Source organism: Myxacorys chilensis (assembly GCF_059505265.1).
Genome location: NZ_JCACKG010000255.1, coordinates 1 through 46,283, shown reverse-complemented (window position 1 = coordinate 46,283; position 46,283 = coordinate 1). Strand labels below are relative to the sequence as shown.

General features: G+C 47.8%; 31 protein-coding genes. 10 read left to right on the top strand and 21 right to left on the bottom strand.

Annotated elements, in window-relative coordinates:
- Positions 1–259 precede the first annotated feature (259 nt).
- Complete coding sequence (locus tag AC5JLB_RS26495) at positions 260–682, bottom strand: hypothetical protein (RefSeq protein WP_495876824.1); 423 nt, start codon at positions 680–682, stop codon at positions 260–262.
- A gap of 144 nt (positions 683–826) precedes the next feature.
- Entirely contained in the window at positions 827–1,042 is a 216-nt protein-coding gene (locus tag AC5JLB_RS26490) for a hypothetical protein (RefSeq protein ID WP_495876823.1), read from the bottom strand.
- A 292-nt stretch (positions 1,043–1,334) separates the two neighbouring features.
- Here AC5JLB_RS26490 and AC5JLB_RS26485 point away from each other — a divergent pair, with 292 nt between their 5' ends.
- Positions 1,335–2,981: an alpha-D-glucose phosphate-specific phosphoglucomutase gene (locus tag AC5JLB_RS26485; RefSeq protein ID WP_495876822.1), complete on the top strand. Its 1,647-nt coding sequence runs from the start codon at positions 1,335–1,337 to the stop codon at positions 2,979–2,981.
- Positions 2,982–3,107: 126 nt separating this feature from the next.
- Here the strand turns inward: AC5JLB_RS26485 and cpcG4 are convergent, their stop codons facing one another.
- From cpcG4 to AC5JLB_RS26465, 4 genes are all read right to left on the bottom strand, one after another.
- Positions 3,108–3,863: a phycobilisome rod-core linker protein CpcG4 gene (gene cpcG4 / locus AC5JLB_RS26480; protein ID WP_495876821.1), complete on the bottom strand. Its 756-nt coding sequence runs from the start codon at positions 3,861–3,863 to the stop codon at positions 3,108–3,110.
- Positions 3,864–3,967: 104 nt separating this feature from the next.
- Positions 3,968–4,711, bottom strand: a complete 744-nt coding sequence (cpcG2, locus tag AC5JLB_RS26475; RefSeq protein WP_495876820.1) for a phycobilisome rod-core linker protein CpcG2 — start codon at positions 4,709–4,711, stop codon at positions 3,968–3,970.
- Between the two features lie 125 nt (positions 4,712–4,836).
- On the bottom strand, positions 4,837–5,673 hold the full coding sequence (gene cpcG1 / locus AC5JLB_RS26470; RefSeq protein WP_495876819.1) for a phycobilisome rod-core linker protein CpcG1: 837 nt from the start codon (positions 5,671–5,673) through the stop codon (positions 4,837–4,839).
- A gap of 13 nt (positions 5,674–5,686) precedes the next feature.
- Positions 5,687–5,884 (bottom strand): hypothetical protein, encoded by a 198-nt coding sequence (locus AC5JLB_RS26465; RefSeq protein WP_495876818.1) that lies wholly within the window; start codon positions 5,882–5,884, stop codon positions 5,687–5,689.
- A gap of 280 nt (positions 5,885–6,164) precedes the next feature.
- On the opposite strand from AC5JLB_RS26465, the gene AC5JLB_RS26460 reads away from it, so the two are divergent.
- Complete coding sequence (locus tag AC5JLB_RS26460) at positions 6,165–6,308, top strand: hypothetical protein (protein WP_495876817.1); 144 nt, start codon at positions 6,165–6,167, stop codon at positions 6,306–6,308.
- Positions 6,309–6,386: 78 nt separating this feature from the next.
- Here the strand turns inward: AC5JLB_RS26460 and cpcD (AC5JLB_RS26455) are convergent, their stop codons facing one another.
- The 7 genes from cpcD (AC5JLB_RS26455) to AC5JLB_RS26425 all read right to left on the bottom strand — a co-directional run bounded on the left by cpcD (AC5JLB_RS26455) (position 6,387) and on the right by AC5JLB_RS26425 (position 13,109).
- Complete coding sequence (cpcD, locus tag AC5JLB_RS26455) at positions 6,387–6,617, bottom strand: rod-capping linker protein CpcD (RefSeq protein WP_495696628.1); 231 nt, start codon at positions 6,615–6,617, stop codon at positions 6,387–6,389.
- Positions 6,618–6,781: 164 nt separating this feature from the next.
- Complete coding sequence (gene cpcD / locus AC5JLB_RS26450; protein ID WP_495876816.1) at positions 6,782–7,138, bottom strand: rod-capping linker protein CpcD; 357 nt, start codon at positions 7,136–7,138, stop codon at positions 6,782–6,784.
- Positions 7,139–7,208: 70 nt separating this feature from the next.
- The gene (locus AC5JLB_RS26445; RefSeq protein ID WP_495876815.1) at positions 7,209–8,096 is read right to left on the bottom strand and encodes a phycobilisome rod-core linker polypeptide; all 888 of its coding nucleotides are present in this window, start codon (positions 8,094–8,096) and stop codon (positions 7,209–7,211) included.
- Between the two features lie 125 nt (positions 8,097–8,221).
- The gene (cpcA, locus tag AC5JLB_RS26440) at positions 8,222–8,710 is read right to left on the bottom strand and encodes a C-phycocyanin subunit alpha (protein ID WP_495876814.1); all 489 of its coding nucleotides are present in this window, start codon (positions 8,708–8,710) and stop codon (positions 8,222–8,224) included.
- A 94-nt stretch (positions 8,711–8,804) separates the two neighbouring features.
- Positions 8,805–9,329: a C-phycocyanin subunit beta gene (gene cpcB / locus AC5JLB_RS26435; protein ID WP_495696632.1), complete on the bottom strand. Its 525-nt coding sequence runs from the start codon at positions 9,327–9,329 to the stop codon at positions 8,805–8,807.
- Between the two features lie 704 nt (positions 9,330–10,033).
- The gene (locus tag AC5JLB_RS26430; RefSeq protein WP_495876813.1) at positions 10,034–10,981 is read right to left on the bottom strand and encodes an RluA family pseudouridine synthase; all 948 of its coding nucleotides are present in this window, start codon (positions 10,979–10,981) and stop codon (positions 10,034–10,036) included.
- A 391-nt stretch (positions 10,982–11,372) separates the two neighbouring features.
- Positions 11,373–13,109, bottom strand: a complete 1,737-nt coding sequence (locus tag AC5JLB_RS26425; RefSeq protein ID WP_495876812.1) for a CHASE2 domain-containing protein — start codon at positions 13,107–13,109, stop codon at positions 11,373–11,375.
- 518 nt (positions 13,110–13,627) lie between these two features.
- On the opposite strand from AC5JLB_RS26425, the gene AC5JLB_RS26420 reads away from it, so the two are divergent.
- Positions 13,628–18,841, top strand: coding sequence for a CHAT domain-containing protein (locus AC5JLB_RS26420; RefSeq protein ID WP_495876811.1), 5,214 nt, complete (start codon positions 13,628–13,630; stop codon positions 18,839–18,841).
- A 328-nt stretch (positions 18,842–19,169) separates the two neighbouring features.
- The gene (locus AC5JLB_RS26415; protein WP_495876810.1) at positions 19,170–19,970 is read left to right on the top strand and encodes a DUF928 domain-containing protein; all 801 of its coding nucleotides are present in this window, start codon (positions 19,170–19,172) and stop codon (positions 19,968–19,970) included.
- 133 nt (positions 19,971–20,103) lie between these two features.
- Here the strand turns inward: AC5JLB_RS26415 and AC5JLB_RS26410 are convergent, their stop codons facing one another.
- Entirely contained in the window at positions 20,104–20,463 is a 360-nt protein-coding gene (locus AC5JLB_RS26410) for a hypothetical protein (protein WP_495876809.1), read from the bottom strand.
- A 178-nt stretch (positions 20,464–20,641) separates the two neighbouring features.
- Between AC5JLB_RS26410 and AC5JLB_RS26405 the strand changes: the two genes are divergently transcribed.
- From AC5JLB_RS26405 to AC5JLB_RS26395, 3 genes are all read left to right on the top strand, one after another.
- Complete coding sequence (locus tag AC5JLB_RS26405) at positions 20,642–22,540, top strand: GTPase family protein (RefSeq protein ID WP_495876808.1); 1,899 nt, start codon at positions 20,642–20,644, stop codon at positions 22,538–22,540.
- A gap of 218 nt (positions 22,541–22,758) precedes the next feature.
- Positions 22,759–23,136 carry a type IV pilus biogenesis protein EbsA gene (ebsA, locus tag AC5JLB_RS26400; RefSeq protein ID WP_495696639.1) on the top strand — a complete coding sequence of 126 codons (378 nt, stop codon included), beginning with the start codon at positions 22,759–22,761 and terminating at the stop codon, positions 23,134–23,136.
- Between the two features lie 225 nt (positions 23,137–23,361).
- Positions 23,362–24,453, top strand: a complete 1,092-nt coding sequence (locus AC5JLB_RS26395; RefSeq protein ID WP_495876807.1) for a phosphotransacetylase family protein — start codon at positions 23,362–23,364, stop codon at positions 24,451–24,453.
- Between the two features lie 8 nt (positions 24,454–24,461).
- Here AC5JLB_RS26395 and AC5JLB_RS26390 read toward each other — a convergent pair whose 3' ends face one another.
- Entirely contained in the window at positions 24,462–25,658 is a 1,197-nt protein-coding gene (locus AC5JLB_RS26390) for a cysteine desulfurase family protein (RefSeq protein WP_495876806.1), read from the bottom strand.
- A gap of 117 nt (positions 25,659–25,775) precedes the next feature.
- Here AC5JLB_RS26390 and AC5JLB_RS26385 point away from each other — a divergent pair, with 117 nt between their 5' ends.
- Complete coding sequence (locus AC5JLB_RS26385) at positions 25,776–27,440, top strand: phospholipase D-like domain-containing protein (protein ID WP_495876805.1); 1,665 nt, start codon at positions 25,776–25,778, stop codon at positions 27,438–27,440.
- A 181-nt stretch (positions 27,441–27,621) separates the two neighbouring features.
- On the opposite strand, the gene AC5JLB_RS26380 is transcribed toward AC5JLB_RS26385, so the two are convergent.
- The 5 genes from AC5JLB_RS26380 to AC5JLB_RS26360 form a co-directional block, all read right to left on the bottom strand.
- Positions 27,622–33,642, bottom strand: coding sequence for a hybrid sensor histidine kinase/response regulator (locus tag AC5JLB_RS26380; protein ID WP_495876804.1), 6,021 nt, complete (start codon positions 33,640–33,642; stop codon positions 27,622–27,624).
- Positions 33,643–33,863: 221 nt separating this feature from the next.
- On the bottom strand, positions 33,864–36,578 hold the full coding sequence (locus AC5JLB_RS26375; protein ID WP_495876803.1) for a methyl-accepting chemotaxis protein: 2,715 nt from the start codon (positions 36,576–36,578) through the stop codon (positions 33,864–33,866).
- A 304-nt stretch (positions 36,579–36,882) separates the two neighbouring features.
- Positions 36,883–37,413, bottom strand: coding sequence for a chemotaxis protein CheW (locus AC5JLB_RS26370; protein ID WP_495696620.1), 531 nt, complete (start codon positions 37,411–37,413; stop codon positions 36,883–36,885).
- 11 nt (positions 37,414–37,424) lie between these two features.
- Entirely contained in the window at positions 37,425–37,790 is a 366-nt protein-coding gene (locus tag AC5JLB_RS26365; RefSeq protein ID WP_495696619.1) for a response regulator transcription factor, read from the bottom strand.
- Between the two features lie 137 nt (positions 37,791–37,927).
- Positions 37,928–39,181, bottom strand: coding sequence for a response regulator (locus AC5JLB_RS26360; RefSeq protein ID WP_495876802.1), 1,254 nt, complete (start codon positions 39,179–39,181; stop codon positions 37,928–37,930).
- A 651-nt stretch (positions 39,182–39,832) separates the two neighbouring features.
- On the opposite strand from AC5JLB_RS26360, the gene hmpF reads away from it, so the two are divergent.
- A complete protein-coding gene (gene hmpF, locus AC5JLB_RS26355) occupies positions 39,833–41,587 on the top strand; it encodes a pilus motility taxis protein HmpF (protein ID WP_495876801.1) in 1,755 nt (584 codons plus the stop codon).
- Between the two features lie 328 nt (positions 41,588–41,915).
- Here hmpF and AC5JLB_RS26350 read toward each other — a convergent pair whose 3' ends face one another.
- Positions 41,916–43,694, bottom strand: a complete 1,779-nt coding sequence (locus tag AC5JLB_RS26350) for an EAL domain-containing response regulator (RefSeq protein WP_495876800.1) — start codon at positions 43,692–43,694, stop codon at positions 41,916–41,918.
- Positions 43,695–44,813: 1,119 nt separating this feature from the next.
- Here AC5JLB_RS26350 and AC5JLB_RS26345 point away from each other — a divergent pair.
- A complete protein-coding gene (locus AC5JLB_RS26345; protein ID WP_495876799.1) occupies positions 44,814–46,151 on the top strand; it encodes an AAA-like domain-containing protein in 1,338 nt (445 codons plus the stop codon).
- Positions 46,152–46,283 lie beyond the last annotated feature (132 nt).

Below are 46,283 nucleotides of genomic sequence, written 5' to 3'. Positions count from 1 at the left end.
CATCGCTTATGCCGCAAACAAGATGCAACTTCAATTGTTGCCAGGTTAATAGAAACGCTTAGTAGAGATGCACAATTGTAAATTGGAGCATTCAGCTTCTTTAAATGTCGCCGCGCCAGCTTTAACCCTGGCGTGATTTCCGTTGTGTAGATTAAGTCCGTAAACACCAAAAACAACGTGCCTAAATCTCGATTTATTGAAGAAACCGAAGTTTAGGCACAATGGAGAATGCAATTAGGAAGGAACAATGGTCAGAGAACTATTGAAGAGCTTCAGGAGACAACATGATTTTCCACAAATCACTCAATGCTCCTCCTCCTACATTAAAGCTGCCTGTTGCACCAGTGTTTAAACCACTGTCTAAACCATTTTCGCCACGAATTCCAATACTAAACGAGCGGCCCAACGGCAGTTGCCCTACTCTTCCATATCCTAAAATATTGTTTGAATCGCGAATGGTTGGCTGATTCAGCCGAAGCAGCAGTTGACTACCGCCGATAAAGTAAAGGGTAGCAATATCTCGTTTGAACTCTACCTCAGCATCAAACACTCCACCCGTGGCGTAAGAATAGACCTTGACAGGGAGCCTTCTGCCATCGATCGTCTTTCCCCCATATTGGGCAGCAGAGGTAGGCAGGGTCAGCAGGAGTAGGACAGACGTAACTAAGGCAAATACTCTCATAGCTAACCCTCAGCTCTTCTCAGTCGCGATATCTTCTAGATTAGGATAGCTTTTCGGCGTTGTGTAGAGAAGTTGTGTAGAGAACTTCATCACAGCTCAACTATCGCGCCTCTACCCTCTACCTCAGCTAGAGCGCCCGACCCCTTACGACTTCAGAAATTGGTCACGCTCCAGTAAGGCTTCGCCATGATTGGGAATCCAGGCTACCCAACGATCATCGGTTGCTTCACACAACAGGAGCGCCTGATCGTCGCTGTACTCGGAAAGGCGATCGCGCAATTGCACCCATTGATCGGCTTGGGGAATGAATGCATCCACTGGAGCAACTGACGGCTGAGAGCCTAAAGGGACTACTCTCATAAAAAACCTCATTCTGTACTTCTTGATACAGAAATTTTAGAGCTTTTATCAAAAAGTTTCCCGTATTGTTTTACAACTTAACGTATTGTGCCCCTCAATCAGCACCTTTCTGAAACGCGCAATTTGTTCAACTAGCTTTACCACGCTAGAAAAAAAGTGGGAGAGTTATCTTGGAGTACTTTTTCTACACTTGGCTTTTGGCTATCCTGTCCGTGATTAGGAGTGGGGTCTAAATAGCGAAGTGTCGTAAGAATCGAAAGTGCAAGTCATAACGTCAGGATAAAGATGCGAAATGAAGGTTGAAACGATTAAGACCAAGCCGTTCTTAGATCAAAAGCCGGGCACATCCGGCTTACGCAAATTAGTGACTGTTTTTCAGCAGCCCCACTATCTCGAAAATTTCATTCAGTCTACTTTTGACAGCCTCGAAACCATTGAAGGACCCATTAAGGGACAAACGATAGTCCTTGGCGGCGATGGGCGATACTACAACCGCCAAGCGATTCAAATTATCTTAAAGATGGCAGCCGCGAATGGGCTCGGACGAGTCAAAGTCGGGCGGGGCGGAATTCTTTCGACCCCTGCTACGTCGTGTGTCATTCGTCAATCGCAATCATTAGGCGGTATTATTCTATCTGCCAGTCATAATCCGGGCGGACCAAATGGCGATTTTGGGGTGAAATATAACATTCGTAATGGCGGACCCGCACCTGAAAAGGTGACAGAAGCGATCTTTGCACGGAGTAAGGAGATTGACTATTACAAAATTCTAGAGGCATCGGATGTAGATATAGACACCCTAGGGGAATCTAAACTGGGGGATATGGTCGTCGAGATTATCGATTCGGTGAACGATTATGCCTCGTTGATGGAAGCATTGTTCGATTTCGATCGCATCCGTAATCTCCTGACGAGCGGAGCCTTTCGGATGTGCATGGATTCGATGCACGCTGTGACCGGACCTTATGCCCACGCCCTGTTTGAGCAACGCTTAGGCGCACCTGCGGGAACGGTGCAAAACGGCGTTCCACTGGAAGATTTTGGTGGAGGACATCCTGATCCAAATTTGGTCTATGCCCATGATCTTGTAGAGGTGCTGTTTGGCGAGAATGCGCCTGATTTTGGGGCAGCTTCAGATGGCGACGGCGATCGCAATATGATTTTAGGGCGACAGTTTTTCGTCACTCCGAGTGATAGTTTGGCTGTATTAGCCGCCAATGCAACGTTGGCTCCGGGTTATCGAGACGGGTTAGCAGGAATTGCTCGGTCGATGCCAACTAGTCAGGCAGCGGATCGGGTGGCGGCTCAATTGGGCATTCCGTGTTTTGAGACGCCAACGGGATGGAAATTCTTTGGAAATCTCCTCGATGCGGGTCAAGCGACGATCTGTGGAGAAGAGAGCTTTGGCACTAGCTCCAACCACATTCGGGAAAAAGATGGACTGTGGGCGGTGCTGTTTTGGCTCAACATCTTAGCGGTGAAGCAACAGTCTGTGCAGCAGTTAATGCAAGAACACTGGCAAACCTATGGCCGAAATTATTACTCGCGCTATGACTATGAAGGAGTAGAGAGCGATCGGGCAGCCACTCTCATGTCAGGTCTCCACGCCAAGCTGCCAACGCTCAAAGGCAAACGGTTTGGCCCGCGAGAAGTTGATTATAGTGATGACTTTAGTTATACCGATCCGATTGACGGCAGCGTGAGTCAAAATCAAGGCATTCGCATTGGGTTTACCGATGGGTCTCGTATTGTATTCCGCTTGTCTGGAACAGGGACTCAAGGTGCAACGCTGCGAGTTTATCTCGAACAGTATGAAGCTGAAGCGTCGAAGCAGCATCTCGATCCGCAACAGGCGCTGGCTGACCTGATTGCGATCGCAGACGAAGTGGCACAAATTCGCACGCTTACTGGAATGGAGACTCCCACAGTGATTACTTGACGTAACTCCACCATCTAATCAAAAAATTTGGGTTTGATCTCTGTTTACATCGCGATCGCAGAATGACTCCGCGACGCAATATAAATAGAAATCAAACCCAGGTTTGAACTGAATAAGGATGTCTCGTTATTTCCGACGAGGCACTTTGTTCAGATAGTCGATGCTAGAGGCCGAGACACTTTGAGCGTAGTTGCCCTTGTTGGACACTGAAGCGGCCATATCGCGATACTTACGAGGATCGCCTTCTGCCAACTGGCGCTCTTGGAACTTCTTAGCAGAGAAGTTTTTCACCACAAACTGCCAATCGGTCTTCACCGTTCCAGCCGTTTCGCGGAAGTCTTCGCCATAGCGAGGCGTCACCAGATTGAACGGGCGACCTTCCATCCGACGACGCTGATAGGGAACCGTGTACTCCCCAAACGCTGCCGTATATTCTTCGCCATTCAGCAACGCATCGACAAAGCCGTCAAAACCCTTGGTCGCAATTTTAATTGACCAAGCAATCTCTTCGTCTTTGTTATAAGAGTCCCGACCCAAAAAGCGCTTGAGGCAAATTTGCACCAGGCGATAATTGTTGTTGACTGCTACAACAGTGCTGTAGAACCGGCTGGACTTCGCCAATTCAGCAATGAATCCGCGAACCGTAATCGAGCCGTTTCTCAAACGAGTCTCAGACGTGATCTGACGGTTAAATCTCAGGGTTTCATGTTCGCTAAACACTTGCCGATAGCACGCCCAGATGAGCGCTTCCATTTCGGTCGAAGAACCGATGTCTTCCATTCGGTAGATATAGGGCGTATCTTCGTTTTGATCCGCCTTGCCGAAGTTTTTGACCCGGTGGTTTTGAGTGGTCGGCTTATAGTCGAGTAAGGGCAATGCCATGCCAGAATCTCCCCCGTAATAAATAAGGTAAGTCTGTTTTGGAGAATGGATGTATACAATCCACGTCACACTATTATCTCGCGTCTAGGACGCAACCGTTACGCTTAGCGCAACGGAAAATTAGAACCAGTACTGATCGAGGCTGCCGTTCCAGAGGCAACGCGATCGCGCGTCATATCAGGAATGGCAATGTTGGCCGTGGACACAGGCTGATACTGCACTGGATTCACGCTCACCGATCGCGCCATATCGCGGAAGTTAGAGATATCACCCCACTTGTAGCGACCTTCGGTTTCTTTATCGCGCCAGTAGTCACCATAGCTCGGAGTCACGAGGTTAAACGGGCGATTGTTATATCGACGGCGCTGATAGGGAACCGTGTTATCGCCAAACGACTGTGAGTATTCCTCACTATCGACGATCGCATCAACAAAGTTATCCCATCCCAAGGTGGCGATCTTGATCGACCAAGAGATTTCTTCTGCTTGGTTGTATGCGGCACGACCGAGCAATCGCTTCAGCGCCAGATCAACCAAACGGTAATTAGAATTCTTTTCGATCACCAATCGGCGAAACGTCTCGGACTTCGCCAAGCCGCGAACAAAATCGCGAACGGTAATCGTCCGATTCGTAAGCTGGGACTCTAAATTGGTCTGACGATTGCTCTTGAGAATTACATGCTCACTAAAGACCTGACGATAGGCAGCCCAGATCAGAGCCGTAATATCGCTTTGATCCGCGCAGTCTTCTAGACGATAGATATAGGGCGTATCTTCACTCGGAACTTCGTAACCTTCGACGCGCTGATTTTGCGAAGACGGTTTGTACTCAAGTAGAGGAATAGGCATAAGGCACAAGAGGTAAGGAATGAGGGACGCCTTTCGGCAACGCTAACGCAAGGAGGGATGAGGATGAAAGAAGAAATTTGGTGCTGTATGAGTAGCAATTTGTCCCTCATCCGTCATCCTAAAATTCACACTTTCTTCGTCGAGGGAAGGTAGCGGTAGGGCAACGCGACGGAGGGACGGCGAACCGTTGGCTTTGGCGTTTCGGCGGCGTGGCTCATGTCAGGAACCGCGATCGCGCTGGAAGTCGCCCGTGCTACGTGACGCTGCGAATCCAATTGAGGCGTAGCCAAGCTTTGCGCCATTGTTAAGAAGTTGACTGGAATCGCTTGGCGAATCACTTTCTTGTCGAGATCGCCCGCGCTATAAGTCCGCACTTGGTAGTAAGAACGCCCCGCGAAATCCAGTGACATCAAGCGATTGCGCCAGTAGTCGCCATAGCGCGGATTCACTAAGTTAAACGGACGCCCCTCAAGCCGACGCCGTTGAAACGGAACGATATCTGTACCAAAGTTTTCGCGGTATTCGTCGCTATCGACGATCGTATCGATAAACCCATGCAAGCCCTTGGTCGCAATGATGATCGATTGCGAAATCTGCTCATCTTTTCCATAGGATGACCGACCCAAGAAGCGCTTGAGCGTGATGTCAACCAGTCGATAATTAGAATTAGTGTCAGCGACCAATCGACGATACACATCCGATTTTCCAAGCCCGCGAATGAAATCAGCAACCGTAATGGCGCGATTTCTCAGTTGCGATTCCAGATTCTTTTGACGGTAGCTTTGTAGGATTAGATGCTCCGCGAAAATCTGGCGGTAGGCTGCCCAGATGATGAGATCGACATCTTCTGGACCTCTTGCGTCCGCTAGCCGATATTTAATCGGATCGTCCTCATCCATCACGTCATAGCCGTTGACGCGCTGGTTTTGAGTTTTAGGATTAACTTCTAGTAAAGGCAGCATAGATTATTGTGCGTTAGGGGACAATCGTAAGCTGGGGTTGAGCCATCAAGACTCGTGCTTTGACCACGGCACCCGAAGCGGTTCGGCGCAGTTGCTCTAACCGATTGAGGGCTGGGTGAATCAAATCTTTAGTGTCAGGAGTATTCTGAACGGCTGACATCCAAGACTGCATTGCCGCGATCCTTCGGAGCTTCGCAAAGCGAATCGGCACGTCACAAATCGCTCAATCTGAGTCTTGTAACACTAGGAATAATGTCTGTAAGGGTTGAGCGTGAATTCGCCGTGTTAAGTAGCACCTCTAAAGGTGAGCAGATCTGCGATCGCAACAAGTACCCACAGACTATACGCTCTCGCGCCGTAGTTGTAAGTCATCCTGAGCTTGTGCTGCCGCTTCTCGGACGTAAAAACAGAGCAGTCGAGACACCGATTTAGCGCCGCTACTGCCCACTTATCGCCAAGCTTACCGAGCGTCGGTGAAACATTACGTCGCGATGAATGCTACTCACAGCGGTGCGATTTTCATCGTCAACTACCACAATCAATGTCGCTACTGCCACCGCATCGTGCACCTCAAGCTGACCCAGGCAGAACATCGCATCGCAACGCAAGCTTCAATTTTCGAGGTGGAGATTTGAAACGACGTTGCTCTACAGCCAAAGACTGAGTATTGGATGAATCGAGTTGTTCGCTCGAACCTCCTATAACGACCAAGATCAGCCTAGTGCTTCAATCTTGACGATTCTGCCACCCAGCCGCGTGATACGCTGCATTTCGTCACTCATGCGATTATAGGGAACCGTGATAAACACGCTGCCGCTATTACGAATCTCATAATTGTTTTGATCCGTTTCGCTGTTTTGACGCAAGCCAGCGACTTCATAGCGAAACATGCGACTGGCTGACGACGAAATTCCACCTGAACTAACGGTTGTTTGACCAAACATAGGGTGAATCCCTCAACTATGGATAACGAACTGATTGATAGTAAACATTAGAACAACGACCATTAGAACAACAGGTAAAGCGCGATGCAAAGCATCCCCTCGTTACGGGCCACTTAATCATCGACGCAAAACTGCTGACACAGCTCACGCTTTTAGCTTGATGTCTAGCGATCGGGCGACTCTTGCTTTGCTTCCATTGTCTGTTGAGCCTCCGTTGCTTCGCTTTTGCCTTCTGCTTCTAAATTTTGATGCGCGGTTGCAGCTTGCATCTTCGCGTTGCCACTTCCATCGAGCGTCAGCGGCTCAATGCTCACAATCCTGCCGCCCATACGGAGGATTCGCTGCATTTCCTCATTCATCCGATTGTATGGAACCGTAATGTAGAAGCTGCCGCTTGTGCGAATGGGGTAACTGAGCTGATCGGTTTCGTAAGTCTGGCGCATGCCCTCGACTTCATAGCGAAACATCCGATTTTCAGCACCACTTAGCCTGCTACTGCCTAGTGCAGTTTGACCAAACATAATTATTATTGCTCCTGTATAAAATCCGTTGAACAGTCAGGGAGACAGCCGTCCGCCTCCCAGTCTTGCTCTAGGCACGCGACACATTCACAACTTTGCCGCCCTTCTTTGTAATCTCTTGAAGTTTTTGGGAGAGTTGTTCGTAGGGCACTAAGATCGCGTTACTGCTGCGACGCACTTTCGGGTACCCAGGCTGCAAAATTCCAGTCACTTCAATGCGATACACCCGTCCGCTTTCCTGCTGAGTTCCACCCAGCGCTCTTCTGGGCGCAGCGTCGTCAGGAATCGCCGCATGTTTCCAGCCCGATCCACCGCTGCCGCCGCTCGAAGGTCGGTCAATCCGCGAGGCAAAATTTTGACCCAACTCCCGAGTCAGACGAGGAGATTTGCCGCCAACGCTACCACGATCGCTGCTGGCATAACCCCGATACAAGCGGAACATCCGGGTAAAGCCGGTGGTTCTAACGCCAGGTTCGACCTGAAAGCCGGTGTAGTACGGAACCACATTGTTGCCAAACTTATTCTCGTACTCCATGCTGTCGATGTAAGAGTCAATCTCGACATCGTAGCCCCGCTCTTCACACAGACCCGTGTGATAGGCCCACTCCGCTTCTTCATAAGGAGCGCGACCGAGCAAATGCTTAAAGTTCAGTTCAACAAACCGCTGGTTTGAATTGCGGTAGAAAAATTTGTTTTTATACAGTTCAGATTTAGCCACCGCCCGGACAAACTCGCGCACGGTCGATGTGCCTTGCCGCAGCAATGATTCGGCAGAGGTCAACCGTTCTGACTTCATCACATAGTCGTTGCCCAAAACCTGACGGTACACTGCCCGAAAGACCGATTGCAGCTCCGTTTCTGTCCAATCGGGCCGTAGCTCAACTCTAGAAGAGCTATCAAAGGCAGACAGCCCCAACGGTCCGGCTGCTGCCAAGTTATTCACCAATAAGCCGCCCATGCTTGTCCCCCAACACAACAATAAACTTCTTAACCAAAATTAAGAAAAACAATGCCCGGAAAAACGAGCAACTGTTAGCCACTCTGCCAACACTCGCTAATTTCTCCGGGCACAGCACCTGAAGATTAGCTCAGGGCGTTAATCGCGTAGTCGATGTAGGTGTTTGCTTGGTTAGCAGCTTGACCGCTCAAACCATGGTTTGACTTGACGTGGTTGAGGGCTTCAACGTACCAGCTAGGAGAAAGCTCGAAGCTGCGGTTGATTTCGTCTAGGCCAGCAATCAAGTACTCATCCATCGGACCTGTACCACCAGCGATTAGGCAGTAGGTGACCATGCGGAGGTAGTGACCGATGTCACGAGCGCACTTGGACTTACCACGAGAGTCAGAAGCGTACTGAGGACCCTGCATTTGGGTGGTGTATGGGAACTTCTGGTACACAGCGTTAGCTGCGCCATCGATCAAGCGCTGAGCATTTTGAGTCAACGCACGAGCTGCTTCTAAACCAGCCGTTGCTTGCTCAAAACGACCGTTAGCCGCTTGCAATTCGGTGTTACCCAAGAACCGGCCTTGAGTATCTGCTGCTGCGATCGCTTCAGTAATTGGGGTCTTCATTGTTTGGTTATCTCCCTAAAAAGTGTGTTCTGCAAAGTGTGGTGAAAACAATGCTTATCCGATCGAGGCGGAATGCTCAATCAACAGCGATCGCTTAAGCAACCGCAGAAGCAGCGCGATCGAAGTAGCTCGATAGCTCAGACATGATGGAGCTACAGTCGCCACGAACAATACCAGAAGCTTCGGGATCGTTAGCAATGGAGATCGCGATGTCCTTCATTTTCTGCACACCAGCCGCTGTCGAACCACCGGGAACGCCAAGAGCTTGGTAGGTTTCGCGCAGACCGTTGAGGCAACGATCGTCGAGAACGCTAGCATCACCTGCCATCAACGCATAGGTTACATAGCGCAAGATGATTTCCATGTCGCGCAAGCAAGCTGCCATGCGACGGTTGGTGTAAGCGTTTCCACCGGGCTGGATGAGTTGAGGCTGATCTTCAAATAGAGCGCGAGCAGCATCGGTGACGATCGACGACGCGTTGGTGCTGATGCGGTTAACGGCATCAATGCGCTTGTTGCCTTCTTTGATCATGTTGTTCAGCGCATCGAATTGACCGCTGCTCAGAAAATCACCTTTGGCGTCAGCCTGGGAGACAACCTTAGCGAATGCATCTAGCATGGATGACTTCTCCTAATTGTTTGGTTTGAGTTCGGGTTTGGTTCAGAACTGGAAGGTGGATCTGAAGCCATTTGGGTTACAGAACTAGCAGGAAGGATTTGAAACCCCTTACAGGCTAGTTAGGCAACTTTCTCCTAAGTTCAGTTTCACATTACTAGGTAACAAACTGATGTTTCTAAGAAATCTGAGAAATTGTCACATTTCTTAATAAGAAAGCAGAATCCTAACTCAGCGCTTGTTTTATATAGGTTTCTTCTGTTGTTTTCCCCCTCAGGTTTACTTTATACAATGCGGCAGAGCCGTTATTTGTTACAAGTTATTGACTTCTATAAAGCCAGAAGAAATAAAGCTCGAAACGCTTAGGGCTTATAGAGTTTTGAGGAAAAACAGCTCTATTTCTTGCAAATTTTCTGAAAAAATGTACAGCAACAGTTAAGTTTTGTTAAATTCGATAATATCTTTAGATTTGCAAAATTCCAATGTAGAGCAGGTTTCAGACGTTTTTAGAATTCTAAGTTTCATAACACTCATTTAACTTATGTAACGGTCTTTTTCGATAAAAGTGTTTCGGTTTATTAAGCTGATCTGGGAAAACAAATTTTGTTGCACGTGCAACAAAAGTCAATAAGTTAATATGCCTAATTAAGGTTTTACGAATCGCGATTCTCACTTCAATCTTGGAGCCATTAGCCATGTTGGAGCCGTTAGTGCGGAGGATAATTGTGCAGGAACCGCGATCGCAGTAGATTCAGCACTTTTGTAAAAGATGTAGGTAACGGCGCGATCGCTTCCACCAACGCTCCGGTCACCGGATGAATTAATCTTAACCGCCAAGCATGAAGTACCTGCCCCGGTAGATTGACCTTGAGCGATCGTCCAGCACTATAAGTCGGATCGCCCACAATTGGATGACCCATAAACGCACTGTGTACTCGAATCTGATGGGTGCGCCCCGTTTCTAATTCAAATTGCATCAGTGTATAGTTGCCCAACCGTTCTTTAACCCGCCAGTGAGTTACCGCTCGTCGTCCGCCTTTTGTTTCTGGAACAACGGCTTGTTTTTGTCGGTCTACTAAATGCCGTCCAATCGGCTGATCAATGGTTCCCGCATCGTGTTTCGGTGATCCGTAGACGATACCAAGATAATCCCGCCGTGCAGTTTTGGTTCTAAATTGCTCTTGTAGATGATGAAACGCAAGTTCTGTTTTAGCAATTGCGATCGCGCCTGTGGTGTCTTTATCTAATCGGTGTACAATTCCTGGTCGTTGTATTCCGTTGATTCCGGGCAGCGTTTCACAATGAGCTAACAATGCATTCACAAGAGTACCTGATTCGTGTCCTGCTGATGGATGCACAACTAATCCCGCAGGTTTGTTCACAATAATCAACGAATCATCTTCGTAAAGAATATCAAGCGGAATATTCTCCGGTTCAAGGTGCAAAGGCTGAGCGTCTGGAATGTCGAGCTTAATACGATCGCCCGCTTTCACGTCTGCTTTCTTAGACGTGCAGGGTTGATTATTAACCTGAACATGACCTTGTTCAATTAATTTTTGAAGTCGCGATCGCGATAGATCTGGGAGTTGATCGGCAAGAAAGCGATCGATGCGCTCATCAGACTCTTCAACATACAACTCAATCTGCAAAGACAAGGTTTCACTAGCCTGCGACACAACTTATCTATTCTCAGCTATGAATGCCATAGAGCGCTAATTCAAAGTAGAAGCACTCTCACTGAGGCTGACATAATTTCTTCATCTAACCTGCAAAATTGAGTTGATCCCCTTAGAGAGAAGCAAATTTGAGCGTTGCTATTACGCCATACCCAATCTCAAAAAAGCTGAACTAATCGAAGGAATTGTTGATATGTCTCCTCTAAGCTTTGAACCCTCATGCAGATTTAACGATTTAGTTAGGCAATTGCAAAGTTTAAATTTGGCAGAACGCATTGCATTCATACAAGCGTTAACGACACCATAACCAATGCCATAACGTAAGAAGTTTCTAATGAATATTAACTTCCTTTTTTAGGTCAAGCACTTCTTACGGCAGTTTCAGCACCACCTGATTTCGCCCTTTGCGTTTTGCTTCATAGAGTCCCGCGTCGGCAACATCAACCAATAACTCAGTCATCACATCTGTGGTTGGCACTATACTTGCAATTCCCAAGCTCAACGTAACAAACGGAGAAACCCGCGATCCACTGTGATCGATTTGTAGCGTTTGCATTTCTAACTGAATTAGTTTAGCGACTCGAAGCGCACCGTGGCTATCTGTATTGGGCAAGAGAATCACAAACTCTTCACCTCCATAACGCGCTGCCAAATCAGTTGGTCGCTTCACCGATTTCTTTAACACGCTCGCGACCGCGCGCAAGCAGTGATCGCCCTTAGAATGCCCGTAGGTGTCGTTGTAACTTTTGAAGTAGTCAACATCACATAAAATCAACCCGATCGGCGTCTGCGATCGCAGCGATCGGTACCATTCGCGATACAGCGTTTCATCAAACATCCGACGGTTTGCTAGCAGCGTGAGCGGATCTTGATTCGACAAGATGGTAAGCTGCTGTGCCTCAAAGGTCATCATTGTTGCGCCTGCAATCATGATGGCTAGCGACATCGGCACAACCGGCAACCACCAACCAAAATTGAGTGCGGTGGAACAAATCAAGACAACCCCACCCATCAACGCCAGCGTCAGCGCGATTTTGTACAAATGAGATAGTCGCCGTGTTCCAATCCAAGCACTTACATAGGCCAGGAGAATAATTAAACTCCACTCCACCCACTTTGGCGCAACTTGAAGGAGAGGACGCCGATTCAGTACCGCACTCAAGATTTGACTTGTCAGTGTAGCGTGCAACTCCATGCCCGAAACGGGAACGGGTGTAGAACCCGTCTCGCTGCTATACGACATAAAAAACATGTCCGAATCGCCAGCAGAAATGTTACCCACAAACACAATGCGATCGCGAAATGTGGTTAACGGCAATGTCTTGTTCAAAACCTCTTCTACCGAAACGGTTCTAAATGGGTCTCGTCGTCCACGCGGATTGACTAATACTTGATAGCCGCCATCATCCGCATTTACATAGCCGCCATCATTCTTGCTAAATTGCACAAATTTAGCGCTTCGGATTTGCAACAAATTGTCAGAACTCTCTTCTGGAGTAATTCCTATCTGTGCTAAGTACTCTAATGCTACTCTCAGCCCTAGTCCTTCAATCGGTGAAGAGCTGCTGTTAGTGAACAACAGTCCACGTCGGACTCGCCCGTCCACATCTGGAATGACATCACTCGCTGCAATCCGATCAGTCTGAACTAAGATCGGATGCCCTGCTACATCCTTGCCATCGTCACTGCCGACGATTTTGGCAATTCCAATAAGGTTGGGAGTCGTTCGCAATACATTTAATAGTGCTGCGTTACCAGGTTGTGTCGGCAAATTTCGATACAGATCCAGCCCAATCACACGAGGTTTTTGCGCTTTAATCTGGGTTAGCACATCTGCCAAGGTCTGATCCGAAATTTGAGCACTTCTTAGGGTCTGAAAATCTTTCTCACTGAACCCTACAAGCACAATGCGATCGTCGGCAGGCTCTGAAGGGCGGAGTTGAAGCAAGTGATCAAACGCTGCCAACTCTGAAAGCTGTAATCCTCCCAATGCTCGAACCAGCAAGACACACCCTGCCGCCGCCAGCCCAGACAGGCCAAGAACTCGGTGCCTCCATAAAAACTTCTGTCTCCGTGGGCGAACCCGGTAAACAGAATTTGGTTCCATAGTATGTGGTGACATCGATGCTTAAGTGTCCACTGGGACGAATGGAGCTAGAGCAAAATCAATTACAAAAGCACTATTCATTTTATTGAATTGTCAGAGCAGTTAAAATTTGCTACTCAGTATAAGCGATGTAAATTCTCTGCAATCATTTCATTAAATATAGCGACAGTCAAGCCACTATACATTTGCCTGAAATTTGCCTGAGATATTGCATAGAGTTACATTTCAAAGGGAAACCTCAAAGTAGATGAAGAACTCATGTTAAGGTCTTATCGTCAGAAAAATTTTGCATCAAGTACTCTATCAAACACTTAAGAATCAAAAGGTTCAGATATTTCAGTCCACATTGAGCGAGTACAGAAAGACCAGCAGCGGTGAGTGACAGCATTACAGGAGAAAATCTGCCTCACAGCTTGAACACAGGTTAAGGTTCAACCGAAAAAAGATGCTGGCAATTGCCGCGAATTAGAAGTACCTGTTTTAGAGTTCATCGTTTTGAGGGGTCACGATTGCTGCCTATGATCAACCTACATCGAGCAGATGTTGTGCTGCTGTGGGCATTTCTGTTTGTTCCTCTAGAGCTTTGCGGGTCAGAGCCTAGTGCATCGGTTCCTGCGGAGCTAGTGGCACAAGCAGAGTCCATTACCCCAGCCTCAGATGGAACGGGGACTAAAGTCACACCTTCCGGGAATCAGCTTGAGATTGGGGGAGGAACGCAGGCAGGGGACAATCTTTTTCACAGCTTTGAACAATTTAATCTTTCGCCGGAGCAGACTGCTAATTTTATCTCTAATCCAACGATTCAGAACATTTTGGGTCGCGTGGTGGGAGGAGATGCCTCTGTAATTCAGGGGCTGATTCAGGTTACGGGTGCCAACTCGAACTTATTTTTGATGAATCCATCAGGCATCATTTTCGCGGCAACGGCTCAACTCAATGTTCCTGCTTCGTTTAGCGCCACGACTGCAACTGCAATCGGGTTTGACAATCAAACCTGGTTCAACGCAACGGGTTCAAATGATTATGCGTCACTAATGGGTGCGCCTAGCCGCTTCTCATTCTCAAGCCGTGATCCAAATATTGTTTTTAATGCTGGAAACTTATCTGTCGGTCAAGGACAGTCACTCGCCCTTTTGGGAGGAACCGTTGTTAACACAGGAACGCTGAGTGCGCCGGGGGGCATGATTGCGATCGCGGCAATTCCCAGTGAAGGAATTGTGCGAGTGACCCCACAAGGCAGCTTACTGAGTTTAGACCTGCCTATTAGCAAAAGTAATCAAAGTCTTGCAACCGGAACACTAGCTGAAATAGTGTTACCAGAGCTACTGACAGGCGGAGCGTTAAGCAATGCGACTGGTTCTACGATTGAAAATGGTGTGATCAAGCTAACGCCATCATCGCCTCCAATTCCAATCGAGCGCGGTACGGCGATTATCGCTTCGCGAAATGAAGGAAGTGCAAGCGGCGAGCTTTCGGTGACATCCTCCCAATCACCCACAATTCATACTCCCTCGATTCAAGTTTTTGGAGAAAAGATTGCGCTGCTGGGCGCTAAACTTGACGCTTCGACACCCACAAGCGGCGGGACGGTTTTAATCGGAGGAGACTATCAGGGAAAAGGCAGTTTGCCCCACGCGCAATTTGTTTTTGGCGATGCTGGAACTCAGATTAATGCTAATGCCCTCCAAACTGGCAAGGGTGGAACCGTTGTTCTATGGTCAGATCAGGCAACTCGATTTCAGGGAGGAATCACGGCTAAGGGCGGACAGGTTGAAACGTCTGGGAAAGCCAGTCTAGATGTAACGGGCGCAAGAGTTAGCGCTGGTTCGTGGCTACTTGATCCATCCAACATCAATATTGCGAACGGCGGATCAGGGACACCGATTTCGGGAATTTTTGATCCTCTTGCAGCAACGGGAACGATCGATCCAACCGCGATCGCAGCAGCGATGGATAACGGAACGAATGTCACGCTTTCAACAGCCGGAGGAAACGCTGGACAAGGAGACATTACGCTCACAGATTCGATTAATCAAACGGGGGGTGGAACAGCTTCTCTAACGCTAACAGGACGCAGATTTAATCATTCTAGCAACGCAAGCATTAATCTTAGTAGTCTAGGTGACTTGACGTTTAATCTCAATCAAGTGGCGGCTGAGGCGAATGCACCCAGTAACTCGATTCAAAATGCAATTAATTCTATAGGAAACACCAACGGCAATCGAACCATTAACTTAGGTGCGGGAACATACAGCGGCACTCCTTTAATTGTGGATCGTTCGGTCAATCTACAAGGAGCACCCACAGCGACCCTGGCTGGAAGCGGCACTGATCGCGTTTTAGAAGTGAAAGGCAACGTCAACGCCACCCTACAAAATTTGACTATCACAGGCGGACAAACGACCAGCGTCGGGGGCGGCATTTACGTTTCGGGTGCAAACTCTAACCTCACAATTCGTGATAGTCAAATAAGTGGGAATCGCGCCACATATGGGGGCGGCATTTCAACCCCGATCGCTAGCATCGTCAATATTTTCAACAGCACGATTTCTAATAACACAGCGACGAGCGGAGGAGGAGGGCTTGAAAACACCTTTGGGGCAAAACTGAACATTGCAGACAGTGTCATTTCTAATAACACGGCTCAGTATGCAGGTGGAATTTCCCTCCTCCAAAGTCGGGATGCAACCATTACGAATAGTACTATTTCTGACAATACAGCTGTTCTCTCTGGAGCAGGAATTCAAAATGATCAAACGAATTTAACGGTTGTAGGAGGCAACATTCTGAGAAACACGGCAGGTGCTAATGGAGGTGGAATTTATAATTTAGGAGTTGCAGATGTTCGCGGTACGACAATCAGCAATAACATCGCTAAGATCAATGGAGGTGGAATAGAAAATGAATCAGTGATGATAATCTCAAATAGTTCCATCACTAATAACAACGCAGGTCAAGATGGAGGTGGAATCTATAACCAAGCGACATTAGTCGTTTCCGATAGTAAACTGTCAAATAACGCTGCCATAAGTGGTGCAGGGTATGGTGGCGGGCTTACCAGCAACGGCTCCACCTCTGAATTGAGCATTTCAAGAACTGATTTTACAGATAATCGTGCCCGCACAGGAGGCGCGATCGTTATCTTCGGCGATCGCTTCGCCAACATCAGAGACAGCTTGATTTCGGGTAATATTGCGACCGATCAAGGGGGAGGAATCTTCAGTATCGGAAACAACCTATACATCTCAGGTAGCACTATTTTTAATAATCAAGCGGCTACAAGCGGTGGTGGGTTATCTGCCTTTGGAACAACTGCGATCGACACTACAACTATTTCGCAGAATCAAGCTAAAACGGATGGTGGCGGACTGCATTTAGGCAACACAACGACGATCATCGATAGCAATATTGCTAACAATCAAGCTGAGCGAAACGGCGGTGGTATTCAAAACAGTGGCGCTAACGTAACGCTGAGAAATAGCACATTGTTTAATAACCGCGCTCTTATTCAAGGTGGTGGCATTAATAATACGAATACGGGTCAGCTTCAAATCCTAGACAGTACGGTTTTACAGAACATAGCCCAAGGCAATCCTAGTTCTGGTGGGGGCAACGCTGGAGGAATTTACACGAGTGGACCAACAACAATTCAGCGATCGCTGATTGAAGGAAACAAAGCTACGGGAGATGGCGGCGGAATCTTCAGCACGGCTCCCCTGAACCTAATTAACACTACGATTTCAGGCAATGCGGCCAGGGAAGGCGGCGGAATTTACAGTAGCGGAACGACTGCGATTAGCAACAATACCTTGACCAATAATCAAGCTAATAATGCGGGTGGCGGAATTTTTAATCGCTCAGGAAGTATTCAGCTTCAAAATACAATCATCGCAGCAAATCGAAATGCAAGTAGTCCTGACGTTGCAGGACTTTTTACCGATCAAGGGAATAACTTAATCGGGATTCGGGATGGCAGTACAGGATTTACCAAGAGTACGCTAGTTGGAACAGCGACAAATCCAATCGATCCCCTGCTTGAGGCATTAGCAAATAACGGAGGGTTTTCTCGAACACATGCGCTGTTGCCTAGAAGCCCTGCCGTTAACGCAGGCAATAACGCGATCGCAACACCAACCGACCAAAGAGGCGCTCCTCGAATTCAGCAAGCGGTGATCGACATCGGTGCGTTCGAGTCAGATTCATCACCTCCAACTCCCCCGACTCCAGTTCCGTCTCCAGTTCCTTCCCCAACTCCAATTCCTTCCCCAATTCCTTCCCCAACTCCAGTTCCGTCTCCAACTTCAGTTCCGTCTCCAACTCCAACTCCTTCCCCAACTTCAACTCCAAATCCCCCACCAGGAGCAGTTAAACCAACAGACCTAACAGGTCAAAATCAGCCGAATCTAGAGACAAAACCTCCTATTGAAGCGCCGCAACCGCTCTCGATTGTGGGAAATCTAGATCAGTCTCTCGGTACTGAATACGAGCAATACTACGGACTCGATAACGCTCCAAAGTTAGGACTGCAAGAAATTGAAGCTACCCTGAGCCAGGTTCAAAAACAAAAGAACGTGCGATCGGTTGTTGTCTATGCCATCTTCACACCTCAAACGATCGCTCCCGCGCCCAAGAACGGAGAGCGCTACGAGGATTCTGTAGAACCCGTTACTCCGTTCTTACGATCAAAGCTCAAACGCAACGACGATCGACTAGATTTGGTGCTAGTGACTCCGACAGGAGAAGCCATTCGCTATTCCACTACGGCTACTCGCGCTCAAGTTCTTCAGCAAGCTAAGCTCTTTCGCTTAGCCGTCTCCGACATAGATGATGACCAAGGGTATACTGCACTTGCTCGACAGCTTTATGGCTGGCTCCTGCAACCTTTAGAAGGACAGCTAAAACGACAGCAAATTACTAGCTTAATTTATTGTTTAGACGAAGGATTGAGGACGATCCCCATAGCAGCAATTGCAGACCAGCAAGATTACGCCATCCAGCGCTACACGGTCTCTGTGATTCCTAGCGTTTCTTTAGTGAATCGGGAAATTACCGATTTGCGCGATCGCACCCTTTTAGCGATGGGTGCAGATCAATTCTCATCGCTTGCGCCTTTGCCCGCCGTTCCAACCGAATTACAACTTGTCAGCGAACAGTTTTGGAGAGGAAAACAGTTTCTCAACCAAGAATTTACGATTGAGGAACTCTTACATCAAAAACGGATTGAGAATCCAGGCATTATTCACCTCGCCACCCATGCTCAGTTTAATATTGGAGCGCCGAGTCAGTCCTACATTCAACTCTGGAATACTCGAATCAATCTTGCTCAAATGAAATCGCTCGGCTGGGCAAATCCGCCATTAGAACTCCTTGTTCTGAGCGCTTGTGACACTGCGATCGGCAGTACCGCTGCCGAGTTAGGGTTTGCCGGACTTGCCGCCGCTGCCGGGGTTCATTCAGTCATGGGCAGCCTCTGGACAGTTTCAGATATTGGAACCCTCGCCCTCATGAGCGAATTTTACATTCAACTGCAAACCGCCCCGACTCGCGCAGAAGCGCTCAGACGCGCCCAGCTTGCGCTCAAAAATGGCACGGTTCGGATCGAGAACGGCAGGCTAATCACAAGCCAAAAATCTGTGTTACTACCGACGAAAATCGTTCCCCGAATCGGAACAATTCTGTTCACTCATCCGTTCTACTGGTCAGCCTTCACACTGGTTGGAAATCCGTGGTAAATGCGTAGTGAGGACTATGAGCAATTATCACAAACTAGATGAGAGTTTGGGTTTGCAAAAGAGTTCTGGAAGTTAAGCTACCTCGGGCGGCGAGCTAAACGGATACTTCGGTCAGAGACTTTACCCAATTGAGCTTTTCGGTTGAGAAGTCTATACTTACTTCTCGACTATCTCGGCGCATCAGGTCAGTCATGATCAAAAACCTCTACGACAGCCTCCGTTTTGTTGCTTTCTTAAACCGAAAAGCGCAATTAAGGTTTGTTTTGTTTTTGCAAGATTGGCACTTCGTAGATCGTGCAATGTCCATACTCCAACGACATTCAAACTTATGACTACACTTGGATTGCTTCGGTTTCTCACCCCACTCACGGTGACAAGTTTGATTGCGATCGCGGCTGTTTCAACCGAGTTCACTCTCTCTCAGTCCCTTCAGGTTGGATCTTCTGCCACTGCCGCACCCTCGCAGCGCGTGCGCTGGACGCCCAAGAAGAAGCTGGGTACAATCCGCAGCACACTATCGGGCGGTAGACGGGGACAAGCTAGTACGACTCAGGTGAGCACCGCCTGCACCTCTAGCAAAGGCTCCTCACTAACGACGATGACTCTGCTGGTGCCGAACACGAACGAAGGGTTATATACAACGACAGCAAGCCCAACCTTTTTCTGGCATACCAACACTAAGCAGGCGATGTCGGCTCAGTTCATCTTGGCTGATCCGAGTAGGGCAGAACCAATTTTCAGCAAAACTCTCCAGATCAACCAATCTGGAGTTTCTCAGGTCGAGCTGCCCACTTCAGTTGTGTTGCAAGCAGACACAACTTACCGTTGGACAGTACTGCTGGCTTGCAAAGAGGGATCTTCCAGTGAAGTCTCTGCCAGGAGTTTCATTGAGCGGATTGATGAGCCAATGTTACTTCAACAAGTAGCAGGGCAATCTGATTTTGACCAAGCAGTCAGTTTCGCTCATGAAGGCATTTGGTATGATGCCTTCAATTCTCTGATTCGTGCCAATCAAGAGAATCCTAGTAACGCTGCCCTGAAAGCGGAGCTAAAGTCTTTACTGGCTCAGGCAGGAAGTGATCCCGTCAGTATTGCTCAACGACGGGTTCAAGTTGCTGGGCAACTGTAATTAATTTGGCTTGTGTAACTGAAGTCTTGTTGAAGGGGTGAGTCGCTCGACTCACCCCTTTTCTTGTAACAGTCCTTTTTCTTGTAACAGTTTTGATGCAGATCGGCTTGCCAAAGGGCGTACAAACTAGGATTCAAAGTCGTCCTGTTGTCATCAGCTTATAACCGCCTGCAAATGAGGCAAACGCCAGCGAAAACGTCCATAAGCTCATGGGTTTTAGCACGATACCACCGCTCAAAAACGCCAAAATCATTCCTACCCCAATTAGAAGCCAACCCAATTCTTTAACGCTTGATCGCGCAAATAGTAGCGTGAATACTCCGCCCATAATAGCGAGAACTGACCCTGCGGCTGGGATCTCTCGCCACCAGTAGACAGAGCCTCGGGTCGCAACGATGACGTTCTGACCCAAGAAATAAAATCCGAGTAACAGTAGCCCAAACCCAATTAGCTTTAAGAACGATCGCATGTTTAGACCCTCATCAAAAATCATCCACGATTCTCTTGCCTCTGATTCTCAAACCTCTAGCTCCTGAACCCTCAGAGTGGATGCTGCTTTTCAGAATTCCCGCCCTAGTCCCAATTTGCCCATCACTCTTCGTTTCATTACGAAGGGCAAAAGACGCGGACGAATTTTCTACCATAAAGAGGTCGAAACCAAGGAAAGTATTATGGTGCGATTGCAGCGTTGGCAGTGGGCAGTTTTAGGACTTCCGATCGCACTCGTCGTCGGTTTTCTCCTGATCGCGGCTGGATTGCAGATTCACGAGTGGGGCATTAGCTGGATTTGGGCAATCGTCGGACTGCTGTTTGTAGGGTGGCGGTGGCTGCTTGTGAAATGGACACAGCCTGCCTTGCAGCAAGTCGAAGCCGTCGTCGCTGAGCTTTCTGAAGAATCTGCTGAATCCTTAACGCCTGCAACAGCAGGTGGATTAGGTGAAAAAGCAGAAGCCGAAATTCAAGCGATTCTAGAAGCGTCGCGCACCGATCCGCCCTTATGGGAGGACTGGAACATCTTTTGGCAACGATGTCAGAGTGTGATTCAAGCGATCGCACGGGTCTACTATCCGCAAACCCAAAAGCCGTTGCTCAACATCTATATTCCGCAAGCCTATGCGCTGCTGCGAGGCACGGTAGACGATTTAGACCAATGGATGGGGCGACTGTCGCCCGTTCTCAATCAAGTTACGATTGGGCAAGCCTACCAAGCCTACGAGGTTTATCAGAAGCTAGAACCGTCCGCGCGTCGGCTTCTCAAGGCGTGGAGTTGGGCGCAGTGGGTTCTGAACCCAGCCGTGGCGATCGCTCGAACTGCCACTCAAAAAACCAACAATCGTGCCACTCAAGAATTGCTCGGAAACCTAAATCAACTCTTACGAGAAGCGGCACTGCGAAATTTGGCCAGACAAGCGATCGCGCTCTATAGCGGTAGCAACGCACCAAAATCTGATCTCCTCGTTGCCCAACCCGCCGTACCGAAAGCCGAAACTCAGACGCTACGAAACATCATCAATCAAGCATCGCCGCCCGAAACCGTTGCTCAACAGCCCGTCAATTTAATGCTGGTTGGTCGCACCGGAGCCGGGAAAAGCAGCTTGATCAATACATTATTTGTCAAGGCAAATGCTCAAGTGGATGCGCTGCCCTCGACCGATCAAATCCAAGCGTATCAATGGGATACCCAGACTGGAGAAACGCTAACGCTTTGGGACACGCCTGGGTATGAGCAGGTCGAACGGGCGGAACTCCGAGATCAGGTTCTAGATCACGCCGCTCAAACTGATCTTGTTTTGCTGGCAACTCCAGCCCTCGATCCAGCTTTACAAATGGATCTAGACTTTCTCAAAGATCTAAAATCTGACAGGCCAGATTTGCCGATGTTAGGTGTGGTGACTCAAGTCGATCGGTTGCGCCCGATTTGGGAATGGACTCCTCCATACAACTGGCAGACGGGCGAACGTCCTAAAGAAGTTTCGATTCGCGAGGCGGTAATGTATCGTGCTGATGTTTTGGGACAGTCTTGCGCTTTGGTCCTGCCGATTGTGACTGGATCGGACACCCGAACGGCTTGGGGACTAGAGGACTTGTCGATCGCCATCCTAGACGCGATCGCGCCTGCCAAACAACTCCGCCTCGCTCGCTTTCTCAAAAACATAGACGCTAGAACAATGGCGGCTGCCAGAATTATCGATCGCTACACTTTTCAGATGGCAACCACTCAAGGACTCACCGCCTTTCTCAAAAGCCCAATTCTGCGGTTTCTTTCAACCCTAACCACCGGCTCTCCAGCCTTGGCGCTGCTGCTGGAGAGAAACATTCCGGTTGAGCAGTTGCCCATTGTGATTGGCAAATTGCAAATGGCATACGACTTATACAATCTTCTGACCGCCGATCGATCGACACCTCCTAGTTTCGATCTGTTAGCCCTTTGGAGCTTGCTCATTGAAAATTCTGCCCCGCCCGATCGACAAGCGTGGGCGTTTGGTCATGCGCTGACTGAGTATTGGAGCCAAGACCTCGCGATCGAGCAACTTCAAACCCGCTTCAATCAGTATCTTCAACAGTCCTAAAGTTCAGCAGTGTCACCTCTTGAGGGAAAATCTAAAAATCAATTGGAAAAGTGAACTTTAACCAGTGGCGATGGGCACACTGAGCCAGACATTGATAGTTTAAGTGTCTAGTTTAAGTGTCTCAATTGCATTCCATTGATCGAGTTCATGATGAACTTGCAACGTGATGGAAGCCGTTAACCTTTACATCCTTTGATTGACCCAGTAGGAAGTTCAGCATGTCCATCGAGAAACTTCAGCCCGCTCCCACTCAGCAAGTCGGGGTTTACGTACCTTACTACCCCCAAGCTGGCAAAAAGCAACTCTTACCGTTTGCCATCAGCTTATATCAGAAAGGAGCGTTGGAAGGGCAGCGCAAAATTGAAGGAGCCGAAAGCATTCCGTTCATTGCCACCTGGAATATTTCGATGCTGCCTGCTGACCTGTGCCGTTGCCGCATTCAGTTTGATGGCAATGCGGAACTAAGCTACGAGGTCATGATGGCAAATTTTGAATTTGTTGATTTCTTAATCGAGGTGATTACCAACTTCAAACGCAATCGCTTAGCAGATTTCTCACAAGCTTTTTACCGTAAGTTGCTTCGCCTGGAAGATTAAGCCGCGTTAGAGCAGTTTCATCGTGTGGTTCGTGACAGAGGGGCGTTGACCGTCCCTCTTTTTTACAGCAATAAAATTCTTCTCCCCTTACAATTAGGAAGATTAAAATTTGATTCTTCTGACTTAGAAGCACAACTTGCAAATAAAGTCCTGACAGGAGTAATGTAAGGGTTTCTCTAAGTCTCGTAATAGTCTCTTAAACAAGCGTTAACCGGGGAGAGGAGCGTGCCAAAATCCGCAAAGTATTTGCTCATCGGATCTCTCGAGGCCTACAGTGGCAAGTCGGCGATCACCTTGGGAATTGCCCATCAACTCAAGGCAAAAGGGCTAGACATTGCCTATGGAAAGCCGTTAAGCGGTGGCTGGGGTCAAACTCAAATGGCAGACAGCGATGGTGACCTTCAATTTGTTGCCCAAACGCTCAATCTTCCTGAGAATCGCTTGCAGCCATCTATCTTAATGCTAGATTCTGAAGCCGTTAAGAATCGCCTGAGCTTGCAGGATCAGACCGACTATCGCCAGCAACTTGCGGAGCAAGCGCAACGTCAGAGCGGAGATTTGGTTCTTTTAGAGGGACCTGGAACGCTTGACGAAGGAAAATTATTTAATCTATCTCTGCTAGAGGTCGCTGACACGATTCAAGCTTCTGTCCTTCTAGTAGCACGATTTCAGTCGATGCTGCTCCTTGATGGATTGCTAAATGCCAGAGAGAAGTTGGGAGATCGGCTGTTAGGAGTGTTAATCAATGATGTTCCTAACAATCAACGCGAAACTGTAAACGCTTCAATGGTTCCATTCTTAGAAAAAAGAGGCATATCTGTATTTGGGGTGCTGCCAAGCAGCGATTTGCTACGGAGTGTGAGCGTTTCAGAGTTAGTTCACCAACTTAAAGCAGAGGTTCTCTGTCGCCCCGATCGCTTAGATCTGATGGTCGAGAGCTTAACTATTGGCGCGATGAACGTCAATTCTGCCCTCAAGTATTTCCGGGCGCGGCGCAATATGGCAGTTGTCACAGGCGGCGATCGCACTGATCTCCAACTCGCGGCACTGGAAACCTCAACTCAGTGTCTGATTCTAACCGGACACATTCCTCCTACTAAAGAAATCCTCAGCCGCGCCGAGGATCTTGAAATCCCGATTCTATCGGTGGATTTAGACACCCTTAGCACGGTAGAGATTGTTGATCGCGCCTTCGGTCAAGTCCGACTGCACGAGCCGATTAAGTTTCAGTGCATCTGTCAGATGATTGAGGATTATTTTGACGGCGATCGCTTTCTTGGGTCGCTCGGTCTCGAACGAGCTGGAGCCTTGCCTTAGCTTAAGCATCAAACTTGACTCAGTTGCGGTTGCGGCGTCACTCGCTCCAAAATTTGCTTGAGCACAATCGCCGTCCAATCGATGTCTGCTTCGGTGGTGTCTCGTCCTAGCGTCAGGCGAATTCCAGCTTTAGCGACGCGATCGCGATAGCCCATCGCTCGCAAGATCGGGCTTGGTAGCAGGGTTCCACTACTGCAAGCGGCCCCGGCACTGATGCCAATTCCCGCTAAATTCATCTGCCGCACCAAGACCTTCCCGTTGAGTTGCTCTCCGTCGGCATTGGGTAAGCAAAAGCTGACATGGTGGGGCAGCCGATGGATTCGATCGCCAGTAGGCATCAATTCTGGTAAATCAGAGAAATGGTTGAATAAGCGATCGCGCAGTCGCGTTAATCGCGGTATCTCTGTTGCCATTTCTGCCGCAATCAACTCTGCGGCGATGCCAAATCCAGCGATTACTGGAACAGCTTGAGTCCCCGATCTCACTTTGCCTTCTTGTCCGCCTCCACGCAGCAACGGCACCAACTTCACTCCTGGACGAATGTATAACGCTCCTGCACCCTGAGGTCCATAGATTTTATGACTCGACAGCGAAAGCAAATCAACAGGAAGCTGCTGCATATCTAGCGGCAATCGCCCAGCGACCTGAACGGCATCGGTGTGAAATAAAATGCGCTGCGACGCTCCAAACGTCTGTGATGCTTTAAAGGATTGTGTAATTTGCCAAAGTTCCGCGATCGGTTGAACCGTTCCGACTTCGCTCTGCCCATACACGATCGACACTAACACTGTGTTTGGTCTCAATGCGGCTTTGAGATCTTGAGGGTTGACTCGCCCCACTGAATCGACCGGAAGCCGTGTAACCGCCCAACCCCATTGCTCTAGCATCCGCAGCGGTTGCTCGATCGCGGAATGCTCGACGCTTGAAGTAATGATGTGCTGCGGGCTGCTGTACTGCTGAGCAACGCCCATGATCGCCAAATTATCGGATTCTGTTCCCCCCGACGTGAACACGATCGCTTCGGGCGGAGCATTAATCAACCGTGCCACCTGAACTCGCGATCGCTCAACTAAAGTAGCCGCCCGTTGTCCCCAGATGTGAATGCTCGACGGGTTGCCCCACTGTTGCGTGAGTACGTCTTGCATCAGCGCGATCGCTTCGGGTCGCGTTGGCGTTGTGGCACTGTAGTCTAAGTAGATCTGCATGGGCGTTGAGGGAGATAACGGAGTGGTTTAAACAACGACTGGGGTATCCTACGGATATTCATTCCGCACAAATTCTCTCCAGCGTAGCGGTCAACCTAATATCTTGGAATCTGGCTTGTGGTCAACTTAAATCGCTCTCTTCAGTTTAAGCTTTGCAGTGCCTTGATTGTGTTGGGGCTATCTGCCTGTCAGTCTGTCCAACCACAGACGATACTGCCGCAGACGGTAATGGCAACAGCGCTACCGCAAGATCCCTTAATTCAGGTTTATACCAATCACGAGCCGGCTTCTAAGTATCAAGAACCCTATCGCCAGCAGACGCGATCAGGAGATGATCTGGAGCAGATCCTCGTAGACGCTATTAGCTCGGCTAAGTCCAGCATTCATGTGGCGGTACAGGAGTTTCGTTTACCTAAAGTGGCGAGGGCACTGCGCGATCGCGCCGCAAATGGTGTTCAAATTCAGGTCATTCTAGAAAATACTTACTCGCGACCCTTTAGTACTTTCACGGCTGAAGAAGTTGCAAAATTGCCAGAGCGAGAAAAAAGTCGTTACACCGAATCGCAAAAGCTAATCGATCGTAATGGCGATGGGCAACTCAGTGCGGAAGAAATCAACAATAATGATGCGCTCGTCGTCCTCGATAATGCCAAGATTCCGCGCATTGATGACACAGAGGGCGGAACTCGCGGTAGCAACCTGATGCACCACAAATTTATGGTGATTGATGGACACACGGTAATTGTCACGTCTGCCAATTGGACGACATCGGACGTTCACGGAGATTTCGGGCATGCTGTCAGCCGAGGCAATGCGAACAACTTCCTCAAAATTGAAAGTTCAGATCTTGCAAAGCTCTTTCTACAAGAATTCGCCTACATGTGGGGCGACGGCGCTGGTGGGCAGAAAGACAGCCTGTTTGGAGCGAAAAAGCCTTATCGCGCCCCGCAAACAGTCAACGTTGGAAAGACAGCGATCGAGGTTCAGTTCTCGCCGTCTTCCTCTAAAATTTCTTGGCAGCAAACCACAAACGGACTAATCAGCCAAACCTTAGGTCAAGCAAAACGCTCGATCGAATTGGCATTATTCGTGTTCTCCGATCAAGCGTTGGTCGATTCTCTAGAGCCACTTCACACTCAAGGTGTTCAAATCCGAGCTTTGATCGACCCAAGTTTTATGTACCGCTCTTACAGTGAAGGACTCGACATGTTAGGGGTTGCCCTTCCCGAGCGCTGCAAGACTGAGGCAAACAATCATCCTTGGCAATCTCCGATCAAAACGGTGGGTATACCCAAGTTGCCACCGGGAGATTTATTGCATCACAAGTTCGGCATTGTAGATGGGCAGACGGTCGTTACTGGCTCTCACAATTGGACAGATGCCGCGAACCGAGGCAATGATGAAACCTTACTGGTGATTCATAATCCGACCGTCGCTGCCCATTTTCAGCGAGAATTTGAGCGGCTGTATAAGACGGCTACGTTAGGACTTCCTCCTGCCATTGCGCGAAAAGTGAGCGCTCAGCAGAAAGCCTGTCCTCAGGTGGTCGTCCCAAGAAAATTTGAGAAGATCAAAGCGTCCGATCCAATTCAACAGAAGGTGAATCTCAACACTGCCACGCAAGAGGAACTAGAAGCTCTGCCCGGTGTCGGAGCCGGTAGGGCAAAGCAAATTATTGCGACGCGTGGGCAGCAACCTTTTTCCTCCTTAGAGGAGCTAGAGAGAATTCCGGGTGTCGGTGCAAAACTTTTGACAAAATTGCGCGATCGCGTGACTTGGTAGTTCTATCAATTTTATCTACATAGTGCGACAGATCCCCGTGGGGGCACGGCACCGTCATGCCCCCACAACCCTTGTAGCGAGTCTGTTTCATTGATAGTAGACGATTCCAAAGTTGGAACTTTGTCACACAAAAAAGGGGATCGTCACTAAACTATCCCCTCCCAAAGTTCACCAAGATTAATTAATCGCGACTAGCAAGCAAGACTTCACCTTTCAGCATTCGTTGAGCCGCATCCAGCAGAGCCTCCTCTAAGTAAGGCTTAGTAAAATATCCACTGGCTCCCAATGATGCCGCCATTTGACGGTGACGATCCGCCCCGCGTGAGGTCAACATCGCGATCGGTAAGTTGCTCAAGTTGGGGTCTTTCTGAATTCTCGAAAGGAATTCTAATCCATCCATTCTTGGCATTTCGATGTCGCAGAACACAATATCACACGGCAATCCTGACCGTAGCTTCTCCCAAGCTTCCTGACCATCGCGAGCTTGCTCTACTCGATATCCAACCTTGTTAAACGTCATTGAAAGCAATTCGCGCACTGTAATCGAGTCATCCACAATCAGAACCATTGGCTCCGTCTTAGTAGTAATCGTTTCAGTCACACCTTGGGCTGCACCTTGATCCCACATACTGCCGACATCCCGACGGATACGACCGAGAGAGAGATCAATCAGTTCCAACACATCCGCGATCGGCATAATCCGACCGTCTCCCAGAACGGTTGCACCCGCTACTCCCACTGGCTTTGGCACAGGACCTTCAAGTTGCTTGATCACAATTTCCTGTTCGCCCAGCACCTGATCCACTTGGAGGGCTAAGTAGTTGCCTGCGCTTCGTAAAATCACGATCGAGACCATATCATCGTCTTGACTCCCGCCATAGACCGTGCCTCGGCTGAGATGACGGCTGTAAGCGAGAAGCTCGCTGAGTGGACGCACGGGCAGCACCACATCCCGCCATGAAATAAAATGTTGCCCTTCAGCATTGGTTTGAAGACGCTCTTTAGGCACATCCAGCATGTCTTCAACACCGTCCATTGGGAAGGCAATCCGCGCGCGATCGCTGATGCAGCAGAGTGCCTTAGAGATACTCAGCGTCAACGGCAACCGAATCGTGAATGTCGTTCCCTTACCCTGCACAGAATCTGTATTAATTGCGCCGCGAATCTCGCTTAAGCTGGTTCGCACAACATCCATACCGACTCCGCGCCCTGAGAAGTCATCCGCCTGGTCTTTCGTGCTAAAGCCAGGATGGAAAAGCAAATCGTAGATGTCTAATCGAGACAAAGTTTGAGCTTCTGCCGAGGTGATTAAGCCCTTCTCGATCGCTTTTATTTTCACCCGTTCAATATCGATTCCAGCCCCGTCGTCAGAAACCGAAAGTACCGTTTGGTTACCTTGGTGAAAAGCACGAATCGTAATCTGTCCCGTTGGAGCTTTTCCTGCCCGTTGTCGCACTTCCGGGGATTCGATTCCATGAGTAATGGCGTTGTTTACCAGATGGGTCAGAGGATCGTAGAGATGCTCCAAAATCATCTTGTCAATTAGCGTATCTCGTCCGTCAATAACCAATTCTGCTTGTCTACCGCACTTCATCGCAATATCACGCACAGCACGAGGCAACCGATCCGCCGCTTGCGCAAAAGGAACCATTCGAGAGCGGGTCAATCCTTCCTGAAGCTGGGTTGTGACTTGCCGGAACATACGAGTCACTTGATCGGTTTCATCGACGATGAACTCAATGTCAGACGCCGATTCCCGGACTCTCACAATTAGTTCAATCATCTCTTGAGACAGAGAGTGAAAGCCCGTAAAGCGATCCATTTCTAGAGGATCGTACTCTACCCCAGTAGGGCTTGTGTCATTACTATGACGCTCAGGCGATCCAAACGGCACGCGATGATGTTGACGACTGGCTAACAAAGAGCTTTCGAGCAGCGATCGCTCATACAAATCTTGCATTCGTTGACCAACATCACTTAGCTGCTGCACCTGATACAGGAGGTTATCCAGCGATTGCCTCAGGCGTTCTTGGTCTTGCTCTAAGCTATTGCGATTGACAACGAGTTCCCCAACAAGGTTGCTCAGGTTATCGAGGTGTTTAACCGGAACTCGCATCGTTTGTTCGCTTAGTCCTTTAGTAGGACGAGGCGCACGGCGTCCTGATGAAGCGACAGTTCGACCTTTGACGGCTGGAGAACCGCCCATCGTGTTGTTGGTGTCCTCCAACATCTTCTCTAAATCATCAAACTCTGTATCTACCTCAGAAGACTCGATGGAGGTTTGTGAAGTTACTGACGCATCAGGTGCATCAGACAGAAGCAACTCCAGATCCGCAAAGTCGTCAAAGTCGTCCTCGGCTGCCAGGTTAGATGCTGCAAGGTCGTCGTTCAGGAGTACATCAAGGTTATCGAAGGAGTCGGTCGCCTCTAGTAACTGATCGAGATTATCTAAATCGTCCGTTGTTGGCGAACCCGAGTTCTCGAACAAGCCTTCATCTAACAAACTATCTTCATCCAGCAGACTATCTATATTTAAATCATCTAGATCATCAAGTTCCACTTGATCTGAAGCTGACGCTGATAGCTCCTGCTGTGGAATTATGTTATCTAAAGAAGTAGTCGCTGCCTCTGCAATTTCAGCCTCTGGAAGTGAATCGAACTCCTGCTCAACAGCATCACTAGGAGCATCACTGAGCAAGCTCTCTAGGTCTTCAAGATGATCAGGGGTTTCTGTAGATAACTCCAAATCGTCTAAGCTCAGCTCCAAAAGTTCAGAGTCTACATCATCAATCTTTAAATCTGTACTCAGATTCAGACCATCAAAATCTAAATCACCACTTGCTAAACCTAAGGATGGCTCTTCCAGATTTAGGCCCTCAAACTCTAAGTTCACAATAGAGTCGTCTATTGAATAAGCCGTCTCATCTGTACTCAGATTCAGACCATCAAAATCTAAATCACCACTTGCTAAACCTAAGGATGGCTCTTCCAGATTTAGGCCCTCAAACTCTAAGTTCACAATAGAGTCGTCTATTGAATAAGCCACCCCATCCAGATTATTCAGGTCAGACTTAGGCAACAGTTCATTTTGAGTATCTGAAGGGAACGCCACTTCTTCCAACGTTTCGCTCAGAGAGAAGTCTAGGTCTTCTAGCTTGGGGGAAGCATCTCCAAAAATCTTTTCAGAACTTTCGGAAACATCAGCCATTAAGCTGCTTAAGAAGTCATCATCCAAAGAAAGCTCAATGCTAGAAGTCTCCTCTGACGAAGCTATCTGTTCTGAAAGCAATGACTCATCTCGACTGAATAGCTCATCAATTTCGGTTGATTCTGAACTCAATAAACTGTCAGGGTTAGCAGATGGCTCTTCTACATCTATTTCCAGAGATTCTATTTCTACAGCATCGAATAAATCAGACGGAGCTTCTATATCTAGCTCAACTGTCTCTAGCTCAACTGTTTCGGCAACCAGCGAATGTGAATTGTTAGCTTCTGGCTCTACTGTCCCAAAATCATCAAGTAGTCCGCCTAGTTGCTCCGCCAAGCTAGAAGTGCTATCAAACTCATCATTAAGCGAATTTTCAGTTTCAAATAGTCCATCTAATTCTGATAGAGAAAACTCTATTTCTAGTGAATCTGGCTCTGGTGAAGAATTCAGCGTAACGGTTTCATCTAACAAGCCATTTAAATTATCTAAGCTATCAGTTTCTGAAAAATCATCGTTTAGCCCTTCTTCTAAATCGAGTTCCACTAGCGAAGACGCCTCTGTATTCGCTTGATCCAGTAACTCGTCCAGACTATTTGAATCGAGTGTTTCTGAATCTAGAAGATGATTACCCAAACCCTCCAAGTCTAGTGTGAAATCTGTTTCAGCGTCAGGATGAACATCCAAAGATTGTTCGTTGGGCAACTCCACTAATTCATCAAGCTGTAAGTTAGATTCTGCGCTCAGTAAGTCATCTATTGAGCTGAGCTCGTCTAAGCTTAGTGAGAATTTTGATAAATTATCTGACTCACGTTCTACTTGTTCTTCTGTGAATGCAGACTCGAGTAGCAGAGAATCATTTTCTAAGTCAAGATTTAGAAGATCTAGCGGATCAAGTTGTCCTGTCTCTGTTTCAACTGTAGGAGCCACTTCTAGGTCAACATTTAGTTCATCTAAAATTAGTCCATCTAAACCATTGGCATTTTGAGCATCTGCGTTTTCAAGAGGAACATTTAACTCCAAATTTTCCAAATCGAAAAGAGAACTCAATTGAGTATCGTTCCACGGATCGCTCAAATTCGAGACATCTATAGAACTGTCCTCAGGGAGAGGGTCTACGATCTCAGGCTCCATCAACTCATCGATTGAATTACTCCCCCCAAAAACGGAGTCAACCTCTGAGTTCTCAAAAGGAGTGAGATTTTCTTCCAAACTGTTAAACGCATCAAGTGAAGCTTCAACATCAACATTGACGGGTGATGCTTCAAATAAGCCACTCAGGTCAAGCTCATTAAGAAGAGATTCGCTTGAGAAAGAATTATTTTGCAAACTATTAACGGCATCGAAAGTTAAATCACTCTCGTCTAACCCTGCAAATAATTCACCGAGATTGGTGAGCGAATCAGACGTCTCCTCTGTCTCAAGTTGAGCAAATTCCACATCTAGGCTATTGGGATCAAGCTCTACTGCATCAGACGTTGCTAAATCTGCCGAAATACTGTCACTTAAGGCACTGATATCTACTGATAGATCTTCACCTGTAGCCAGTATCTCGGACGGCGGCACAGACAGTTCAAAACTATCGCTTGTCGCGTTGGAAGCATCAAAGGCTTCTAGTAAAGCGTCTCCAAACAAACTACTTAAATCGTCATCTGAGTCTGACGATGTAGCTTCGTTAGCGACAGGTGTATTAAATAATAGATCTGAAAAGTCGTTTGTGTTCTCATCGACTCCATTAGAGCGACCAGGCTGAGAGTTAGCAGGAGCAGCGCCAATCACTTCTTCCTTCTGCCAAGTTGAGCCTAGATCTGGAACTTCTCCTTCAAAAAGGTCAGCCAAACTGTTCAACTCGGCCATACCCATTTCTGGCCCATTGCGATTGGTTTCACCAAACCCTGAAGAATCGCGCAGTGTTTCACTCACTTCATCAGTACTAACGGAAGCAAAATCGGATAGGTCAAACAGACTATCAAAACTTAGATCAGCCGATTCTGCTTCTGCATCAGCAGGCGTCGTTGCGGCCACATCAAACTCGCTAAGGTCCAGCGTAAAGGAGTCAGCCTCCGCCAAATCGAAGTCGCTGAAATCGAGTTCGGGCGTCGCTTCTAGACCATCCGCTATGGCGAAGAAACTCGCCAGATCTGAATCTACTGAGGATTCGGTTTGAGTTGGAACTAACGCTTGTAATTCACTGCTAGGAGCAATCTCCTGTGCCCGTCCCAGCAGTACTAAATCCTGCGCTTGCTTAATGTCCTTCAAAACAATAGGCGCTAGAGATCGACAAGAATTTTCAGAGTGCGCGATCGCGAGTCGGGTCACTTCTAGCAAATTGATCCACTGCGTTAAGCCAAACGCTTCGCCTAGATCCCTTAAACCCTGGCAGAAATCTTGTAAGCGATCGCGCCCATCGGACAGCATTTCTGCCTGCCGAAATAATTGCAACATCTCCCGTAATTGGGTCGGAACATCAGTTTGAAAAATCAGCATCAACGCCTGATCTTCCAACTGTGTCTCAGCCTGGATGATAGTTCCTCGGTCAATACTGGGTAGTGACGGCTCTAACGTTGCCGCCTGACGTTCTAGCAACGTAAAGTATTGGCTAAGTTCTTCAAAGACAGGCTGAGCCGCTGTCATTGCCTCATCTGCGGCTTCATCTGTCAATCCGGTTGGCGTTGGCAATTGCTCTAACAACGCTTGCAACGTGTCAAAAACCTGTAACAAAAGAGTTTCTAGCTTTTGATCAGGCTTGATTCCAGGCGTTTCCTTTAAGATTTTGAAATAGTCTTCGAGGCGATGGGCAGTCTTTTGGATGCTGCTTAACCCCAACATAGCCGCGCCGCCTTTCACAGAGTGGGCTGCTCGAAACACCTCATTCACCATTTCTGGATCGTCAATGGTGCTTTGCAGATTCAACAAACCCTGCTCAAGGGTATTGAGGTGGTCTTTTGCCTCCTCAATAAAGTAGCCCATGATTCGCTGCTGTTGTTCCGGCTGCATTGCAATGTCCCTTTCGTTAGATTGAGTGATCTCCGTCGAACCGTCTCCGTACTACGATGGAGCAAAGGTTTCAGAAGATGGATGACCTTTCCTATAAGTGCGATCGCTGGGATAGATCATCATATTGCTTAGACTCGATGCTCTGCGAAGCAATCAAATTCTAAGTTGTTGGCTTTACTGTAGCCGACGAATCCTAGATGAATGCACAAATTCTTCTTAATCTAGGATTGTTTTCGCTCGATTGTCTCAACGCGGAACCGCTCGACTGAGGTCAGCAGGTCGCGGGCAACCCCAACAAGGCCTTGTAACGACCCCGACACCCGCTGTGCTTCCTGAGATGTTTCTTGAGCAGTTAGTTCTACCGATTGCATCACCTGAGACACGGCTCGTGACGTTTCCGTCTGTTCTACCGTATCAGCAGTGATAGAGCGGACAAGCGTATCAATCACACTAGAAACTTGAATAATATCTTCTAGCGATCGCTTGGCTTGTTCTGCCAGTCGAGTTCCCTCAATCACCTGTTGGGTTCCTTCTTCCATCGCCGTCATCACCGACCCGGTTTCTCCCTGAATCTGCAACACAATCTGTTCGATTTCTTTGGAGGCCTTAGCGGCGCGGTCAGCCAGTTGACGCACTTCATCGGCGACGATCGCAAAGCCTCGTCCCGCTTCTCCAGCTCGTGCTGCTTCGATACTGGCATTGAGCGCCAAGAGATTGGTTCGGGAAGCAATTTGCGAGATTAATGCCACAATTTTAGAAATCTCTTGAGAGGACTCCGCTAGACGCTTCACCTTTCGAGTCGTTTCAGCTACCGTTTCACGGATTTCTAAAATACCCGCTACAGTGCGTTCTACAGCTTCACCCCCCTTAAGAGCAGTTGAGGAAGCGGTTCGAGCAACTTCTTCTGCCTCACGAGCGCTTTCCGCCACCCGTTGAATAGAGTCTGTCATCACTTGAACAGAATTTAGAGTCACCGCCAGTTCTTCCGCTTGTCTCAACGCATCAGAAGACAAACTACGAGCAAATGTTTCATTCTCCGTCGAACTCTTGCTGACTTGACGAGCAGCTTGCTTCACCTGTTGCACAATTTCACGGAGGTTCTGGATGGTTAAATTAAACGAATCTGCTACTGCACCTAAAACATCGGCAGTAACTTCCGCTTGAACCGTCAAATCACCTCGTGCAGCGCCTTCTACATCATCTAGCAAGCGAATGACTTGACGCTGCAAGTCTTCTTTGGCTTGCTCTTGTTCCTCTGCCTTGCGCTGGGCTTCACTGGTCGTGGTTAAAATGACCCGCGCCATCTGGTTAAACTCAGTTGCTAGCCCGCCCAATTCATCTTCTGAGTAAACTGTTGCACGAGCATTAAAGTTTCCTTGGCAGACCGATTCAAACTGACTCTTAAGATCATGCGTCGATCGCTTCATTTGCCTAGCCGTTATCTGTCCAACCGCTAAGGCAGTGCCGCCTGCACACACTCCCCCTGCCAGTGCCATCAAAATTCCAGTGGTTCGGAGCTGTGAAACCACCGCCGTATTATTCTGCTGAGTGGCAGAATTTGCCGAAACAAAACTAACGGCTGCAACAGCAACGGCTGAAACTATCCCGGATGCCAGAGCAGTAATCATTTGCTTAGAGGCAAACGAAGCATTTTCTAACGGAGCTAACCAGCCTTGTTCAACTGTAGGAGTGGGTTCACTCGTCTGGGTTTCCAATTGAGTAAAGCTCGGAATCTGTTCGCTAGTCCCTGCAATATTAAAAAGTTCATCTTCTCGAATTGTGGAAGAACGCTCATCTTCTCCAAAATTAATATTTGCTCCCTCGGGAGAGGTAGCAATGCTGCTAGAAAACCCAAACCCACTGCTAATAGAGGGACTCGTAAAGCCAGCAGAATCTTCAGATAAGTCAAAGTCGGACAGGTTGCGTATGTCATCAAAATCGTCAAAATCATCAAGGAAGTCTGCGTTGCCTTGATTTTGATCTAGATGCGGTGCAGAACTGCCACCATTTCTACTACCTGAATTGCTGTAAAGCGCGTCGAGGTGATTCTGCTCAACAGATGCGTCAGATTCAGAGCCGTTAGGTTCATCATAGAAGTCAGGACCTCCCATAAACAGAGTGTCTTCACCCATCGTTCGCGGGTTGAAATTCATGCCGTTGGAGGAAGGAGCTTCAGGCGATTGAGAATGGTTAAATGCGTCGGCTTGCGGTGTAAAAGATTGAAAGTCAGCGCGATCGTCTTCTTCCTCAACTGCAAAAATACTATCAAACTCTTCTAAGACCGTTGCAGCGCCGTTGCTATTGTGAGCGGCGTGAATCGAATCCCCATCAAACGAGAACTGGTCCGCCTTCCCGTGAGTTACGCTTGCCTCAGAGCTCTGAGCAGAGGAATTTAGGGCGAACGGATCATCTATTGCTTCAGATTCTGTTGGCGTCTTTTCATTGTGATGGGAAAATGGATCGGCAAAAGGAGATTCGCTAAACAGAGCAGACTCCTCCGACTCAAACGGGAGGTCGTCCAATACAAAATTCTCGTTTAGAGAACTAGCCTTTGAGAAAGCGTTGTCTGACGCAGTTGCAAGGTGATCGAATGCATCATGATCTGTTTCCAGATTGGTATTGAAGTTATCGGACAAATCAAAGTCATTGGATAGATCATCGGTGAATTGACCCGCATAGGCTAAACCACTGTTGGCATAGTCTACAAACTCCGGATCGGACGTCAGAGCTAACACAGACTGGTACTGCTCCTGTGCCACCTTATATTGCTGAAGACCATAGCAGTAGATATGCCCGCACAATAGCCGCGCGCTTGGTTCTTGTGGATGGTCGTTGACCAAGCGATCGACGAGTTGAGCAGCCTCTTGATACTTGCCCTGCATATAGGCGCGTTCTGCCTGCTGATACTCTTGGGCAAATTCAGTCTCTCGTGCCATGTGCCTCCTCCTGCATGTACGCCGTTGTGCTAAAAGCTCGGCTACAAAGATTTAATAAATTACAGAGCAATTTTGAAAAAATGAGCAGTGAGTGTAAAGTGAGAATGATACATCTGATAAGAATCAGTGAGCGCTGCGTCTGTCGAAAAATCAATTCTCCAAAGAGCTGGAAATATTTGACCTCAAGTAGAATGGAGATCCACAGACTTGAACGCAATTATCCTTAAGACAGCATTCCCAGGTTTCTGGAGAAAGCGATGATTAAGCTTGATTCTACAAAGAGTTTTTGATTTTAGAGCGATTTTCATGCTGCCCACCGCGCCGAGCGCAAAATAGCAACTTGATCGAGCAACCGCAAAAATTGTTTGTTTGCCTCATTCATCACCCATTCCCCTCGAAGAAAGGGTGAGACGCTATCCGGTACTGCGGTTGGTAGTTGTACATTCTCAACATCGAGCCATTCCATGCCAACAATGCGATCGACAGCTAAACCGAGCATAATATCTTGGTCTTCGATCGCGATGACAGAAATCTCAGGCTTGTCCGTGTTCAACGGAACAGCATCGCCTAGAAATTGACCTAAATCTGCCACCCATACGACCCGTCCACGAACATTTAAGGTTCCGAGTAGGAGAGGCGAAACGTTGGGCACAGGGGTAATGCGATCAGGAGATGGAGAAAGCACCTCTCGAATTCCGGTAGCAGGCAACGCAAATTCAGTTCCTGAAGAGGTATAAAATCGTAAATGTAATTCTCCCTCTGGACTTTCAAGTTCCTGAAATTCGGGTGCTTGATCTTGCCCTCTACCCGTTAAGAAATCTGGATTTCCGACCATCACACCTGTCTTTAACCTCGCAACAACTGCTTTACTGTGCCGACTAGCTCGGTCGGCTGAAAGGGTTTTGCAATATAGGCGTCTGCGCCTTGCTTCATGCCCCAATAGCGATCGAACTCTTCACCTTTTGAGGAACACATTACGACAGGGACTCCCTGAGTTTTGGGGTCTGCCTTCAGTCGACGACACACCTCATACCCGTTCATGCGGGGCATCACAATGTCCAGTACCACTAAATCAGGGCACTTTCCTTGAATGTGTTCCAACGCTTCAACTCCATCAGCGGCGACGGTCACTGTTAATCCACTGCCTTTCAGCAGATCCGTAATCATTTCCCGTTGCGTGACGCTGTCTTCCACGACCAGAACTGTACTCATAACCCCTTACCTGCTTGCTGGCTGAACCGATGCCGGGAGAAATTGACTCTAGTAAACCGAAACGTCGTAATCTTAACGTACCCTCGAATGCCCACTGAATCTGACATCTGTAAAAAAGAACTTTGGGCAGTCTTACTTTAGGTGATATTTAATTTAAGTTCTTCTAGATCATGAGTGGATTGATCATGTGGATTAAAGGGTTCCGGTTGCCCTTGTCCAACATATTTTTCTACTAGCATCAAAAGTTCACTCTTCCCGAACGGTTTTGTTAGATAATCGACGGCACCTACCATGCGGGCTTTAACCCGATCGATAAAGCCATCTTTGCCCGTCAGCATGACAATTGGTGTTTGTCGAAATGCGGTGGACTGATGCAACATAGCACAGAGTTCATATCCATCTAATTCAGGCATTGATATATCACACAAAATAAGATCGGGCTTGAGTTGAAACACGAGACTTAGCGCTTTTAGAGGATCATCAATGGTACTGACTTCATATCCGTGCTGATCGAGAATATACTCGACTGCTTTGCGAACGGTGGCTCCATCGTCAATACATACAACTCGGGGAACTCGGGTCGTCCGCCAGTCGCTGAGAGAAGGGCGGTTTGCTCCAAATTCTTCAGATGAAGGGTGCGTTAGCTGCAACCATCCTCGTTGCACATAGGGATAGATTGCCCTTGCGACTGTTAAAATATCGCGGTTTAGGTAACGTGCAATTTTGCGAAGAGAGATTTGCCCGTCGGCATAGCGATCGAGAGTCTGAAAGGTGGTTTCTGGCAGCGCTTCTCGCAGCAGAACAGCATTAGCAACGATTGGGCATTGATCCGGCGACTGCAGATGAGGCTGTAGCTGTTTCCATTCCTGCACTTGCTTGATGATGTTTGTGACTAATGGCGCAATTTCTAAAGTGGTTAGTTGAGGGGTTAACGGCGTGCCTAATTCAAACGTGAATGATCCTTGGGGCAAGCTCAACAGGTCAAACAAGGTTTCATGAACCATGTTTTGAAGAATGCTGCGTCCTTGGGCAGGAGTGAGGAGATGCGCTTCTAGCAAGGACCACAGGTAACCGTATTCAGGAGTATTGAACGGCGCGATCGCAGAAGCAACCGCCCGATCAAGCGTCGTTTCTGCCTTATAACGGCGTAAATAGTCTCTAAGGCGCGACAGATCACTTTCTGTCTCACCAGCATAAACTATTTGCCCATTGAGAAAAAATATGAACCAGGAAGGAATGGACTGAGGCAGCCGAATGTCTGGAGATACCAGTCCACCGAAACTAGAACTGCAAGTTGGATATCCCTGCACAAACAGTTCGCCTGTACGCTGACCGAGTTCGATCAGTTGGAGGATACTACGAATATCAATCTCACTCAACTGTCCCTGCATTTAGTTCAACCATTTTCCAGAACGTAGATTTGCACTCAACACGACATTGCCCTTGACGGAATTCTGTTTTTCAAACTGACTCGATTCGTTTTTTGCAACATCGGCCTTAGCCGTTCATCATGCCAACCTAAAAACGATGCAACGCTAAGGTCGCAACATCGATTTTCCCTAGAAATAGAATTAGGAATGGACATTCAGCAGGAACGCTAATTGCCCAAACATTGTATCTACTAAATTGATTAAAATGACAAACTTTACTTAGGTTTGCCGAATACCTCAGAAATTATTACTAAAGAACAAGGGAAGAATTAGGGCTAAAGATCAAATCCCATCTGATGGTTTGGTGGGGACAGCGATCGTAACAATCCAAAACTCGCCATCTCAACTGGGTGATCGGTCAGTGTATCTATCTAAACTCAGTGAGACGATTGGAATAGAACAAGCCTGGGCATACTTTGAGGAGAAGGACTTTGCCCAACCCATCGATTGTACTTTGCAAGCCGTTGAATTAAGTTACAACGTGCAGCTTCTTAATCGACAGTACAGAATGATGTCGTCAGCAGATGCTTTAAAGCATTTGAGCGGATCGAACAGAATTTGGGCAAACTACATCTCTAGGATTGAGCGTAGACACGGAAGAGGACTATCAGCGTGCTGTATCTAGCAGAAGTCATCCAGAAAAAAGGCGGGATCATGGGTGGTGGCAAGTGCGAGTTGAAGCTACTTGCTTGCCAACGAACGGAACAAAACTGGTCTGCGGTTTCTGGCGATGAGTCAGTCCAAACGGAGGAGGCAAATCGCTATGGCTCTGGAACATTGCTGCTGGTTGATTTAACTGGAAGCAAGCAAGTGCAGCGCATCCAGGAAGCGAGTCGTCCCTTGGTAAGCATTCTTCAGAACTTCTCGCGCTTGCAAGAGAAGTTTAAGACACAGGAAGAAGAGATTGAGCAGTGGAAGCAGTCATTGACATATCAAAGTCAAGAATTAAACCGTCGGGAAGTGGAAATGGAATCCCGGCAAGAACAACTTCAGCAGATGGAGTCGGACTTTGAGCACTTGGAGCAACAGCGTCAAGAGTTTGAGACAACGCGCCAAGAAGTAATGGCGCAGCAAGAAGAAATGGAGCGCCAACGCCAAGAGATGCAGGGCGCGTGGGATCAGCTGCAAGGGCAAAAGCAGCAGCTTGAAGACCGACGAGCAGAGTTGTTGGGAGCATCAGTGTTAGATGCCGGAAAAGCGCAGGTCATTCATCAACTTTTGGAGCAAATTTGTGATGGAAGTGCTTCTTCAGAGCAGATAAACATTCACCTTCAGCAGCTTTATGAGATTCTGGGTCAGCAGCAAACTATTCTGACGCACCACTGGCACATGTTGGAGCAACACCAGCAAGCCTTGCACCAAAGGCAGGAAGAAACTGAGCAGCAGTCGCAAAGATTAGAGCAGCAGTGGCATGCTTGGCATCAAGCTCAGGAAGCAGTAGAGCAGGCGCGAATTGAGGCGAAGTCGCAAGAATTGGTGTTGAGCACTAAACAGGAGCACGCGCAATTTGTGAGTTTGCAAATTGCGTGCTCCAACGAGTTATACCAGCAACTCAGCCAAATAACCGCAGGAGGTACAGTCAACGAGACAACCCAAGTGGATCTCAATGCTCTAGAAACTATGCCTTTGCAGGACCTGCAAGCGATCGCTAAGACGTTACAGAAAGAGTTTGATCAGTCTTCTCAGTTTGTTCACGGACAGGAAGAGGAACTTGATCTCAAAGAAAAGGAACTTGAAGCCCTCAGAGCAACAATTCAGCAGGTGAGTGAGTTCGATCGCATGAGCTTAGAGGCTGAGTTGGCTGATGAGCAAGATGCCTATCAGTTTCTCAATCAAACGCTGGTTGGGCAGCGCCGTAGTCTTATCGAGAAAGAGACGATTTTACGTCAGCATAAAGCAGTCATCGCTAGAAGAACAGGTAAACCCGATCCAACGCTGGTCAATAGCAGCATTGATCTAAGTCCGGTTTTAGCGCAGATCGATGTTCAGCGCCAACAGCAAGCAGAAGAGCTAGAAACCATCGAGGCTCAAATTGACCAGATTCGCAGTGCTGTTCAGCAAGCGCAAGAGCAGATGAATACGCAAGCTGAGGAGCAAAATGCGAAACGTCATGATTTGAGACAGCTTGAGGAGACACTTCAAGCTCAAAGAGCGTCCACCGCCGAGGTCATTGGCAAAGTCTCGCTTTACCACGAGATACTTCAACCGATTCAAGATTTGGTGACAGGACTTCATCAATCCCTTGATGCGATCACGGCTTTGCTCTCTCAGCAGCAAGAAGTCGGTCACCATCATCAGCAAGGGATTGAGCAGATGAGGCAGATGATTACAGACCTGACGCAGAAGCCTGAGTTCGCGACGGTTTAAGAGATCGAGGCAATCAGTCCTGAATTTAATACGATCGCTTCAATGGGCTAGCGCTAATTTCAGCATTCATCGAACTTCTTGCAAAAGTGCTTGTATTCAGATAGCCGCAGCTATTTGAGCCGGATCGTGTCAGCGGTCTAGCTCTATAGCTGCGGCTTCAGTGTATAAAACACTTCGTTGATGTAGCCTTTCGACAAATTTCGTGGTGAGCGTCGAAACGCTCCGTGCAAACGACGTATTCAGAAATTGCTTTCATACAAGAACGATCGCGCGTCTCCTCAGAAGTGCGGCGGCGAATTGCAGGTAATCCCTCTGCACTTACAAAATTTTAAGCGCTGATCAGCTGAAAGCGACAATCGGCTTGTAGCAGTACTTTGACCTCAGCAATAGGAATGGCGGGACTGTAGAGATAGCCTTGCATGACTTGGCAGCCCATTTCTTGTAGCACCAGCAGTTGCTTAACAGTTTCAACACCCTCAGCGACAACTTTCATCCTTAAACTTTTTGCCATGGCCACAATAGCGGTTGAGATCGCATTTGCTCCTTCACTTGTGGCTAAATGTTGAACAAATGATCGATCAATTTTCAGCGTATCAATAGGTAAAGAATTTAGATAATTCAGCGATGAATATCCGGTGCCAAAGTCATCAATCGAGATCTCAATGCCTAGGCTCTTTAGCTTTGACAAGATAGTGATAGTCGCTTTAACATCTTGCATCAGGCAAGTTTCCGTTAATTCCAGGACTAGAAGATGAGGATCAAGTCCTGTTTCGTCTAGAATGGCGGCAATGCGATCGACAAAGCCTTCCTGCTGAAACTGTCGCATTGAGAGATTAACCGACACCCTAAGGGGTACTGCGTTCCATTGCTGCCAAATCTTGGCATGCTGACACGCCGTTTTAAGTACCCATTCTCCTAATGGAATAATTAATCCTAGTTCTTCAGCGATCGGAATGAACGTTGCAGGAGAAATCATACCCCGTCCAGGATGCTTCCAGCGCAGCAACGACTCCATCCCAACAATTTCGCCCGTTTTGAGATTGACCTGGGGCTGGTAATGCACCTGAAACTCGGCACGCTCGATTGCTTTGGTCAAATCCATCTCGATGAGGCGACGCTCAACTTCGAGTTCATCCATGCTGGATGTGTAGAAGCAATAGCTCTGCCCATGTTGTTTGCACCAATGACGGGCGGTTTCAGCTTGACTGATGAGGTGTTCTGGATGTTGAGCCAGGTTTTGAGTCAGCGTGATCCCCAAGCTAATTTGAATGCAAACTTCTTGTCCGTTAATTTTGAAGGGAGACCCGATCGAATTGATAATTTGCTGAGCTAACTCCGTGACTTCTGCTTCCTGAGGATTATGAGTCAGCACAATCCCAAATTCGTCACTGTTAAGACGAGCAAGCAGCCCATGAGAGTCGGTGAGTTTCGCTAAACGGTGCGCCACCATTTTGAGGAGAACGTCGCCAGTTGCATAACCAAAGCTGGCATTAACCGAGCGAAATCGATGGATGTTGAGACAGAAGATGGCGATCGCGCTGTGTGCTTCTCTAAAAATTGCGCCGTTCTTGTTTTGAAACTTAGCAAGGCTAACCGGAGCTTGTTCTGAAGTGCAGCGCTGAATTTGCTGACAGAGCAAGCCGCGACTCGGCAGACTCGTGAGTGGATCGAAAGTGGCCCCACGTTGGAGGGCTTCGACGGCTTGGCGCTGTTCGTTCGCGTAAAGTTGAGCGATCGCGGTTCGTTTGGTCAGCCGAGATGCGATCGCGTCGAGCAACTCCGAGACGGAACACGGTTTTATCAAGTAGTCATCTGCACCTAAGTTCATCCCGTGCCTAATTTCTTGATGCTCACATTTAGCGGTGAGAAAAATGACGGGAATTGCCGCTGTTGAGACGTGGCTACGAAGCTCCTCTAAAACGCCATACCCATCTAACTCGGGCATGCGGATGTCACACAGAATTAAATCGGGCAAGTAAGCCTTTGCCTTACAAACTCCTGATGCCCCGTGCTCTGCACCCATCACTTGAAACCCTTCCAAATCTAATATTTCTAGAAGATTTGACCGGATTGTTTCATCATCCTCGATCACCAAGATTGTTTTCATTGGAGCGTGTAAGGCAAGATTTACGAACCCTTAAATTAGATTGAAACATACGATAAATCAAAGAATTGAAATCAGCGTCCAAAGCGAAATGAAAAGTTAATTGAGTGCTACCAGTAGTAACAGATTATTAACTAGGTCTTTCAAGAAGTGCGCCGCTTTTACGTTCTGACGATTTCTACTAAGCTGAAGATGCAATAGCTTTTTGCTATTTGTTTAACATCACAAGAGCTATTTTGAAATTAAGCTTTTTGCTATCTAGATGCCGATCCTCTCTAGGTACAGAGCCTATGATGCGCTCGTTCAAGCTTATTGGTAACCTCGGTAAAGCTAAGTATTTCTTTAGTTTCATAGCTTGGTCTTCACGTACCCTAAGTGTTTTTGCAATCAAGACGTTATCAGGAACTGGTTTAGGGAAGCTATCAGCAAGCTTTAGTAGTCCTCAATAGAATCAGCAGGCAGTGTAGAGAACAACAGAGGTATTACGGTTACAGCTTACTGAACTGAGAATTATGCGGATAGTAAATTTTACTACTCCATACTTAAGTTTGCCCCTGAACTTATTCTTTGACTACTCAAGATCACCAATTAAGACCACAATTTAAGTAAGGATCAGTAAAAACTTTGAGAAAACTACGGTTGTTAATCTACCTTCGAGTGTTTCAGCACCTCAGCTAGAAGCTGTTTGTTCCACACTTGTGTATAGGTCGAGCTTAAGTGCTTTGAAAAGCTCTTATCTATCAAGACACGCAATAAATACTTTGATATATCGAGTTTAGTTTAAACTTAGTTGAAGAAACGTAAAGAAATTCTTTAAGTAATTATAGTTTCTTGTCAGAATTGAGAGAAAATACCACTTATCTTCAGCACAAACCAGTGGTTACACTCAGAAAACTTAGACAACTAAGCTTAAGTGAGCAATGACTTGCAACTAAAAACAGTATTCATAGCGCTTATGTTGGAGATGGCTGTATTGGGGGTATTGCGGAAGAAGATTTGAGGTGTAGGAAGGGGGATTGGTAAGTTTTAATATTTTCGCTATATAGAATTTTCTGTTGCTTTCGCCTTCTCAGTCCATTCCACTACCTTTAGTCGTCAAAATCCATTTTCAGGTCCTACTCTATGCCTCACCGAAGTCAACCCATCAGGCGAAAGCGCGGAATTGTGCTTAATGCAAGAGGATGGCAGCGCTTACAAGCAGCTGAACAGCACGCCGCAGATCAGCACAATTCTGGTAAATCCTTCACATTACAGGAACTTAGCGATCGTACAGGTCTAAGTCCTAACACCCTCGCAAGAGTACGAGGGCACAAAGTTTCAGTTGATCAGCAGACGTTAGAGAACTACTTTCGTGCTTTTGGGTTGACATTGGGAAGGGAGGACTACAGCGATTCTGAATCGCCACCCGTGGGCAGTCGTCCGCCAGTGATGTTAACGGGTCAACTTCCCAGCGATTCTCTGTTTTATATTTGTCGTCCGCCGAGTGAAGCCTTATGCTATGAGGGATTGCTGCAACCGGGCGCTTTGGTCCGCATCAAAGCACCTCGGCAGATGGGGAAAACCTCGCTAGCCGCTAAAGTGTTGTCCCAAGCGAGAGAACAGCGCATTCTAACCACAATAACCAGCCTACAATTAGCAGATACAGCCGTTTTATCGGATTTGAAGCGGTTTTTGCAATGGCTGTGTGCAGTTATCACGCAGACTCTTGAACTGCCAAATCAGCTTGAGCAATATTGGGATGACCTGTTTGGCAACAGCTACAACTGCACGAACTATTTTGAGAGCTATATTTTATCGAAGCTAGATCAGCCTCTAGTGCTTGCTTTAGATGAAGTTGATGCCGTGTTTGACTATCCGCAGATTGCAGCGGATTTTTTCGGGATGCTGCGAGCTTGGTATGAGAAAGCACGGTATGGCGATGCCAAAAGCGAGTTGTGGCAAAAATTGCGGATTGTGCTGATTCACTCCACAGAGGTGTATGTGCCGCTGCATCTGCACCAATCGCCGTTTAATGCTGGACTTGCGATCGATCTGCCCTCATTTAATTCAGAACAAGTAATGGATTTGGCCCAGCGCTATGGGCTTGAAAACCTCGACGAGACGGTTGCAGAACTGATGAGCTTGACAGGCGGCAACCCGTACCTAGTGCAAGTCGGACTTCATCACTTAAGTGGGCAGTTGGTTTCGTTAAAGCAGTTAGTGCAGCATTCGAGTGCAATCAATGGGGTATATGGCCCACATTTGCGACATTTGCTAGCGGATCTGCAAAAATACCCTGATTTGATCGCGGCGCTAAAGCGGGTGGTGTTATCTACTACCCCCTTTAAGCTTGAGCCGATGCAAGCGTTTAAGCTGCAAAGTAAAGGACTCGTCTCGATGCAAGACCAGCAAGTAGTGCCAAGCTGCAATCTGTACCGCAGATACTTTTCTCAAGCCTTGTCCACATCGGAAGTGTTTTGACCTATCATTTCTAACTTGCAAGTCTCAACGCATTCTTAATAGTGTCTTAAATAAGAGCAAAAGAGTAGAAAGTTTCGGGGTCGTGTTCTAGACGTGTGGAGCGATAGCTAAATGGGTAATCCAAATTCGTAC

Coding starts and splice junctions, on each gene's coding strand:
- cpcD (WP_495876816.1), bottom strand. CDS start 7,138: ATGTTTGGTCAAACTGCACTAGGCAGTAGCAGGCTAAGTGGTGCTGAA.
- AC5JLB_RS26345 (WP_495876799.1), top strand. CDS start 44,814: ATGCCTCACCGAAGTCAACCCATCAGGCGAAAGCGCGGAATTGTGCTT.
- cpcB (WP_495696632.1), bottom strand. CDS start 9,329: ATGCTAGATGCATTCGCTAAGGTTGTCTCCCAGGCTGACGCCAAAGGT.
- AC5JLB_RS26485 (WP_495876822.1), top strand. CDS start 1,335: ATGAAGGTTGAAACGATTAAGACCAAGCCGTTCTTAGATCAAAAGCCG.
- AC5JLB_RS26490 (WP_495876823.1), bottom strand. CDS start 1,042: ATGAGAGTAGTCCCTTTAGGCTCTCAGCCGTCAGTTGCTCCAGTGGAT.
- AC5JLB_RS26405 (WP_495876808.1), top strand. CDS start 20,642: ATGGTGCGATTGCAGCGTTGGCAGTGGGCAGTTTTAGGACTTCCGATC.
- AC5JLB_RS26425 (WP_495876812.1), bottom strand. CDS start 13,109: ATGGAACCAAATTCTGTTTACCGGGTTCGCCCACGGAGACAGAAGTTT.
- cpcD (WP_495696628.1), bottom strand. CDS start 6,617: ATGTTTGGTCAAACAACCGTTAGTTCAGGTGGAATTTCGTCGTCAGCC.
- AC5JLB_RS26365 (WP_495696619.1), bottom strand. CDS start 37,790: ATGAGTACAGTTCTGGTCGTGGAAGACAGCGTCACGCAACGGGAAATG.
- AC5JLB_RS26415 (WP_495876810.1), top strand. CDS start 19,170: ATGACTACACTTGGATTGCTTCGGTTTCTCACCCCACTCACGGTGACA.
- AC5JLB_RS26380 (WP_495876804.1), bottom strand. CDS start 33,642: ATGCAGCCGGAACAACAGCAGCGAATCATGGGCTACTTTATTGAGGAG.
- cpcG2 (WP_495876820.1), bottom strand. CDS start 4,711: ATGCCTATTCCTCTACTTGAGTACAAACCGTCTTCGCAAAATCAGCGC.
- AC5JLB_RS26390 (WP_495876806.1), bottom strand. CDS start 25,658: ATGCAGATCTACTTAGACTACAGTGCCACAACGCCAACGCGACCCGAA.
- AC5JLB_RS26445 (WP_495876815.1), bottom strand. CDS start 8,096: ATGGGCGGCTTATTGGTGAATAACTTGGCAGCAGCCGGACCGTTGGGG.
- cpcA (WP_495876814.1), bottom strand. CDS start 8,710: ATGAAGACCCCAATTACTGAAGCGATCGCAGCAGCAGATACTCAAGGC.
- AC5JLB_RS26495 (WP_495876824.1), bottom strand. CDS start 682: ATGAGAGTATTTGCCTTAGTTACGTCTGTCCTACTCCTGCTGACCCTG.
- cpcG1 (WP_495876819.1), bottom strand. CDS start 5,673: ATGCTGCCTTTACTAGAAGTTAATCCTAAAACTCAAAACCAGCGCGTC.
- AC5JLB_RS26375 (WP_495876803.1), bottom strand. CDS start 36,578: ATGGCACGAGAGACTGAATTTGCCCAAGAGTATCAGCAGGCAGAACGC.
- AC5JLB_RS26360 (WP_495876802.1), bottom strand. CDS start 39,181: ATGCAGGGACAGTTGAGTGAGATTGATATTCGTAGTATCCTCCAACTG.
- AC5JLB_RS26370 (WP_495696620.1), bottom strand. CDS start 37,413: ATGGTCGGAAATCCAGATTTCTTAACGGGTAGAGGGCAAGATCAAGCA.
- AC5JLB_RS26460 (WP_495876817.1), top strand. CDS start 6,165: ATGAATGCTACTCACAGCGGTGCGATTTTCATCGTCAACTACCACAAT.
- ebsA (WP_495696639.1), top strand. CDS start 22,759: ATGTCCATCGAGAAACTTCAGCCCGCTCCCACTCAGCAAGTCGGGGTT.
- AC5JLB_RS26350 (WP_495876800.1), bottom strand. CDS start 43,694: ATGAAAACAATCTTGGTGATCGAGGATGATGAAACAATCCGGTCAAAT.
- cpcG4 (WP_495876821.1), bottom strand. CDS start 3,863: ATGGCATTGCCCTTACTCGACTATAAGCCGACCACTCAAAACCACCGG.
- AC5JLB_RS26420 (WP_495876811.1), top strand. CDS start 13,628: ATGATCAACCTACATCGAGCAGATGTTGTGCTGCTGTGGGCATTTCTG.
- AC5JLB_RS26410 (WP_495876809.1), bottom strand. CDS start 20,463: ATGATTTTTGATGAGGGTCTAAACATGCGATCGTTCTTAAAGCTAATT.